This is a genomic window from Nitrobacter hamburgensis X14, from assembly GCF_000013885.1.
Lineage (GTDB): Bacteria > Pseudomonadota > Alphaproteobacteria > Rhizobiales > Xanthobacteraceae > Nitrobacter > Nitrobacter hamburgensis.
Window position 1 is genome coordinate 1 of sequence record NC_007959.1, and the last position, 57,671, is coordinate 57,671.

Consider the following 57,671-nt stretch of genomic DNA (forward strand, 5'->3'; position numbering starts at 1 on the left):
TTTTCTCCAAAAGCCCGACCACTTGGTCAATCTAAGGAAGCTCTGAACAACTTGGCGACTATGGCACTCTTCGATCATTGATTCGGGGAGGCGCTCGGATGGCCCAGCTGAGTTTCGCGTCGCTCGATTATGCGGCCAAGAAGAAGCGCACGAAGCGAGATGCGTTTTTGGCTGAGATGGCAGCCGTGGTGCCTTGGGTCGCGCTCGAAGCTTTGATCGAGCCGCATTATCCCAAGGCTGGTCCGAGTGGCGGTCGGCGACCATTTCCATTGGCCGTGATGCTACGGATTTATTGCTTGCAGCAGTGGTATAACCTCTCTGATCCCGGCGCGGAAGAAGTCCTTTACGACATTTGCTCGATGCGCACGTTCGCGGGTCTGGAGCTCGGACGCGACACAATTCCCGATGAGACGACCATCTTGAACTTCCGGCATCTGCTGGAGCGTCACGAGTTGACGAAGGCGATATTCGTCGCGATTGCAGAGTTTCTGGAGACTCGCGGTGCTCTGCTGCGTGGCGGCACCATCATCGACGCGACGCTGATCGCGGCATCGCCATCGACGAAGAACAAGGCACAGAAGCGCGACCCCGAGATGCGCTCATCGAAGAAGGGCAACCAGTGGTACTTTGGCATGAAGGCCCACATCGGTGTCGATGCGACAAGCGGGCTCGTGCACACCGCAGGCGTGACCACAGGCAGTGTGCATGACGCCAAGGTCATGGACAATCTGATCCGCGAGGATGATCGTGCGGTGTATGGCGACAAGGGATATGCCAACGACCGCAAACAACGACAGGCGGAAGCAGCGGGCGTTCTGTGGGCCGTGAAGGCGAAAGCGAAGCCCGGGCGCCCCCTGTCGATATCGCAACGCCGCCGCAATCGCCGCTTCGGAAAAATCCGCGCCAAGGTCGAGCACGTGTTCCGGGTGATGAAATGCCAGTTCGGCTATCGCAAAGGTTCGCTATCGCGGCATCGCCAAAAACGGCGCACAGGTCTTCGCGTTGCTCGCTCTCGCAAACCTATTCCTTGCCCGCAGGACACTTGCGTCCGCTTGACAAAGTCGCCGGACGATTGCCGCCCGCGGCAGGTGCAAACAAAGAACCCTTCACCGCCAGCGCAAACCTGTTGCGACTGCTTCAGAAAAAGTGACGTTGCTCAGAGGTTCCCTAACTCTGCTTACCTGTCCGGCACCAGGGGCCCACTCCAATACGGGGTCAAACTTCGGCGCCGATTGACAACTGCTGGCGGACAGACGCGGGAGGCTCTCCTCCGCCGCGATCCACGCGCGGCGTTCAAACAGCTTTCGCCAACTGCTGAAGAACGGGTACGTGGTCGCAGCCACCTGCGAACCCGACCAGCCGTTACGTCGCCGCAACGACGTTTACGGCTAGTGCTTTGCGCAAAACGTGTTCGCGTTCACACCACTCCTTTCTGAATGCGTTGATGTCGAAGTCGATCGGCATCGGCACCAACATTGCGATGATGGGTTTGCCTGACACGAAATCGGTCAACTGGTGCGCCGAGAGATGAGGAATGTCGGCGGCGAACCGATACAGCGCGGCGAGGCATGCAACACCTCGAGAAACCAAGCCTGGTCGAGCACAGACTTGTAGACGCGGAAGGTTTTCATCACCGACAAGGTCACGGCGGAATCGAGCGAGCTCAGATAGGACACGTCACCGTCGAGGAAGTGCGGGTTATCGACGAGAATCGAACGCTGCTCAAAGCGGATGGCGGTATCGAGAAGGACAGTTCGATCTGCGGGATATCTGCGAGATTCTGAAAGCGTGAGGTGACGCGTGGATCAAGCCGATAGTCGACATAGCGCTTGTGGACCGGCGGAGTGGCGGAAGCCTGTAGCGGTTGGGCTGCAGCAGAGCATATGGACCGAATGTCCGGTCGAAGAGGCGGCGCTTATGCAGGAACATCGGATCGACCACCACGATGTCGTCCTCGACATAACCGTAATAATCATATCCACCGCCGGAGTCGCGCAACAGCTTCCCCTCGCTGGCCTGCATCCGCTGGATCGTCGGCTTGGCCAGTTGTTTCTGGTCGATGCCGAGCAAGGCGCGGGCAGCACGCATTTGCGCGGGGGTGACAAGGCTGGCTTTCTTAAATCAATCTCAAGATGTGTCTTATGATATTTTAAATAGCAATATAGTTGTAAAAGATTTAAGGAATGATCAAAATGCAATCCCTAATCTAACATTCCAATTGGGCCACTTCGTGGGGACCGGTCAGTCATCGAGCCCACTCAGGGCTACAAGCCCTTTGTCTACAACAACGGGCAAGGGGAGAAGCGCGCGCCGCTCGTTGCCCAGGCTCAGGAGAATATCGTCGCATGAACGCCATCAAGCTGCATCCGCTGAAAAAGTTGGAAATCATTCTCGCCGGCGAGCACAAGGAATTCGCCACCGACTTGCTCGACCGCGCCGGAGTCAAGGGCTACACCATCGTTGGCAACCTGTCGGGCAAGGGCAGCCACGGCCTGTACGGAGGGCACCTGATGTTCAACGAGGATGACGTCCTCATCATGATCATCGCCGCCGTGCCGCAAAGCCTGGTCGATCCGCTGCTCGACGGCTTTCAGCCGTTTTTCGATGCCCACTCAGGGGTGATTTTCGTCAGCGACATCCAGGTCGGCCGCCTGGCCAAGTTCATGGCGTAGCGGGGTGGGCTGCGGATGCTTGGGCGAGGTCAGCGGGCGCGCCTGCTGGGTAAGGAACGCCAGGAAGGACTGCGCCACCGCCGATAGCCGCTTACCTTTGCGGTGCACGACGAACCATTGCCGCACGAGCGGAAAGCTCTCCACGTCGAGGATGACCAGGCGGCGCATCGCCAGCTCCAGCTCTAGGGTGTGCAGCGACAGAATGCCCAACCCCAGCCCGGCATCGACTGCCTGCTTGATGGCCTCGTTGCTGCTCATCTCCATCACCGAATGAAATTCTACGCCGTGACGCGAAAAATGCCGCTCTGCCGCATTGCGCGTGCCCGAGCCAGGCTCGCGGGTAATGAAGCGCTGGCGACCCAGTTGCTCCAGTGGAATCTGCCGGCTTTTGGCCAGGGGATGCGCGGGCGAGGCGATGACCACCAGCGGGTTGTCGAGGAACCCGCGCGCGACGAGCTCGGCATCCTCTCGCGGTTGCCCCATGATGGCCAGATCCTGGTTCGACGCCGAGAGCATCTCGAGGATGTGTGTCTGGTTGGACACCTGCAGCCGCACCTGCACCTTGGCGTGGCAGGCGCAGAACGCTGCAATCAGCTTGGGCATGAAGTAGTTGGCCGTGCTGGCCACAGTGAGGTCGAGTTCCCCGCGATGGATGCCACGGAACTCCTCCATCGCAGACTTGAGGTCGCGCATCTTGGCGCTGATGAGCGTGGCGTGGCGATGCAACTCGCGACCGGCGTCGGTCGGCTGGATCTGCTTTCCGACGTGGTCGAACAGCGGCACGCCGATCTGCTCTTCTAGGTGCCGCATCTGCATCGAGACCGCCGGCTGGGTCAGGTGCAGCGCGTCGGCTGCGCGCGTAAAGCTCTGCTGACGCACCACCGCGTCGAAGATCTGGAGCTGTCTGAGGGTCAGATGCATGGCGAATACATAAGCGATTCTAATGCACTCAATAAAAAATAACAATTGGTGTTTATTATATCATCTTTTATGCTCAGCACTCGTTAATAACTGGAAACGATACGATCTTTTACGCTTCTCATCGGCTTTTTGAGGAAGACAGCTCCAAGATCGACCGCCGCTAGTCCGGAAGCCCCATAGGTCGCCGATCAGATGGGTGTCCAGTTCGGTGTCGGGAAGCGGGTGCCCCATGATCGCGAAGCGCATAGCCACGGAAGGTCTGACGCATCTCCTGGCGATTGACGATCGTCAGACTAACGTCATTCCCGGATAGAGCTTCAAGAAGGAGCTGATCGCAGATGGGACGAAATAGTTGCGGTGCTGACCGCGCCGACATCGCGAAGCTTTGAGATCAAGAAATATTGGTTCGATGAAGGATGATGAAGGATATTGAAATTGTACTGTTTGGCATGTGCGGCCGAGGGGGAGACTGAATGAGCCACGAGCTGACGTTACAACAACGGTTGGAAGTACAAGCGGGTCCAGATCCGCTTCACCGAGCTGTAAAGGAAGCCGTAGCTGCACTTGCGCAGGCTGCGATCGATATTTCCGATCTGACGTGCCGCGGCGCGTTGGCCGGGATCACCGGAGAGGCACAAGGACGCAACACCGACGGGGATATTCAGAAGGATCTCGATGTTCGCGCCGATCAAATCATCCGCGACGCTCTCAGTGCCCTGCCGATCGCCGTGCTTGCCTCGGAGGAAATGGCGGAGCTGGACATTCTGAATCCGGGCGCGCCGATCAGCGTTGCGTTCGATCCGCTGGACGGCTCGTCGAACATCAACACGAACATATCGGTGGGTACGATTTTCTCAATCATGCCCACTCCACCCGATGCCAGCGCCGCCTTTACCCAACCCGGCAGCGCGCAGCTTGCGGCTGGTTTCGTTGTCTACGGCCCGCAAACCTCTCTCATCCTCACCCTCGGGCAGGGTGTCGATATCTTTACGCTCGATCGCGTCGAGAGGGTGTTCAAGCTCACGGGATCGATGATGCAGATCCCGGCGGATGCAACCGAGTTCGCTATCAACACCTCGAACAGGCGGCACTGGGATTTACCGGTTCGCGCCTATATCGATGAATGCCTCATGGGAGCCGATGGGCCGAGCGGCAAGAATTTCAACATGCGTTGGATCGGCTCGCTGGTCGCGGAGGCTTTCCGCATTCTCGTTCGCGGCGGCATATTCCTGTATCCCGGAGACGCCCGGGATGGCTACGAAGATGGCCGCCTGCGCCTGGTCTATGAGGCGCACCCGATGGCGTTCATCATCGAGCAAGCGGGCGGTGGCGCCTCCACCGGACGAAAACGAATTCTCGATATCGTGCCCGGCAGCCTCCATCAGCGAGTTCCGCTGATCATGGGTTCGATCAAGAACGTCCGGCGGCTCGAAGATATGCACACGGGACCTAACGTCGCTTTGGAAGCGAATGCACCGTTGTTCGGGCATCGCGGCCTGTTTCGCGTTTGAATTGAGGGGCTGTCGCAATCGTGTCCAGAAAGTATCCTATCATATCAATCACGGGTTCGTCGGGCGCCGGCACGACATCCGTCAAGCGGACTTTCGAGCAGATTTTCCGCCGCGAGAATGTCGTGGCTGCGTACATCGAAGGAGACGCGTTCCACCGTTACAACCGTGCCGACATGCGCACGCGCATGGCCGAGGAGTCGGATCGGGGCAACAAGCATTTCAGTCACTTCAGTCCCGAGACCAATTTGTTCGACGAACTGGAGGCTGTGTTCCGGAGCTATAGCGAAAGCGGAACCGGCAATACGCGTTACTATGTCCACGACGATGTGGAATCCGCGAAGCACGGTGTCCCTCCCGGGACGTTCACCGACTGGCAGGCGCTGCCGGAGAACTCGGACCTGTTATTTTACGAAGGTCTGCACGGGGCGGTCGTGACCGACAAGGTGAATGTTGCCCAATACGCGGATCTCAAGATCGGCGTCGTTCCCGTGATCAACCTCGAATGGATCCAGAAGCTGCATCGGGATCGCAGTGCGCGGGGCTATTCCACGGAGGCGGTCACCGACACCATCCTTCGGAGGATGCCGGATTACGTCAACTATATCTGTCCTCAGTTCGCCGAGACGGACATCAACTTCCAGCGCGTGCCGACGGTGGATACTTCAAATCCGTTCATCGCCCGGTGGATACCCACGCCCGACGAATCGATGGTCGTGATCCGTCTCAAGAACCCGCGCGGCATCGACTTCCCGTACCTGCTGTCGATGATTCCGAACAGCTTCATGTCGCGCGCGAACTCGATTGTCATTCACGGGTCCAAGATGGATCTCGCGATGCAGTTGATCCTGACGCCGCTGATCCTTCAGCTTATCGACCGGAAGAGGCGGGCATGAGTGAACTGATCGCATTTCCGCAAGCGGCAGCCTCGGCCGCGTCGAAACGGGGCGTGACCAAAAATATGATCGCGCGAAGCGCGACGTCTTATCAGGGCAGCCAAATGGGGAGGGAACCGACATGGCGCGCATAACACTGAGACAGTTGCTGGATCATGCCGCGGAGCACGGCTACGGCGTACCGGCGTTCAATATCAACAATATGGAGCAGGGGCTTGCCATCATGGAGGCCGCGGCCGCCGTCGACGCGCCGGTCATCCTCCAGGCCTCGCGCGGCGCGCGCTCCTACGCCAACGACATCATGCTGGCGAAAATGATCGACGCGCTGGAGCAGATGTATCCGCAGATTCCGCTGTGCATGCATCAGGATCACGGCAACGAAGAAGCGACTTGCGCCACCGCGATCAAGTACGGCTTCACCTCGGTGATGATGGACGGCTCGCTCAAGGCCGACGCCAAGTCCGCCGCCGACTACGAGTACAACGTCGATATCACCCGCCGCGTCGTCGACATGGCGCACTGGGTCGGCGCTTCGGTGGAAGGCGAACTGGGTGTGCTCGGCTCGCTCGAACACGGCGGCGGCGAGCAGGAGGACGGGCATGGTATCGAAGGCCCGGTCAGCCACGATCAATTGCTGACCGATCCGGATCAGGCCGTCGATTTTGTTCGCGCGACCAAGGTCGACGCCCTGGCGATCGCGATGGGCACCTCGCACGGCGCCTACAAGTTCTCGCGCAAGCCGGACGGCGACATTCTCGCCATGAAAGTGGTCGAGGAGATTCACCGCCGCCTTCCGAATACGCATCTGGTGATGCACGGCTCATCCTCGGTGCCGCAACATCTGCAGGATGAATTCAATAAGTTCGGCGGCGAGATGCCGCAGACTTGGGGCGTGCCGGTCGAGGAGATCGTTCGCGGCATCAAGCATGGCGTCCGCAAGGTCAATATCGATACCGACTGCCGCCTGGCGATGACGGCTGTATTTCGGAAGATCGCGACCAGCAACAGAAGCGAATTCGATCCACGCAAGTTCCTAAAACCGGCGATGGATGCGATGCGCGACCTCTGCCGCGAGCGCTTCGAACAGTTCGGCACTGCCGGAAATGCCGCGAAGATCAGGGTGATCCCATTGTCTGAAATGGCCAAGCTCTATCGCGCCGGCAAACTTGATCCGCGTATCGGCGAAACAGCCGTCGCCGCGGAGTGAAATACGATCCGAATCTGTCGCGGATCACACAAAGAGAGACAGAAAAGAGAAGGAGAACAACATGAACGTCCTTAACGAGAAGTCGCTGACGGTTCGCGGCAAGGACCGTTATAAATCCGGTGTCATGTCCTACAAGAAGATGGGCTATTGGGAGCCCGACTATACGCCGAAGGACACGGACATCATTTGTCTGTTTCGGGTTACGCCGCAGGACGGCGTCGACCCGATCGAAGCGGCTGCGGCGGTGGCCGGCGAATCCTCGACCGCGACCTGGACCGTGGTGTGGACGGACCGTCTCACGGCGGCGGAGAAATATCGCGCCAAGTGCTACCGCGTCGATCCGGTACCGGGGGCGGAAGGCCAGTACTTCGCCTATATCGCCTACGATCTCGACCTGTTCGAACCCGGTTCGATCTCCAACCTCACCGCGTCGGTCATCGGTAACGTGTTCGGCTTCAAGCCACTCAAGGCCTTGCGCCTCGAGGACATGCGGTTGCCGGTTGCCTACGTCAAGACGTTCAAAGGGCCGCCCACCGGCATCGTCGTCGAGCGCGAGCGTCTCGACAAGTTCGGCCGGCCGCTGCTCGGCGCCACCGTCAAGCCGAAGCTCGGCCTGTCCGGCCGTAATTACGGCCGCGTGGTCTATGAGGCGCTGAAGGGCGGTCTCGACTTCACCAAGGACGACGAGAACATCAACTCGCAGCCGTTCATGCACTGGCGTGAACGTTTCCTCTACTGCATGGAAGCGGTCAACCGCGCCCAGGCAGCGACCGGCGAGATCAAGGGCAGCTACCTCAACGTCACCGCGGCGACGATGGAGGACATGTACGAGCGTGCCGAGTTCGCCAAGGAGCTAGGGTCGGTGGTCGTCATGATCGATCTGGTGATCGGCTACACCGCGATCCAGTCGATGTCGAACTGGGCGCGCAAAAACGACATGATCCTGCATCTGCATCGCGCCGGTCATTCGACCTACACGCGGCAGCGCAATCACGGCGTGTCGTTCCGCGTCATCTCCAAATGGATGCGGCTCGCCGGTGTCGATCACATCCACGCCGGAACCGTGGTCGGCAAGCTGGAAGGCGATCCGCTGACCACGCGCGGCTACTACGATATCTGCCGCGAAGAGCACAATCCGATGCAACTCGAGCATGGCATCTTCTTCGACCAGAACTGGGCCAGCCTCAACAAGATGATGCCGGTTGCTTCCGGCGGCATTCATGCCGGCCAGATGCACCAGCTCATCCAGCATCTCGGTGAAGACGTGGTGTTGCAGTTCGGCGGCGGCACCATCGGTCACCCGATGGGCATCCAGGCCGGCGCGACCGCCAATCGCGTGGCGCTGGAGGCGATGATCCTCGCCCGCAACGAGGGCCGCGATTACGTCAGCGAAGGTCCGGATATCCTGGCCAAGGCAGCCGCAAGCTGCACGCCGTTGAAGCAGGCGCTCGAAGTGTGGAAGGACGTCACCTTCAACTACCAATCCACCGACGCGCCCGATTATGTAACGACCCCGGCCGTAGCGTAAAGGAGGACATTATATGCGTATTACTCAAGGTTGTTTTTCGTTCCTGCCCGATCTGACCGACGAGCAGATTTCCAAGCAGATCCAGTACTGCCTCACCCAGGGCTGGGCGGTGAACATCGAGTTCACCGACGATCCGCATCCCCGCAACACGTATTGGGACATGTGGAATCTGCCGATGTTCGACCTGAAGGACGCGGCAGGCGTGCTGATGGAACTGAACGAGTGCCGGAAGGTCTATGGCGACCGCTACATCCGGATGTCTGCATTCGATTCCAGCCATGGCTGGGAGTCGGTGAAGATTTCGTTCATCGTCAACAGGCCCAAGGATGAGCCGGGCTTCCGGCTCGAGCGCCAGGAGTCCGACAACCGCAACATCCGGTACACCACGACGTCGTATGCGGTGACCGCACGTCCCGAGGGTCAGCGTTACTCCTCGTGACATGATTCCATCCGGTTCAAACTAGGGCGATCCATCCTCCCGATCGTCCAGTTCCGGATGTACTGCTCCGTCGTCTCGCATGGCGACGGAGCTTTTCTCCCCCGAGCGGTTTCAAAAGAAGCCACCGACCGAGGCTATCAGGACCACCGTCGATGCAAGAAAAAGTCAACATTCGCGAGGAACTCGAAGCCGTCGGAATCGGAGAGATTCTCGCGCAACTCGATCGAGAGCTTATCGGTCTCAAACCCGTCAAGACGCGTCTCCAGGAAATTTCCTCTCTGTTGCTTGTCGAACGGATACGCAAGAAAATGGAACTGACGTCGGAGACTCCGACGTTGCATATGTCGTTCACCGGGAATCCCGGGACCGGCAAGACCACCGTTGCCTTACGGATGGCCGATATTCTCCATCGCCTCGGTTATGTGCGCCGTGGTCATGTCGTGTCGGTCACGCGCGACGAATTGGTCGGACAGTATATCGGTCACACCGCGCCGAAGACCAAAGAGATATTGAAAAAGGCGATGGGCGGCGTGCTGTTCATCGACGAGGCCTATTACCTCCACCGGCCCGACAACGAGCGCGACTACGGCCAGGAAGCCATCGAGATCCTGCTTCAGGTCATGGAGTCGCAGCGCGAGGACCTGGTGGTGATTCTCGCGGGCTACGCCGACCGTATGGAAAAATTCTTCTCCAGCAATCCCGGCTTCCGCTCGCGCATCGCGCATCACATCGACTTCCCCGACTACAGCAACGACGAACTGCTCGCGATCGCGGAAGTCATGCTGAGCAAGATGAACTATAAATTCAACCCCGAAGCCCGCGAGGCGTTTGTACGCTACATCGCCTTGCGCAAGGCCCAGCCCTTGTTCTCCAACGCGCGTTCGATCCGCAACGCGTTGGACCGTATCCGCCTGCGTCAGGCCAATCGCCTGGTCGCGGACCAGAACGCCGTTCTCTCTGTCGAGGATGTCAAGTCGATCACAGCGTCCGACGTTCTTGCCAGTCGCGTGTTTGAGACGTCGCAGCCTGCCGTCGTCGAGCAACTGATGGACAAGAGGAAGCGGTAGCCTTTTCGGGGTCAAGTCATTACGGTCGCGTCTCCTCGCAGTCATTGCTCCGTTACAAAGACCAACGATTACCCCGTGCCGGCGGCTTGAGGGTAGCTGCGAGCGGGAAGACGCAGTCTTCGATCCCCCTCATCATCATAAAGCGTGGTCTGACGACCGCCTACCGTTGTGCATTTGGAGTATCCACTATCGAAGACCTGCATACGGCCGTGAAGCAGGCTACTCAAGTGGAGCGATCGACTTTCGATTTACCTCTCGGATAGATGGCTGGAGCTCGGACTGGTTCTCGTTCTCGGTCGATCAGCGGCGCGATCTGGTGGGAATTGTTGAAAGAGATCGCTACAACACCGGCTCGACGTTGTTACTGGCCAGCTGCCGGCGAGGCATAGCGCTAACTACCATCCTCGATCCACCGGAATGCGCAGTCAGTTTAAACGGCACAAGAAGAAGACGAAAGCAACTCCTCTCCTAAAGCAACTTTCTCTACCGCGGCAATGCCGCAATTGGCCAATTGTAACTTGTGCCTAATCCCGAGCGCCAGGCGACAAGCATAGCTTGTGCTGCGTCATGCCGCAGTTCTGCGCGCCGAGCCGCTCGCCCTGTGAACATCAGGTAGCGCATCACGATGTCGAGTGCCCCGCTCAAGACAACCGGATCTGCGTACAAGGGCCACGGACACAGTAACACGGCATACTCCTCTCACGCACGACATAGAAAACATCTACGATCTAAAAAGGTCCCAGAAACTAACCAAGGACAGGGGATCTTGGCTACGTGAAAGCTTCCGAATTCTCAGTGAGGTAATTCAATCCACAGCTGCTCCGTCATCGCTCCATCTCATGCGGCTGGCACGCCTCTTCGTTCTTCAAAACATTTCCCACTTGGCCTTTATAGACCGTGCTAGAATTAAACTGCTGAAGGTGAGAGTTGCATCGCCAGCGACATGCATTATCCTTTCTGTGGTTGCTGTCCGCGATGCAAGAAGATTTTTGACATGCGAGCATGTGATCGAATGCGCTTCTTCCATGCTCCAGAGGTGGAGTGCATTTGCAAGGGCAAGGCCTCTGCGTCTTACGCGTTGGGAGTGAAGGCCTCTATTGTCACCAGCAAGGCAAGCTGCATATGTTGTGCGGTTCCTCGCTCAGCAATCCGCCAATGAATGCGCCCGCGCTCACCGCCGCATGCTCCAGCGAAAAACAACGGGCACACATCCATCGCTTGATGTCCCGCTGCGACGACGCCTCACAACTTCAGCACCGTTTCGATCGACGCGTCCCTCGTCCATGATCGATGTCGAATCATGGTCATGCCTCGAGTCAGAACTCGCTAAACCTCGCAATACAAATCACGCCTAGGCTCAGGACTTCTCTGTTTGTCGCATGCCTAGCGCGACAAATCCTTGCGGAACTTCGGCTCCTCTGTCATCGACGCTTTTGCATCGCGGACGGCAATCACAGAGGTTCTGACCCTAGTTCCAGCGACCCCGCTGATTCCATCATCGGCCTCGTGGGTGGAGTCACCATCAGCTATCTGCTGCACACCACTTGGTAACAGCCATTGCGGGCGTCACCTCGAACTTGCCGGCTCTTGAGGGGCCCCGTTACCAGAAGCTCGTTGGGTGGAATCCTTAGGCATCATGGCGCACCATTTGTGCGCTGGCAAAGGACACGATTGACATTCACAAAGTGTTGGAGATATATCGTCTACGATATCTCACGCATTTAAATTGATACTTTATAATATGTTTTAGATATTTTATATATAGCGCAGAAATTCCGTTGTGAGTCGCATTGGAGCTGGCCAATTCATGATTTCCGCTAATCAACTCAGGGCCGCCCGTGCACTCCTGAATATAGATCAACGACAAATGGCTCAACTGGCGGATCTTTCAGTCCCGACCATTCAACGCATGGAAGCTAGTGACGGCGTCATCCGTGGCAATGTCGATTCCCTGATGAAACTGGTTTCAGCTTTGGACAACGCGGGCATCGAGTTGATTAGTCCGGATGGTCAAAGCCTGGCTGGCGGTCGGGGCGTCCGGCTCAAAGAACAAGTCACGAAGCCAACGATAAAGCGACCTAAGTCTTCCTCGTTGCGGCCCTTGGAACGAGCTCGATGAACACTCTGGCTGCCGAAAAAATGGACCGCCCCATCGGAGATGACGAAAACGCCCTGTCGAGAATTCGCATTGGCTATTGAAGCCGACCGACAAGGCGAACTGTTCTGACGACATGGGAGGCGGATTCTCCCTTATCTCGCTCGATACAAAGGGTGACACAGCGGGAGCTGCGGCACAGTGAATCGGCGTGCACGTGGCGCTCGCGAGAGACGTCATCTCGCGTGATGTAATCGCAGCGTGACGACGACGGCCGACACGCTTCCCGACGATCCCGGCACGCTTAAGGCGATGCTGCTGGCAGAACGGGCGCGCGCCGCGCGGCTGGAGCAGATCATCAAGGAGCTGCAGCGTCATCGCTTCGGCCGGCGGGCCGGGGCGCTGCCCGAGAACCAGTTGCTGCTCAGCCTGGAGGATGTCGAACAGGTCAAGGCGAGCCGCGACGCAGCGATTGATGCAACCAATGCGGCCGAGCGATCCAACCGGGCCGCCAGGCGCCGCAAGAACAGAGGACCGCTACCGTCGCATTTGCCGCGGGTCAGACCGGACGAGTTCAGCACTTTTCGTCCACTCCCTAGGGACATTTTTGGACGAGACGTCGAGGTAGTCTGGTCCACCCTAGCCTATCTTCATAAAATTGTATAGCAACTTCAATAGTATATGAGTTCACAGTTTTATTCTGAATGGCGCGCTACCCGGAATAAAACTACGAACTCTTATGTATTTGAAACCACTATATAATTATAATTGTCGCTAACAATGTTGCGGCGGCGGTGGCGAACGCGCACGGCCTGACCTATTTCGAACAACCTGCTCGTCAAGCTCGCAACGCGCGATGGGCCTCCTGTGCGTCCCGAACCATCGGCCGACCGCTGCCGTGTGGCGCGTCGAGTGTCGTCATGCGTAATCCTGACAGATAACCGCAGAGATTAATTCGGCATGACGCGCCAGACCCGGCCGAGTTCATCGACGCGGACGGGAACAGCCGCCAATTTCTTCAACGTATTGTATGACGCCATCAGCCAGCGAAACGGATCGATGTCGTTGTTGGTGGCGTGGCGCTTGTCGAGATTGCCAGTCTCGTTGTGGTCGGCGAGCTTGAACCGTCCGGCAGCGGCGTCCAGCCGATGCACGACCATGATCCGGGCCCGGCCCTCATGGTCGAGCCGGATCAGGTCGCCTTTGTGAATGCGCATCACCAGCTTCGCGCCCTCGTTGGCGTCACGCCATTGCGGCGCGTGCGCTATCTTTGGGCCAGCGTTTTTCTTGTTGGCATCGAAACGGCGCACGGCCTCGCCGTCCCATTTGCCGCCCGCCGTCTCGAATACCTCGACGCAGAAATTCTCGCCGGCGCTGTAGGCCTTGTAGGCCACGCCACTCGCGCGGTTCGCGATTGGGACGAGATAGTCGCCTTTCTCTTTCTTGAGAATACGGACATGGCGCAAGCCATGCTTGAACTGCGGATAGTCATCGGAGGGTGCTTGCAACTGCCGCAGAGCGTCCGCAAGGGCAACGCCCTTTGTCTTTTCGACATTCACATGGTCACGAACGATGGTGCGCAGCTGAATGTCACGGATGCGATCAACCTCGTTCTCGTTCAGGCTTTCGATCGCCTTGCGATAGACCAGGTTGCCGGCTTCTTCCTCTTTCAGGCCGGTGGCATCCAGCGGCTTGACGAAGCCGTAGGCGCTGTCCTCGTGCAACTTGCCTTCAATGCCGTGATCCGGCTTGTGCGAGACCACCATCTTCTCGAGCGCGGCTTTGAGATCGTCGCGCATTGTCGGCCATGGCGGCTCGATGACGAATTTCTCGTGCTCTTCGTCGTAGGCGTTGGCCATCTTCCACAGCAGCGAGCGATCCGTCAGCGCAGTGACCAGGCCATCGATGGCGTGATGCCGATGATCGGCGCGGTTCTTGACGCCGGAGAACTCCATGTCGTCGGTGGAGGCGAGAAATTCCTCCGCTTTGTCCTGCACGCCGGCGTAATTATCCGATGGCAGGAGACCGTTGAGCCCCCATTTGCCGCGCAGCATGCTGGTGAGACGGCCCGGCACCACCCAGATCTGATTGGGATCGGTGACGGCGCCGAGATATTGTTTGGCCAGTCGCGCCAGCCAGCCGGTCTCGTTCAACTGACGGGCCAGGAACCCGCCGCGCTTGTCGAATTCCTCGCGGGCATTGGCATCGAAACGCCAGCGCTTGTTGCGTGGCAGGCCGGTGGCGCGGGCTGCGATATCGTCCCAATTGTAGCGATGGCCCTGAAGCGTCGGGCTCGATCCGAACGCCTCGGACGGTGTCTGCTTGCGCTTGTGGCGGTTAGCGTAGCGCATACAGATGATCTTGTTGGCCGGGCTGTCATCCAGCGTCATCGCGACCGGCAGGATATGGTCGATGTCGACTTCGTCGGAGAGCAGCCGCTCAATGCTGATCTGCTCGCCGGTATAGACGCATTTGCGATCCAGCGGATCGTGCGCGAGTTCTTCCCATAGCCGCATCTTGAGCAGGTTGCGCGGATTTGCCGGACGGCCGAATTTGGCAAGCTCCTCGGCGCGCGCTTTATTCTTGTCCTGATTCCGTCGCTGTTCGCGCTGTCGCTCGGCCTTCTGCTGTTCTGACAGCTTCAGCGCGCGGGTGAACTCGATGGAAATCTCGGTTGGCGGCCCATACTTGTCGATCAGGTCGTTGACGACGCGGCGCAATTGCCCGAGTCCGATATGCACGGTCGGGTTTGGAAACTGGCCGTACTGCTTTTCCTTCTGGTCCCGCGCATCGCCGCTGCCGACCACGGCATCCTGTAGCCACTGGCCATAATACGGCAAACGGCCGAGTTGCTCGCCGGTTGGTAGCTTGGCGTGGTCGTAGCCTGCACGCTTGGCCGCGATGTGATAGCCGGCGCCCGCCACGCCATCCTCATCGAGCCCGTCCTGCATGATAGGCACGATCTTTTTGATCGCGCGCAGGCCGAGCCGACAGTGGCCGTCCGGCAGCGTCGTATTGGCAACGCGCGCGGCCGCTGCGCCGTCAAGCGCACATTCCTTTTCGAGCCATGCGATCAGTTCGTTTTCGTCTTCGGTCTCTTCCAGTCTGGCGACGATCGCGATCTGCCGCTCAGGAGGAAACCCGCGCCACGCCTTGTTGAAGCCCTTCTTGTCCGACAGCCGCGCGGCGGTCTGGTCGCCGTCGAGCGCCGCGCGCCGGTCGGATTCAAGATTAAACCTGGCTTCCGCCGGAAGTTTGAGCAGCGTGCGCAGCTTGTCGAATTTCACTTCCCTGTTGGCGAGCAGCGCCGCCACGACGAGATCGCTCTGTTCCTTGGTCAGCCTGCGCGAGCCCTTGCCGGTGTCGCGGATTTCGAGGTTACGCGCCTCCGAGAGAATACGAAATCGCTGCGCCAAAGGATGGGACCACGGTGCGCGATAGCCTTCGGGATCTTCCTTGAAGGGGCGCGTTGCGGGGTCGAGCGTGCATTTGCCGACAATCGCAGGCTTCAGCGGGCGCTGGTAGAAGATGATATGCTCGATCTCCGTCCTCGCCTCGTCCGTGATCGTGGCATGGTGCGCGCTCTGCCCTGCCCAGATCGCGTTGAACTCGTCCCGCAGCATATCGCGCGTCGGATAGTAGTCGTAGCTCGCCTTGGTGCCGGTAATGGTGGCGCGGGCGCGCACGCCATGAGGCGCATCCGCTCGCGGAAGCACCTCGTCGCCGAACAGACGCTTGCGGACTTTGGCCCAGATTTTCTTGCGGGCGTTGCCGGTGAGGTGATCCTTGCCGAGCCGCACAAGTTCTGCGCGGATCGCGGTCTGCCGGTCTTCATAGGATTTGCGCAAATGCATATCGGCGAAGAATACGCCGAGCGTCTCGTTGCCCTTGTCGGTCGCAAGGCGGGATGCCGCCTGCTTGATAGCGCCGTCCTCGCTCTGCTTGCTGTCGGTCTTGCGGTTCGACTGGAAACCGCGGCGCTGGTTGAGATGAAACAGCGCACGCCCAACATGATGCGCGGGCAGGGTATCTGTCAGTGCGGTTTTGCGCAGCGCATAGGGGTCGAGGACCTCAAGCGCCCTGCGTTCGCGTGCATCGTCCGGAAGCAGATTGTATTTGATCAGCGCGGCGATCAATTCCTTGCGGCGTTCGACGAAGCGGTCGCGCCGCTTGCGCGCGCCCCGCGCCATCCGCCGATCGACCGCATTGGATGTGCCGGATTGGGGATCACGCCCATCAGGGAAAATACGGACGCCGCCCGGACCGAGCGCAACGGGCTCATGGCGGTCGCCGCGTTTCTCAAGATGGGTGACAAACCAGCCGAGAGAGTTGGAGCCGAGATCTAGCCCAAGGCGATACAGAACAGACGAGCCTCTGAGTATCTCATTCTTGTTCATAGCTAGATGGCTATCGCCTCTTGAAAAATGTGGAAAATCAATTTCTACGTGCATTGATGTTTGCGTGCAAATCGAATCGCTTCAATACACACAATGTGCGTGAGGCTGTTGTGGCGCGCCACGCTACAACAACCACTGAATATGCTTTGAGTTCGTTTTGAATTCAGGCTGCGATTCTAAGAACTGACTGTGGCTACAGCTTTTTGCTGGTAGCCACTTCTCTTGACAAAGTTAAAAGTGGTGCGCACAGTTACGAGGTGTGATAGCTGTTATTGGTAGACTTACTGGTTTTAGCGGACTGGTGATTGAGGGCCTCCCGTTAACAAGCTTATGCACAAAATGGGGCACCCCGCAGGGTGCCCCTTCCATTTGCGACAGTCACGCAATCCGTCGAAAGCCTGTTCTGCGGAGCCCACGCTGGTGCGCTTCGTTCCTGTCGCCATGGTGAAAGCCGCAGGTCAATCACAGCACTTCGACCGGGCCGCTCTGCAAGTCAATCACCAACGGTGCAAAGCCTTTGGTCATGACACGGGCGTGAATGGCGCATCAGGATGAATGGTCACGTTTCGCGATTGCTCAAGGTGTTCCATCGGCTGCGACAATTTGCCGAGGCGGTCGTTCGCATCGCGGTCCGGGTGTTTGCCGTCAGCGCCCCCGGCCGGGGCAAAGCGCCGGCAGACCAACGATAAAGGACATTCGGCGCCAGACCCGTCGTCAGTATTCGGCGGAGGAGAAGATCCGCATAATGACGCTCGGCATCGTACGGCAGGCCGGGGTTCACCCGCCAGAACGGGCGCAGCCAAGCCGCCAACCAATGTCGGAAACATGATCGGGGCGAGTCTTTCCGGCTGTCTCGGCAGGCCGCCGTTCTTCTAGCCGCTGCACTCGGCGTGCTTTCGATCCTTTCTGTGCTTTTCGGTTTCGCGTTTAAAGGCTCCAATCGACTCCTGTCCGGTTGGCATGCCATTCGCCGAGGCTCCTACGTTCACTCGAAAGAGAAGCAGCTAATAACGCGACTTAGCAATTTAGGTTTCAGAGGTGGCGCTTTTGCCGGCGCGGTTCGACGCAATGAGTAAATGCTTCTGTAGTGGGCCTTCATTCGTCAAGTCCTCTCTGAACGATATCTCATCGCCAGGATCATGCTTCTGTCCGTGGTCAGCGCGAAGGCCGCCACACCATGCCATCAGATCCAGAGCCGGCAGGCCAATCTAGGACGCGTGATTTGCCGAAGCTTTCACAGCATTACGCCCGACCTTGCCAAGCCCTCGTCCCAGCGACGGGACCTCTGCAGAAGCGGCACCGTTTCGGCTCCGCTCCGAACGCTCTATCTCCTATGCCATCGCTGCGGTCCTGCTCCAGCGAAAGTCGGTCGCATCCACCCACATGCGGTGGAGCACGACGTCCAATTTGCTGGCAAGCGCCACCTTGGCGCGCTTCATGCCCCGACGTTTCGCCACGTCGAGCGCCCAGTGCTTCAGGCTTGAGAAGCGGGTCGCACGCGTCAACATGATGTGCGCCGCTTCAAAGAGCGCTGTTCGCACCATGGCGTCGCCGACTTGCTGACGCCAGCATCCCGATCGGTCTCACCGGATTGATATTTTGGGGCATAAGCCCGAAGTAATTTTCCAAACCGCATCGGGTCGTCCACCGCCGAGCGATAGGTCAGAGCGACCAAGGCCCCGACGCCAGGTGTACTCATCAATCTCCGGCAGACCTTATCAGCGCGCGCGATCTTCAGCATCTCGCGATGGAGCTTGGTGAACGCGCACCACAACGCCGTCCGCGCCGCCAGCATCGTACCAATCACCGTCTCCAGAGTGATGCGCCCTGCTGTCAGTTCCCAGATGCGCGCCTCAAACTTTCCACGACTGACTTTTCCGACCTTCAGCCCATACCCGGCCTTCGTTCGGTCATCGCGCCACTTCGCCGAAATGCGAACATCAATCCAGCTGAACGCCATCGCATTGAGTGCGAGGCGCTGGAGCGCCGTCATCAACGCGAGCATTTCATGCACGAGCGGCGGCGCAAGGCGCTGACCCGCCTAGAGGCCCGAGAAAGGCGGTCGCTTGAAACGAAGGTTCGGCGGCAGCTGCGCGCCGCCGAGAGCCTGCAAACCGAAAAATGGCAGGCTCGCAAGAGGCAGCTTGAAGTGAACAAGCTGGATATGACCGTTCCAGCCGAAGGCTTAGGCGCACCCGCGAAAGACGGCTGGAAAAAGCGAAACAAGGGCCTTGGCCAAACCAATGGGCAGAAGCAGGACAGTCCCAAGGGCTATCGTTACAAGCGGGAGGAATAATGCCTGGGAAACGTCAGCCGGTGAGGTCGCTCTACGCGAACCCTTCAATGCGTTCGCGGACAATCGCGCGCATCTGCTCCGCGATCTTCGCGCCTTGAGTGCCGTCAGATAAAAGTGGCGGTAATTCCAGATGATCGAGCGCGCGCAAGAGGGCGGTCACGAGATCGTCGATGGCGGTATCCGCATCGGCAGCCTTGAGACCGGCGGTGCTGGCAAATGCCTTGAAATCAGAGCGGCGCAGACGGTCGTCTTTGCCGTTCAGTTTGAGCGCCATCCGGTCTCTTTCCAACCTTGGAAAGACGCGGGTTGTGACCGCATCATAGAGCGGTGCCATGCGGACGGAGTTGAATTGCGCGCTGCCCGGCTCTGCGACCTTGAGGAGCGCCATGTTCTTCAGGTGCATGTCGCCGTCGGCAATCAGCCAGGCGAACAAGGCTCGCTTCAGCACAAGCAAGACATCTTCTTCCGGCGCTGTTGATAGGGGTCTTAGAGCCCGCGCGATGCGCTCCATCGTGCCGTCGTATTTTGCTTCGGTCGGCACGCCCAGCACGGAGCAAAAATCCTCAAGCGCCAGGAGGCGTTTGTCATCAAGGCTTGTCCTGATATCGAACCGCTCCACCAAGAGCGCGGGCGGCATCCCGTCAGGCATGGGAACAAGCGCCGTCGCAGGCGTTAGAAAGCCGGATGCGCGGCCCAATGCGAGTGACTGCCATTCGATAACCGGCAGGGCCTCAAATCCGCTTGTGCCAGCAGGCTTCAGAATATGCGTGAAGGGCTTGCCGGTGCTGGGGGAGAGCGTACCGTCAGAATCAAGGAACATCGGCGCTTTGATCTGAACGCCTGATAATCGCGGCGTATCCGTGCGCGCAAATATCTCCGCGAGATTGCGCTCGAAGCTTTGCTCTAAATCGCCGCGACCTGGCCCCGCATACCTACCGGTGAATAGTGAGTTCTCAGTGAAGCGTTCGAGCCGGGTCAGCAGTATGTCGGGCGGCAGAGCGGCGAGATCGCTCTCGCGCTCAACGATTGTGACGTTTGACATGTAGCGCTTGCCGGAGCGCAGCATCGCGCGCTCGTCGCGGTCGTTCAGGACTGACTCAAGCCAGCCTTCGGGCAGCAATGATAGAATGAAAGGCGGGAGTTTACCCGGCGTGGTTTGGCGGACGAGCGGTGGGCCGTTCTGATTGTTGGGATTCCAGCGCCATTCAAAGCCATCATGAGTGAGGTTGCCGAGCGGAACGCCGTGCCACGCCACGATCAGATCGAGCGCAGCTTCGTTGCGTGCAGGCTCTCCCGACACTGGGCGGCGGAGCAGGAAGCGCTCGGCGTGCTCGCCCTCGCGATACCATTTGTTCTCGCGGGCGAGTGACCAGGTTGCATCGGCAGCCCCCTGAGAGGTGCCGTATTCTTCAATAAGACGGTTCGCTATTGTCTCGCGCGTCGTTTCATCAATGGATGCGGCGTGCTCGCTGCGCAGACGGAACGCTTCGAGGAAGCGCTGGCGCATCGACGAGACATCGATGCGAAATTCTCCCATGCCGTCATCGACAATCGCGGGGGCGACCGACGGATGGTCGGGCGCTGCATTCTGGATGATTTCAAGTGAGCGTAATCGCGTGCGCTGTATTCTCCGCCCGCTCAGGAACAGGCGACCGTCGCGGGTCGGGCCAAGAAGGACAGCGCTCGCCGCTGACAGGTAGGCATTGGGGTATAGGTATTTTGCGATACGGACGGCGTGCTTGAGTACCGTCGCCTCGATGTCCTCTCCCGCATCAACGTAGATGCCGCGCATCAGCTGGACGAGTTTGCCCGTTTCAGCCTGATAGTGGCTGCGGGCTTTATCGATGTTTTCTCCAACCAGATGCAGGGGCATTTTTCTAACTTTCGCGTATCTCACATACGGGAAGGTTAGCTTAGATGGCATCAAAATGCAACAATTTATAACTTTTGCGTATTTCACATACGGGAAAGTCATAAAATTCACGTACTTGGTTTGTTCTACGAAAGCCCATATAGTTGAGATGGTCGATTCTAGCGAGAAGGGAGCTCATTCGTGGATGCCACTGTCACCAATGAGGATGAACCCGCCGATAGGCCATCTACGCGACCGCTCAATGTCCCGATGTCCTTCCGTGGCTTTGACCAAGAAGCAGCAGAGGAAACGGCTAGTACACTTGGCTATATGCTCCACGAATTCGGGAAAATCATCGATCTCTCTGCGCTTGACGGAATGACGGTCGCTTTTGATTACGACGATGCCCTGACTGATCTCGACCGGGGTTATGAGACAGTTCGCGTGCTCACGAAAACCACGGAGTTCGGAACGGGAGTTGCGATGACTCCCGCCGTCCTGCGCGACGGCGTCTTAAAGAGCCATATCGTCATCAATGCTGCTGTGGCACTGATGTTGAAAGACGAAGACAAGGAAAATGCAAACCTAGCGATTCATACGATCGTTCATGAATGCGCGCATGTTGAAATAACGGCGGCATACGAAAAGTGTTTCCCTGACGAGCTCCTCAAGAAGCGATATGGCACGATCCTGGACTGCTGGCGATGGGATGTCATCAAAGCATGTTGGGATGAATATGCCGCCTGCCGCATTGCTTCAAATATTGGTCACGATCCGCTTCCTAGCTACGAAGAAACCTTCGTTCTGGCGCACAGCCAGACCGACGGAAAAGTACGCGAGCTTGTCAGAGGCTTTAGCGGTGGCAATGCGGATATTTTTGTCGGTCCAGTTTTCGGAGCCTACGGAAATATGATGAAGTTCGCCTGCTATATGCTTGGGGCAATGAGTGCGGCCGAAAAAACTGTCGCAGAGTGTGGTGCCGCCCAAGCTGCGCTGAAGAATCATTGGTTCGCACCTTACTTCGAGCGTCTAAACGAATCCTGCAATAACCTCTTCGAGAATTTTGGAAGATGGACTGACAAGTCCGGGTTTGAGGCAATCGGCGATATCGTCGAGGATATGATTGTCGAGCAGGTCATGAATATTTGGCGTCGCCCGGATGGGACGTACACTATCTGTATCTATCCGCACGTCCTCTTGGACGCCAAACTTCCCTAACACTAGCATACTAGCGCTGAATTATAGCGCACAAACAATGACATGGGGATGTCCCGATCGCTGTTGAACTACGTCGGGCCGACGTTGGCAGAATGAATGTTACGCAGCCCTCGTGACGTGGGCAACTGGTTTGATCGTCATGCGATTGTGGTGAGCTTGAAGGGCCGCTCGTAGTACCGATAGTTGTTTGTGCGCCTTCAATCGTCGGAAGCCCTTGTTGGCCTCGATCATGCCGGCGGCGACCCATCGCAAGGCCATACCGGCATCCCGCCAACGTTTGACGTTGCGGGTGACGCGGCGAATGGTGCCCATCATGTTCTCGGCGATGTTGGTACAGGCGAGTGATCGACGAAGCTCCTTCGGCAGCTTCAAGCGGACAATGGTCAGGATTTCGTCGAGACCTTCGAGGATGCTGGCCGCTACGCCAGGCCATTGCTGGTCGAGTCGACGCGCGAGATTGCGGATCAATTTTTCAGCCTTGTCGGCGTCATCGAGCTCCCAGGCCTGGCGCAGCACCCGACGGGTGGCCGCATGATGCTCTTTCGGCAGGCGTTCCATGATGTTGCGCGCCTTGTGGATCTGGCAGCACTGGATCGCAGCGGCCGAACCGAAGGTACGGCGGATCGCCTTCGACAATGCCTTTGCGCCGTCGACGATAAACAGTCTTGGCATCGTCGGGTCGAGCCCGCGCGCGACCAGGTTGTCCAGCAGGGCCTGAACCGTTGCGGCGTTCTCGCTCGCCCCTTCCACCAGCGCCAGCGGATGCTTGTTGCCTTCGCCGTCAACCCCGATCGCGGCGACCAGCACGAGATCGCCGCCGAGATGCAGCCCGTCGATTTGCACCACCAGAAGGTCGAGCGCGGATAGATCGGCAGCCATGAAGTCGGCCAGCCGCGCCGCCGACAGCGCTACGAACCTCCGCGAGGCCGCCGACTTCGAAACCCCCGATCCGGGCGGTGCCGGCACGTCACCCTCGGGCAGCCGGACAGCGCGACCGAACCGGCGCGTCGACACATTGATCAGCATCAGGTTCATCGCCCAGCGACCGAGCCAGTCCTCCTGCGCCGCCGTTTCCCAGCTCGGGATCGTGATCTCGCGGCCGTCCACGCCCCGGGCCCGCGGGCGCTCGACCTCGATCTTGCCGCCGTGGAAGCCGATCCGTCCCCGCGTTCGGCCCCAACGGTGCGCCCGCCGCGCCGCATCGCGACCGTGGCGCGGCCCGCAGGCCGCCGTGACATCCGCCTCCATCATCGTGCCGAGCACTTCGATCCCTGCCGTAAGGCAGAACCGATCGAAGCTCGCCCGCACTTCCGCAAACGCTTCGTCCACAGCTCCGGTCGTCGGCAAACCAGCCGGTGTGATATCTCTCGTCATGGCGTTGCTCTCCTTGTGGAATCAGCACCCCGAGCCTACCGGCTCAAGGTGGGCAACGCCGACCTCTTCAGAAATTCAACAGAACCCGGGACATCCCCAATGACATACGAGTGCCCAGTTTCATCCTCTGTGGCGCGCCAAATTTCTACCATTCCGGAACAAAACTGGGCACTCGGACGGCCATTCCCGACCTCGGGCCGGTCGTATACGTTCCTATGCAAGTCGAGTCCTTTGGCGACCAAGAACTGGCCTCGATCGCGGCCATGCCGCCCCCTGCCCAGCAGCGTCAGCCGAGCTTCATCCGCGCAAGCGCAGCGCATTTCCAATGACGCTGACCGAGGAAAGCGCCATGGCGGCAGCGGCGACGATGGGTGAGAGCAGCAAGCCGAACGCGGGGTAGAGGACGCCTGCTGCGAGGGGGATGCCGGCGGCATTGTAGATGAAGGCGAAGAACAGGTTCTGACGGATATTCGCCATCGTTGCCTGCGACAGGAGCCGCGCCTTGACGATCCCAAAAGATCGCCCTGGAGCAGGGTGACACCGGCGCTCTCGATTGCGACATCGGTTCCCGAACCCATCGCGATGCCAACATCGGCTGCTGCAAGCGCCGGGGCGTCATTGACGCCGTCACCTGCCATCGCCACCACGCGGCCTCCAGCGCCTGCCTGTCGACCAGTCGCTTCTAGGTGATCCTGGCCTGGTAGGCCCTCGATCGTGTCCGCCGCGACGGTCTTGTCGTCAAACGCGTCGGCCTCGAACTTCTGGACCCAGATGCGGATGTGTGCCGGTGTTCTTGCGCCCGCGTCGAAGTTGACGACGGCGCGCGCAAAACCGCCCGTCACCGAATAGCCCGACGAGATACCCGACAAGATGTTGGCGGCTCTCCGGCATTCTTGATCATTTCGGCCGCATCGCGAGCGAGATCGAGCTTCACTGGTCGTCCCATGCGGCCCCCTGAAGCGCGTCGAGCGGGAATTTCAGATAGCGTCTCCCGTTCGCCTCGGGCTCGGGTAGCCGGCCGCCATTCATGTTCACCTGCAGCGCGTGGAGGATCAGCCTGGGCATCGACAAGGTCTTGTCGCGGGTCTCCCGCAGCTTGATAAACTCGACCTCACTCTTGCACCGCGACATGTGGATATTCTTCGCCTTCTGCTCGGCGACCGTCGATTCCCACAGCGGCTCGCGACCGCCCGGCTGGTAGTCGTGGCCGGTGAAGATGCGGGTTTCGTCTGGCAGCGAGAGGATCTCGATGATCGACTCGTAGAGCTGAGCCGCACTGCCGCCCGGGAAGTCGGCCCGTGCCGTTCCGGAGTCCGGCATGAAGAGCGTGTCATGGACGAAGGCGGCATCGCCGATCTCGTAGGTGATGGAGGCGAGTGTATGCCCCGGCGAGAACAGCACCTTCGCCGGTATGCCGCCCACCTTGAACGTCTCGCCCTCGGCGAAGAGCTTGTCCCACTGCGAACCGTCGGCCCGGAAATGGGGCCAGTTGTAGATGCTCTTCCAGAGCTTCTGCACCTCGACGACCTTCTCGCCGATCGCCGTCGGCGCGCCCGTCTTCTGTTTGAGATAAAGTGCGGCCGAGAGATGGTCGGCATGCGGATGGGTGTCGAGGATCCATTCGACCTTGAGTCCCTGCTGCTCGACATAGGCAAGGACAGCGTCGGCGTTACCGGTCGCGGTCGCGCCCGACTTCTCGTCGAAATCGAGGACAGGATCGACGATCGCGCACTTCTTCGTTTCCGGATCGGAGACGACATACTGGATCGAAAAGGTGCGGTTGTCGAAGAAACCCTTCACGAATGGCTTGACGGTGCTCATGCAAATCGCTCCTCAGTCAAGAAATGTGTGTTCGTCAAGCTTTAGTGGCCGTGGCCGTCCAACCATTTGACGGCGCCGGAGAGATCAAGGCCGACAGACTGGCCGAGCGGCGCTACCGCGTCCTTCTGCAGACGTCCGTCCAAAACCTCGCCGATGGCGTAGAGCGTCGCCGCGCGCGTGCCAGTCTTGCAGTGGGCCAACACCGGACCGCCTGCCTCGGAAAGGGCCTTCTGGAACGCGCGGACCTTCTCTCGCCGATCTGCCCAGGCACGACCGGGATGTGGCTGTAGCCGAGTCTCGCGCTCTCAGCGACCATCCGGTTCTCGGAAGCGCTCGGCTGTCTATGCTCCTCGCCGTCAGGACGGTTGTTGATGATCGCGACGAAGCCTTACTGTGCTTTATGGCAACTTGCATCTGCCGATCGTCTTTGCGGTTGATGAATGCGGGCGCGATCAAGCAGGCCAGCTTTAGCGCCGTTTGTTTATAAAATGGCTTTTCAATCGAGCGATGTCGTCAGTCGACCAATCCTTGATATCGGCGACCTCGACCCAGGCGTCGATATAGTGCTCGGCCGCATAGACGTGGCCGTATCGGCCGCGTCGGAGCGCGATCGATGCCGTCAAGGAAACGCACCGGCTGCTATGCCGGGGCTACACCGACGTAGTCGATGCCGACTTGTCGAAGTATTTCGACACGATCCCGCACGCGGACCTCCTCCGATCGGTGGCCCGCCGCGTCCTCGACCGGAATGTGCTGCGGCTGATCAAGCTGTGGCTGCAAGTGCCGGTCGAGGAACGGGATGGCGACGGGAAACGGCACATGAGCGGCGGCAAGAGCAGCACTCGCGGCACCCCCCAGGGTGGGGTCGCCAGTCCGTTGCTCTCCGTCATCTACATGAACCGATTCTTGAAGCATTGGCGGTTGACGGGGCGCGGCGAGGTGTTCCACGCACATGTCATCTCCTATGCCGACGACTTCGTCAGGTTCGCGATCTGCCGTGCGGCGACACGCGTATCTTCCTGGAGATTGAGGTCCGGCGGGTGCGATGCCGGAGTTGCGGCAAGGTGAAGCGCGAGCGGCTCGATTTCCTGGCGGACAACCCGCTCGATACGAAGCGCTTTGCGCATTACGTAGGCCAGCGCTGTCGGCAGGCGACGATCAAGGACATCGCCGAGGAGCTGAAGCTCGACTGGGATACGGTCAAGACGTTGGAGAAGCAGTACATGCAAGCCCAGCTTGCCCGCGCGGGCAGACCGGGGCCCAAGGCGATCGGCATCGACGAGATATCGATCCGCAAGGGCCATAGCTACCGTATCGTGGTGAGCGATTTGATCCGCCGGCGGCCGGTCTGGTTCGGCGGGGAGGATCGCTCGGAGGCGAGCATGGCGCAGTTCTACGACTGGCTCGGCCCGAAGAAGAGCCGCGGCATTCGCCTAGCGGTGATGGATATGTGGAAGCCGTTTCGCAACACGACGCGCGAACGGGCGCCGCAGGCGGCAGTTCGTCGACCGCGAGCCACCGAATGGTCCGGTGCCGCTCGATCAGGGCATGCTGCCCCCACCCACGATCATCGAATCGGCCAGTGATCTCGTCCAACTCGTTCGCGAGCACCACATCACCGAGGTCATCGATCTCTCGTCCATCGACACCCCAGACTGCACGCAGGCCTGTGACGGGCTGGGCGCACATTTCCTGTGTACGAGTGTCGAGGAGTGGCCCTGGCGCGGATCGATTCCGACGGACGAGGCGATCGCGCGGCTCGTTCCGCCACGGCGCCCCGCACTGAGCAGGAGAAGCCATCTCGTGGGGAGCGGCGCCAACCCAGGGATCGTGAACGCACTAGCGTTCGCCGCCATAGATGAGTTCGCCCGGCGGGTGGGGGTGGCACCCACGACCGACGCGCTGCAACTCCACGCCGTCCTCATCATCGAGGATGACACGACCGTCGCCCGCGATGCGCCCTACGGCGATGACGTGTTTGCCATGACGTGGAGTCCGGTACACTGTCTGGAGGAGCTGTTTGAGCCCCGAGCATTCGCGGCCCGCGACGGAATCGTGGTCGGGCTGGGACACCCGCCGATCGAGCGGCGCTACCGGGCGCGATGCGGCGATCGCTTCATCGAGGGGATGGCCGTTCCGCACGAGGAGACGGTGCGCTCAGCCGCCTGCTCTCGAGAGTGGAGATCGCGTTCATCTACCAGATCCCCCTTGCGGCCCGGCGCGCGCTCGACGCACACCCGGAGCGGCGCTCGACCGATGAGTGGCGGCTGCATCGCCTCTTCCCGCCCTTCAGCTCCACGCTCGCGGGGCATGACCGCGTGGGCGTGCTCTTGTGCAGCCACCGTTTTGGCGAGCTCTGGTTGGGGTTTGATACCGATGTGAGCGCGGGGCTCGCGCTGGGAACCAACGCAACGCAGCTTCAGGTCGCCACCGGCGTGCTTGCGGGGTGGACGCAGCTCGGCATTCGCGAAGGGATCCACTTCGTGGAGAAGTTGGACTGGCAGGGGTTCCTGAGGGTGGTCCGCGAGGTGCTCGGCCCCACCGTAATAGTGCATGACCCGACGGCTGTTCCGCTTATGTTGGCCGATCGCGTGAAGGCGGGAATCAAGAACCTATGACGCAGAGGCAGCGATGATTGGAGAATAAAGGCGGTTTTTGTGGCTCGTGATCTCGAAGTAGGGAGGGGGCTCGGGATCCAACCGACTACGCAGAGTGCAGTGCGGTGGCGTGATCTTCCTGGCGAAAATCAGAGAAAACGTTGATTTCTCGTTCTTTAGTTGACGGGACTTTCGCCACGTGAAGGATTAGCATCTATCGACCCGCCCGATAGTGAGTGGCCCATAAACCAGCTCGGTACGCCAAGCACGAGTTCCTGCTTGATCACCACGAAGCCAAGGAGCTGATAAAATATCACGTTGGTTTCCAAATCCGTTTCCAGCCACGCCGCCGTGGCGAGCGCGTCCATGCGCTGGCAACACTCCATCATCAAACGCCGTCCGATGCCGCGTCGCCGATATGCCGGCAACACAGCCAACGGGCCGATGTGCCAATGCGGCTCAAGTGGGTCGTGACACTCCCAGGCAGAAAGCCAGCGATGGATGCGCAGCAGAACGGTCGGCGGAACACTGGTTAAGAGGGCAAGACCAAAGCGTAATCTTACACTCAGCGTCGGACGACACCGACTGGGCTGGATCATGCCCAGCACGCCGATTAGTTCCCCCTGCACATAGGCGCCCAGCATATTCCCATTTGAGTGGACGTAGGTGACCAGAAGACCAAGGAACCGTGACAGGCGCTGTCGTCGTCGATCAGGTACGTCGCGGAACACCCTGACATGCAGCGGATTTTCACACATGCCGTGGGCCAGAATGATCGATGCCGCGTGCAGTTCCTCCGACGCGAGTTTTTTGACCTCGACGGGAGCGCGCTCATCAGACTGGTATTGCGGTTCTTGCGGCATCAGAAACGTTCACCAGAGGGATGGGCGTCATCGTCGATATCATATGCGATGCCGAGATATTTCAATAATCAAACTTTGTCGTCGAGTTTATCGCCGATTGATTCTGAGGCCGGTCGATGGGCTGCTCATGCCCGCTGAGCAAATGCCCACACGAACCGGCGCCGCCACTATCTATCGCTTCTGATGAGCGGCATCGGCAACCATGATGGATTGCTGGTTGGCGACGACGAACTGGCGCAAGTATGCCGCGACCTTCCGGAATCCGCGTGTCGCGAGCAACCTCGCAACTACGGCTTGCATGTGGTGTCGCTAAGTCTGACGAGGGTCGGCGAAGGTCTTGCCGACACCAAACTCGTGCTCGCCTGGCTGCTCGACGCCATCGGTGCGCCGACCTGGGCGATCGGTCTATTGGTTCCCGTTCGTGAATCGCTCGCAATGTTGCCGCAACTGCTGATTTCGGCGCGGATTCGACGGCTCAGTATTCGGAAGACGGTCTACGTCGCAGGCTGTATCGCGCAAGGTGCTGCAATCACGGGATTCGGGCTGGTTGGCCTGACGCTTTCCGGTAACATAGCCGGCATCATCGCGATCGGTCTGATTACTGCGTTCGCCCTCGGGCGCAGCTTGTGCTCGATCAGCCACAAGGATGTGCTCGCAAAGACTGTGGACAAGGGCCGCCGCGGCTCGGTCAGTGGGATCGCGGGAAGCATCGCAGCCGTAGCGACGCTGCTGCTGGCTGTGGGGTACTCGTCTGGTTACATTCCGCTCACTCGGCGGGTCGTCGCAACCGCCGTAATGCTGGGCGGCATGGCGTGGCTACTTGCTGCTTTTGTGTTCGGATCGATCCGTGAATATCCCGGCGCGACCGAAGGCGGTATTGACGGTCTGGCCGCAGTCGCCGCGCAACTGAAGCTTTTGCATAGCGACGCGCGGCTACAGCGACTTATCTTGACACGTGGCTTGCTGCTGTCGACGGCACTCGCCCCACCCTTCTTCATTGCGCTTAGCGGCAACCGCGAACCCAGCGGGCTGGGTACGTTGGGGCTATTCATGATGGCGGCGGCGGCGGCAAGTCTCTCAAGCTCGTATGTCTGGGGCCGTCTCGCGGATCGATCAAGTCGGCGGGTGTTGATGTACGCGGCAGCGTTGGCATCGCTTGCCAACGCCGTTGCCGCTTTCATGGCGCTGGCGATGCCGGGCCGACTGGACTCCGCGCCGTTCCTGCCCGCAATGTTGTTTGTGCTCATGATCGCGCACCAAGGGGTTCGACTCGGACGCACGGTACACGTCGTCGACATGGCTGATCTCGACAGCCGTGCGACCTATACCGCGCTCAGTAATTCGGTGGTCGGCCTTGTTCTCCTTGCTGGTGGTATATTCGGCGTCATTGCTCAATGGTTCGGCGTTGGCACGGTGCTGGCCCTGTTCGCGTTGATGGCGGCGATGGCCATATCTGCTGCGGCGGGATTGGACGAGGTCCAGACCGCGGGCGCCGGCCAGTGAACAGGTAAAGCGCCGGTCACCGTGCCTGACTGTGACGAACGGCAGGAACTCCGCAGACCCAACTTGTCGAGAGTGATAAGCCCAAGCGACTGAAAGTGATGACTCCGGAGCCGATGGCGCGGACGGAGCGTGAATTCGGACACCTGCAGGAAGCGATCACCTCGATCCAGGACTCGCTCGGCAAAGATCACCTGCAGCTAACTGTGGCGAAGGGATACATCACAAGGGTGCAATGACCTTGACTTTCATGAAACCCGTCACTGCAGATCCGATCTTTTCGACCACACCGGCTCATGTCCGCTCGTCAGACTTTTATTGCCGGATGTCCGAGCCGACGCAGCATTTCGTGCCGTCTTCCTATCCTCACTTGCTTTCGAATCATCGATCTGTATCGCAAGATTGAAGGACAACTCTCGTCGCAGCCGGCACGGTAGTCCGAACAGCCGATTATTCCATCTCTAAGCAAGACAGTTACGGCCGCGTGAGGCTTCGACGCCTTTCTCGTTCTCGATTAATCCAGAGCCTCGGCCCCGAGCGATCCACAGCGCGCGAGATCGGACCGCCCGCATGGCGGCAGCTCCCGTGCGATAGTGCGAAGGGCGGTGCGCAGTCCTTCTTCCAAGGTAGGATGATAGAACGGCATCCGAAGCAGGTCATGCACCGTGACGCCCTGACCAATCGCAAGGGCAAGAAGATGCGCCATGTGCTCGGCTGCCGGTATCGCCATCTCCGCACCGAGCAAGCGTCCAGCATCGCGTGCCGCGTAGAGTCGCAGCAGTCCACGGTTGTCTTGCATGATACGGGCGCGGCCTTGGCGGGCGAAGCTTACCTCGCCTATCAGCGTGGTTTCGGGATCGAGATCTTTTGCTTTCTGCCCAACGGAAGCGACTTCGGGATTGCAGAACACTACGCTCAGCGGCGTGCGCCTGGGAAGGTGGATCGGGTCCTCGCTGGTCGCGTTGAGGCCCGCGATGTGGCCCTCGTCGGCGGCCTCGTGCAACAACGGTTTGTCTCCGTTAGCGTCGCCGGCCAGCAGGACCGGTGTGGCGCCGATCCGCATCGTCGTCGGGTCGACCTCGGGCATGCCCCTCTCGTCGAGCGGCACTCCCAGCGTTTCAAGCCCCAGACCATCCACGTTCGGTTGCCGGCCTACCGCCGCGATGACCTTGTCGACGGTGACGCTCCCGCCATCCCATCGTATCTTGACCCCGCGACTCGCTTCCGCGAGTTCAACCCACGGGCGAGCGCCCCTTCGGCGCTCGCCCGCCCGATACGCACAGCGCGTCCGCATCGAGATGGATGGCAAATTCCTTCACGAGATTATCTCGCGCGACGGCGGCCACCTTCTCGTCCGAGATCCCCGCGATCGTCCTGGAACCGTCAAAACCGTGGATCTCGAGCCCGAGCCGCGCCAATGCCTGCGCCATCTCCATCCCGAGCGGACCAAGGCCGATCACTCCGATCCGATGCGGCAGATCCTCCTGGTCGAACAGCGTATCCGACGTCAGGATGCGATCGCCGAGGGCACGCCAAGGTTTTGGTACGATCGGACTCGACCCGGGCGCCATCACGATCTGACGTGCTTGGATGACGCGCTCGCCAACGATTAATCGGGTGGCGCCTTCGAGCCGCGCGTGTCCTGCGACGTTGCGCGCGCCGAGGCCCTCAGTCGCCTTTAGCACCCCCCAAAACGAAGTAATCTCGTAACGAACGTACGCGGCGAAGCACCGCCGGGACATCGGCCCGCAGCCTGCTCTCGCCGCGTATGCCGAACTCGTCAAGCTTCGTTCGGGCGTGGAACGCATTGGCCGCCGCAATCAGCGCCTTGGACGGCATGCACCCGACGCGGGCACAGGTCGTGCCGTAAGGGCCGGCGTTGATCAGGACGAAATTATCGGTCCGATCTCGAACCTCGCGCAACGCCGCGAGCCCGGCCGTGCCAGCGCCGACAGCCACGTCCACCTGTTTGACGTCGCCCATGTCCAAAACCCTTCTAGTTGTGTTTGCGGCCGTCATCAGTTGTTCCTTCGAGCCACGTAGCGTGCACGAAACGCTCAAGTTCGGGTGTATCGCGCCCGCCCACGTCCCCAGCGCGCTCGTGCAGCAAGCGCTTGATGTGGCGCCATCGTGAGCCTCCGAACTTTCGGTGCGAGGCGATCAGTCGGGTTTAAGCTGTGCGCAAGCACATTAATCTAGCGGCAGACCGATCAGCGATCGGCACCAGAGCGGTCTTGCGCGTTTTGGGACCTGTTGCAGTCCTGGCAGTGCGGCAGTGCCCAATAGCAGTTTCGTCGCCACGACGTCCTTGGCGCGTTCGGCGGGACGGCCGCCGCCAAGTTGATCGGGTTTTAAATGCTCCTCGCATTGTTCGGACTCGTGATGGTCGGTGTCGACGCAGTCATGCTGTGCACGCTGGCTGGCGACAATAACCCGGATGTCCACTCCTCCTGGGAGTCCGCACTGTCCCTCCGGTCCGGAGGAACGAGGGCTTTAGCGAAGCGAGCGCTGTCTTTAGCCAGGAATCGCTTCGAAGCCCAACCACGAGTCCCTCGGTATCTCACTTGGCACCAACTCCCTGTGGCCAGCGCTTTGCACGTATACGCTCGGATTTGGCGAGCGCCATAGGGGAGAAAACCGACCCGTTGAAAGTGGCGCCCTGGCCCCGAACGCATCCAGAGGACATGACCGGGAGCAACCTGGGCCACCTTGACATAGCGCGCGGCAGCCGCAGCAGGTGCGCTGTTCCCGCTGAGTACGAAGAGGATGGCGGCGCCCAAAGCGGCGCGCATACGGTGGTCCGAAAGGGGCGAACGGATCATGGCGGTAAGGTTTCCTCTCGCATTGCGTGACGTTCGCACAACCAACCAGCGGTCGCCGTAGATCCGGATGGCCCCACCGCTACAGCATAACGAACATAGGCGGGTATCGTTCGAAACATGATATATATTCGCAAGCCGGGCGCGCGGCTTCGCAGTTAGGAGCATTTCGAGATCGAGAACCTTGGAATCTGGGCGAAGACTCGGAAAGCTTGGTGGCACCGCATCGGGACACGCCGATGAGGGAGGTCGAGATGGCCGCGGGTTCGTGATCTTGTGGTGAGCGTCTATGGGGCCGGGTGCAATATCCGCATCTGGCTTTGGTCCAAACGGTTCTTTCAGCACGGGAAATCTTTAATGCTGATGGCACGGGACACGTCTCGCCATTCCAGCGCATCCTGTGCGGCTCATTCGCAAGCCGGCCCGTTCTGGCCAGGTTAGATAGAGCACTGATCCATGCATGAGCCGCAATCGCCGACCTTGAAATACCTGAGCCGGCGTACCATTCGCGCCGTCCTCAAGGTTAGGGCGGCGCGAGGACATCAGAGATGGCGAGATCTACAACGCGTCAACAAGCCTGCGCCTGAATAATGCAAGCTGTTCGGAGAACCTGGACCGCCGGGCCATCGGGCGCCATTCGCTCTCCGGAGCGACGTGTTGATTAACGCTACGCTTCAAGTGAGGTCCAAACGGATCGCGCAATCCGAGAATAAAGACACGCGAGACTACGATCGTTAGTCGCCAGCACCGCACTGACCGGAACCGCGGCCGTCCCAGGGGGAGAATTCTGAGCGGCCCCTCTCCGGAAGCGAGTCGACCCGCCTGCTGCCGACTGGTATCATCGAATGCGCTTGCCAGAAAAAGCCGGCCGGAGCGAGACACATGGAAGAGATGCTGCCGAGCGCTCTCGATCTTGCCCGGTTCCAGTTTGCCTTCACGATCGTCTGGCACTTCCTGTTTCCGGCCTTCACCATCGGCCTGGCGAGCTATCTCGCCGTACTCGAAGCGCTGTGGCTTTGGACGGGCCAACCGGTCTACTTCGACACCTTTCAGTACTGGCTGAAGGCGCTTGCCGTCGCTTTCGCCATGGGCGTCGTTTCAGGCATCGTCCTGTCGTACCAGATCGGCACCAATTGGTCGGTTTTCGCCGACCGGACGGGGGCCGTGCTCGGGCCGCTCTTTGCCTACGAAGTGCTGGCCGCCTTCTTCCTGGAGTCCGGCTTCCTGGGCATCATGCTGTTCGGCCTGAAGCGGGTCGGACGCGGGCTGCATTTCCTCGCGACCTGCCTTGTGGCGGTCGGGACGGCCATGTCGGCATTCTGGATTCTGTCTGCCAATTCCTGGATGCAGACCCCGGCCGGCTATTCGATTGCGCCGGACGGCCGCTTCATGCCGGAAAGCTGGTTCGCGATCGTCTTCAATCCGTCGTTCCCCTTTCGCTTCGCCCACACTGTGACCGCGGCGTATCTCACCACCGCGTTGATCGTCGGCGCCGTCGGAGCCTGGCACCTGCTCCGCGACTCCCACAATGCAAACGCGCGGCTGATGTTTTCCATGGCGATGTGGATAGCGGCGCTTCTGGCGCCGCTCCAGCTCGTTATCGGCGACCTGCACGGCGTGAACACCTACCAGCACCAACCGGCGAAGGTGGCGGCAATGGAGGGGCATTTCGAGACAGAGCGCGGCGCCGCCGCCGTGTTGTTCGGCTGGCCGGACGCGGCGGTCGGCACGACCCGTTACGCGGTGCAGGTTCCGCACCTCGCCAGTCTCTATTTGACCCACGATTGGGACGGTGAGGTAGCGGGCCTCAACGCGTTTCCGCGCGACACCTGGGCGACGAACCTGCCGCTGGTGTTCTGGGCCTTCCGCGTCATGGTGGGGCTTGGCGTGCTAATGATTGTTCTTGGCTTGGCTTCGGCTTGGGTGAGGTGGAAGGGCAGGCTCTACCAGGCGCGCTGGCTGCACCGCTTCGCGGTGGCCATGGGCCCGGCCGGCCTGATCGCCGTGACGGCGGGGTGGATCGTCACCGAGGCGGGGCGGCAGCCCTTCGCGGTCTACGGACTTCTGCGCACGGCCGACAGTGTTGCACCAATCGAGGCGCCGGCCATCGCAACCTCGCTGGCGGCTTTCGCGCTGGTTTATTTTGCCATGTTCGGTGCCGGCATCTGGCTGCTGTTCCAGCTTTTCGCCAAAACTCCACAAGCACATGAGGAGGGGCCGCCGGTAGACAAACCAATCCGATCTGCCGGCTTCACGGCCCGCCCGGCGCTGGCAGGCGGCGCCCGGCACCCGCCCGCGGAGTAGCCAATGGAAACCTCTCTGCCGTTAATCTGGGCCTTCCTCATCGCCGCTGCGGTGTTCCTCTATGTCGTCCTCGACGGTTTCGACCTGGGGATTGGCATCCTGTTCCCGGTCGAGCGCGGCAAGGCCGAGCGCGACCTGATGATGAATACCGTGGCGCCAGTGTGGGACGGCAATCAGACTTGGCTGGTGTTCGGCGGCGTCGGACTGTTTGCGGCATTCCCACTCGCCTATGCGACGGTGCTGCCCGCCCTCTACATGCCACTGATCCTCATGCTGCTGGCGCTGATCTTTCGCGGCGTCGCGTTCGAAATGCGCTTCCGCGTCGACACGGACAGTTCACAGCGAGCTTGGAATCTCGCCTTTTCGGGAGGCAGCTATGTCGCGACCTTCTGCCAGGGCATCACGCTCGGTGCGCTGGTCCAGGGAATCCGCGTTGAAAACCGCGCCTATGCCGGAGGCTGGTGGGACTGGCTCACGCCGTTCAGCATCTTCACCGGCTTAGCGCTTATCGTCGGCTACGGGCTGCTCGGCGCCTGTTGGCTGATCTGGCGCACGGAAGGCGAGTTGCAAGCGCGCTTCCGGCCGATAGCGCGCCTGCTCGGCTTAGCACTGATGGGCCTTATCGGCTCCATCTCGCTGAGCATGCTTTTCCTCAGCGAGGAGTTCAGGGAGCACTGGCTGACCTTCCCCAACATCATCCTGGCGGCGCCTGTGCCGGTGCTGGTCATCGTCCTGGCCTGGGTGCTGCATCGATCGCTGGAGCGTCGGCGGGACTTCCTGCCGTTCCTGAGCGCAATCGGTCTATTCCTGTTATCCTATATCGGCCTGGCGATCAGCATGTGGCCGATGATCGTGCCGCCCGGCATCAGTATCTGGGAGGCGGCCGCGCCACCTTCCACGCAACTGTTCCTGCTGGTTGGCGCCGCCGTGCTGATCCCGGTCATCCTGGCCTATACGGGCCATGCTTATTGGGTGTTCCGTGGCAAGGTGACGTCGGAAAGCGGCTATTATTGAAGACGATACTCAACCGTCTGCTCTGGTTTGTGGGCATCTGGCTGGCTACCGTGACCGCGGTCGGTGCGCTCGCCTATGTCATTCGCTTCCTTATCCCGAGCTGAACAACGCTCACCGTTCTGCAACGGCCAACACTTCGAGCAGCTCATTTCAATTTGCGCCATCCTCCTACCGCCCCTTTGTCATCCTTAAGGAGTTGGTTGGCGCAAACACTGGCACCAGGCAGCTTGCTGACTTACATGGATGTTCCGATCCGCTGCGCGAAGCGCTCGTAATCTAAAATGATGCTATCAATACGCCGCAGGCCACACGCCTTGTCGATGGGCAAATCGACGATTAGCGTGATGGACTTGCAACGGAACTGGGAGGACGCCGTGTATACCCACATCCTCATTTCGACCGACGGCTCCGCACTCGCACAGCGGGGTGTGGATCATGGCCTGTCGCTCGCCAAGGCGCTTGGCAGCAAGGTCACGATCATCACCGTAACCGAGCCGCTTCCAGTCCTGACAACGGGCGATGGTGCGTGGGCACGGGATTTAAAGGGCTACGAGGCCGACCAGACGAAATTTGCAGAGGGCGTACTGTCGGGGGTCAAGGCGTCGGCCGCAAAAATGCAACTTGAGGTCAACACTGCACATGTTTCCAATAGCCATCCAGCCAGCGCAATCGTGGAAACCGCGCAAAGGCTGGGGTGCAATCTAATTGTCATGGCGTCTCATGGCCGACGCGGCATCAAGAAGGTTCTGCTTGGCAGTCAGACATCCGATGTTCTTGTGACGGCGACTGTCCCTGTGCTTGTCATTCATTAGCCTCACCCCGCCAGGATGCCGCGGCTCTTGTAAGCCGAGCGGACGTCGCGTGTTTTCAGATAAGGTCGTGCAGAATGAGCTACGTCGATGACCGGAGAGGCCAATGTACAAACACATTTTCAGAGATGGTGCCTTCGACAAGCCGGTCACGATTCTTCGAGAAAACCGAGCGATCTCCCACACCAGCTATCGACGCCGATTCTGACGAACCAGCGGAATGGGAGATCGAACTCGATCCGCTCCATCAACTGACGCTCCGAGCGCACTGAATGGAACGCCTGCAGCAACTGTTCCCCGTCAGCACCCTGAGAGTCTATCCGGAAAAATTATGCGAGATTGTATAGCTTTCTCAGCATGCGGCGGATCGACGCGAGACGCAGGGTATGCATGCGACGAAGAATGACGAAGACCGCCTGATTGACGCATGCGCGCGGGTCCTGCTCTTTGCGAACCGCGGTCAGGCCTTCTTCAACAACCTAGAGAGAGGAAGGCCCAGACATGGGGCCTTTTGTCGTTTGCGGTATTCCCATTCGCCAGGAACGTTACGCGGCGTTTCACCGGCACTATCCAGAACAACGTCGCAATTTTCATGAGGTGCGCGCGCGGCTCAAAGGAACATTTGCTGCTCCGGTGACTTTCTCCCCTTAACGAGGAGAGGCAAATGTCTACCGAAAAAAGAGAAGCCAACAGGTTGGTCGGCAGCGATCAGGTCCAAGGGACCGCAGTCTACGGAGTCAACAACGAGAAGATCGGCTCAATTGCGCGCGTCATGATTGACAAGGCAAGCGGGAACGTTCCCTATGCCGAGCTGAGCTTCGGCGGATTTCTCGGTCTCGGCAACGACTATTATCCGGTGCCTTGGAAGTTGCTGAAATACGACAGCGAGCTTGGCGGCTACCGCACCGATATAAGCGGGAGCCGGCTGAAAGGCGGTCCGAAGCATGGCACCGAGACCATCTTTGACTGGAACGCCCGTTACGCGGAGCTCGACGATTACTACAACGAGTTCGTGATACGTCCAGGCTGAGTATCCTTACGACCTTGGTCGAGCTTCGCATATGTCGAAAAGGCTTTCTCAGGAGAACGAATGAAGCGAGAAAACGGACGCATAACGTACTGGTGGCGGGGCTTGGACTGGGCGCGGCTGGCTTCGTGATCGTTTATCTGGTGTATTTTGCAGCCTGAGCTAACTCGGCGGGTCGCGCGGTCAGTGCGGCCCGAGCAATTCTATGAACGAAGAGGAGCTAGACGCTGCGCCGATATTTGTACTGACGGACCGCGCAGTGTGACCGCGCTCGCCGGGCCCTGCGGGTGTGCGCCTCACAGCCTTGCAGGGCCGTGCGCCGCGACCCGGCGGCAGTAAGTTCCAAACAAACAAGTTTTAATTGCAAAGACTCGCTCCTTGGCATCTTGCTCTGGCGATAATTCCGTATGGATTGTCCGCTCAGATCTCGGAGAGGAAATACGCAATGCTGTACGTGGATATTCCGAGTTCTGTCGACATCGCGGCCTTGACCTCCCATCGAGGCGATCTCTGTGTTTCGATCTACTTGCCGACCACACCCGTCACTCAAGAGGCCCAAGGCCACCGGATCGAGCTCAAGAATCTCGCGAAGCAAGCGATTGAGCAGATCCACGCGGCAGGAGGCGACAGGCACCGGGCGGCGCTGATTGCCGAACAACTGGACGATCTCGTCGACGACGACGAGTTCTGGCGCTTTCAGGCGCACAGCTTGGCTATCTTCGCGACACCGGAGAATTTGCAGACGTTCCGTGTCCCCAATGCACTCGCGCGCATCGTCAGCGCGTCGGATCGGTTTTACGTGAAGCCGCTGCTACGAGCCGTAAGTTTTCCGAATGCCTGTTACGTGTTGGCGTTGGCGCAGCGGAGCGTTCGGCTCGTCGAAGTGTCAGCCGACCTGCCGGCGGTGCCGGTCGAGGTCGAGGCGATGCCGCAGGATGCCGGGCGGGCCGTGCGGGGCGTGGGTGAGATCGATCATTGGCCGAGCGGCCGGATTCAGGGCGCAGAGGGTCAAAAAGTGTTGCTGCGTCAGTTCGCCCGGAAGGTCGATCGGGCGTTGCGGCCCCTGTTAGGCGGCAGCGGTCTGCCGCTCATCCTCGCAGCGGCCGAGCCATTGGCTTCAATCTATCGTTCCGTGAACACCTATTCTCAACTCGCCGAGGCGGGAATCGAGGGCAGTCCCGAGGGTTTGACCGAGGCTCAACTCGCTGAGCGGGCGCGCCCCATCTTGGACGAACTCTACCGGGATGAACTCGCAACCTGGCGGGCGCTCTTCCAGCAACGTGAAAATCAGGGCCGGGCGACAACGGATGTCGCCCAGGCAGCGCGTGCGGCAACGTTCGGCGCCGTGGACATGATCCTGGTCGATATCGACCAGATCATTCCCGGGCGGATCGACGAACAAGGGGCAGTCAGCTTCCCCGAGCAACAGGACGAGGGTGAATATGGCGTCGTCGACGAAATTGCGGCACGCGTCCTCGCGGCAGGCGGCCGGGTAATCGGAGTGCGCAAGGCCGACATCCCGCGCGAGGGGACGTTGGCGGCGATCCTGCGTTATCCGGTTTAGGGCGGCTGATCGGGTTCGCGTCACTGGCGCGCGGTGGGTCGGATACGGATCGCGTCGACTGGAGCCGATAATCATACCAGGAACTATTGACGTCGAACGGGGTAGTAATCTTGGCAAACCCGCGCTGCTTTGCGTTACGGCCGTATCAGACAGCAAGACGCTTCAATTTCGGAGAACCGACATGCCTAGCCCGTACATCAACGATCAAGCAGCACGCGCTAAAACTGCGGCTCTACTCGGGCGCCTGCTCGCGGACAGCTACATCATTTATGTGAAGACGCAGGGATTCCACTGGAACGTTGTTGGACCGCAATTTGAACCGTTGCACACGCTGTTTCAGGATCAATACACTGAACTCGCGCAGGCGATCGATGAGATCGCCGAACGGATCCGCGCACTCGGCGTCAAGGCGCCCGGCAGCTTTGCTGAATTCCAGACATTGACGTCCATCGGCGAAGAAGCGGATGCGCCGGCGGCCGATGCGATGATCAGCCAGCTATTATCCGATCACACCACTGCCTCGCGTACCGCCCTGCAGGTGGTGACAGAGGCCGGGACACAAGGAGATGTTGCAACAGCGGATCTCGCGACGCAGCGGGTGACGCAACACGAAAAGACGGCCTGGATGCTGAGCAGCCTCCTGCAACGTAGCAAGTAACGCGACGACATAGGTGTGTGCCCTCCCAGGCTCGCGACAGCGACTGCGAGGAAGGCCAAACATGCAAATGGATCGGAGGGCCGAATGACCGCAGCGCATCTGGACAGCTTTGGAGCCGCCTCGGAGCTTAACGTCGGAAATCGCTCATACACGATTTACCGTCTGGATGCCCTCAAGCGAGCCGGTTTTGCAGTCGAGCGCCTGCCCTATTCACTGCGCATCCTGCTTGAAAACCTGCTCCGGACCGAGAACGGCGCGTCGGTCAGCAGGGCCGATATTGAGGCGCTTGCAGGCTGGCAGCCGAACGCGTCGGAGCGCACCGAGATCGCGTTTCAGCCGGCCCGCGTACTGTTGCAGGATTTCACAGGTGTTCCGGCGATTGTCGATCTTGCGGCGATGCGTGACGCCATGGTCCGGCTCGGTGGCGATCCCGCCAAGATCAATCCCCTGCAGCCAGTTGAACTCGTCATCGATCATTCGATCCAGGCCGATGCGTTCGGAGTTCCGGGCGCGATGGCGATCAATCAGATGCTCGACTACAGCCGCAACGGCGAGCGCTACGCGCTGCTGAAATGGGGCCAGCAGGCGTTCAAGAATTTTCGCGTCACCCCGCCGAACAGCGGGATCTGCCATCAGGTGAACATCGAATATCTGGCACGGGTCGTGTTCGGAGCAGACGAGCTGGCGAGCAAGGTAGGTGAGGGCGGCGATACGCGGTCGCTCGCCTATCCCGACACGCTGGTCGGGACCGACTCCCACACGCCGATGGTGAATGGCCTTGGTGTCCTCGGCTGGGGCGTCGGCGGCATCGAGGCCGAGGCGGCCATGCTCGGTCAGCCGATCTCGATGCTGATCCCGGAAGTGATCGGTTTCAAGCTCGCCGGCAAGCTTCGCGAGGGCGCGACCGCTACCGATCTCGTGCTCACTGTAACGCAGCTGCTGCGCAAAAAAGGCGTTGTGGGCCGGTTCGTGGAGTTTTATGGACCAGGTGTCAGCAACGTGCCCGTCGTCGACCGCGCGACCATCGGCAATATGTCGCCGGAATACGGATCGACATGCGCGATCTTTCCGGTCGATGTGGCCACGATCGACTATCTGCGATTGACCGGACGTTCCGAGGAGCGGGTGGCGCTCGTCGAAGCCTATATGAAAGAACAGGGGCTCTTTCACGACAGTGCCGCGCCGGAGCCGGCTTTCAGTGACACGTTGGAGCTTGATCTTGGCGACGTCGAACCCAGCATTGCAGGTCCCGGACGGCCGCAGGATCGCGTGCCGCTCGGCCGCGCCAAGGCGGCCTTCGAAGCCTCTCTGCCGTCGCTCCTGCCGCCCGAACCGCCGCGCAGTCAGAAAGGCGCGGACGCGCGGATTTCGGCCGACGAGCGGCTGACTGTCTGGGGCGAGTCGACGGCAGGAGAGGTCCGGCCGGGAGCGATGCAGCCGCACGTGGGTAGGGCTGAAGCGCTGGAGCACGGCTCCATCGTGATCGCCGCCATCACGAGCTGCACCAACACGTCCAATCCCTCTGTGATGCTGGCGGCGGGCCTCCTCGCCAAGCGCGCGGTCGCGCGCGGGCTGAATCGCAAGCCATGGGTCAAGACCTCGCTTGCGCCCGGATCACGGGTCGTGACGGCCTATTACGAGCGCGCCGGGCTGACGCCCTATCTCGATCAGCTTGGCTTCAATCTCGTCGGCTACGGCTGCACCACCTGCATCGGCAATTCCGGCCCTCTCCCGGCCGAGATTTCCGAGGAGATCCGAAGCAGGAACCTCGTCGTCGCCGCGACGCTGTCCGGCAACCGCAACTTCGAAGGCCGTATCCACTCCGAAGTGCGAGCGAACTATCTGATGTCGCCACCGCTTGTCGTGGCCTTCGCGCTTGCCGGACGAATCACGATCGATCTGGAAACCGAGCCGCTTGGCCACGATCGAGAGGGGCGCCCGGTATTCCTGCGCGACCTCTGGCCCAGCCAAGAGGAGATCCAGCGGACCCTGCAGCAAGCGATCGGATCCGATCTCTATCGTGAGAACTATCGCGAGATTTTCGCCGGCGATGAACAATGGCGCGCCTTGGCGGCTCCCTCCGGCGACATCTATCAGTGGAACGAGAGCTCGACCTATGTGCGCAGCCCGCCCTTCTTCACGGACATGCCCCATACGGCTCCTGAGCAGGTTGCAGAGATCCGCGGGGCGCGTGTGCTTGCAGTGTTCGGCGACAGTATCACGACCGACCATATTTCTCCTGCCGGAACGATTCAGCAGGGCTCGCCTGCAGGACAGTATCTGGTCACGCAAGGCGTGGCTCCGAAGGAGTTCAATTCCTACGGTGCGCGTCGCGGCAATCACGAAGTGATGGTGCGCGGGACGTTCGCCAATGTGCGGATTCGTAACCGGCTCGCTCCGGACACCGAAGGCGGCTGCACCATCCATCTCCCCAGCGGCGAACAGACGCCGATTTACGAGGCAAGCCAACGCTATCTTGCGGACGGAGTTCCGCTGATCGTTCTCGCAGGCCGGGACTACGGGTCCGGCTCAAGCCGGGATTGGGCGGCGAAGGGACCCTACCTGCAAGGCGTGCGTGCCGTCATCGCCGAGAGCTTCGAGCGGATTCATCGGTCGAACCTCGTCGGGATGGGGATCGTGCCGCTGCAATTCGTGGAGGGAGCGTCAGCGGCGAGCCTTGGGCTCACGGGTCGGGAGACTTTTGATATTGAGGGTATCACCGCCGGGGTCGCGAGCGGGTTCGCCACATCGCGCCGACTGACGGTGCGCGCCTATAGCGAAGACAATAGCGCGATCGCGTTCGAGGTCAGCGCCCGGATCGAAACGCCGCAAGAGGTGCTCTATCTCCGCCACGGCGGGATCCTACGGTACGTGTTGCGTCAGCTGTTGGGCGAGCGGTCGGAATTATCAGCGGCACCAGCCCGCAAGCCGCATCCGCTCCCGCCCGACGGCAAGCAGGATGGAGCCGTGGACGAGGGTTCGATTCAATCCTTCCCGGCCAGCGATCCGGTGTCGTACACGGGTAGCACGCGCGTTTAGATTGAGGAGGCGAACGTGGCAAACAATTCCAGGCCGAACCTGGTCGGCATCAATCACGTAGCTCTGGAAGTCGGAAACGTCGAGGAGGCACTCTCTTTCTACGGCGCAATATTCGACTTTGAACTGAGGGGAAGCCACCTGGACGAGGCAGGCCGGACGACCATGGCTTTCATCGACATGGGCGACCAGTTTCTCGCGCTGAGCGAGGGCCGCAAGCAGGGTCCCGACGACGCGCGGCATTTTGGTCTTGTCGTCGATGACCGCTCGAAAGTGCGCGAACTCGCCGAACTGGCGGGGGCGAGGATGGTCGAAGGTTCGTTCAACTTCTTCGACCCGTGGGGCAACCGTGTCGAAGTGGTTGAATACCGCGACGTGCAGTTTGCAAAGACGGATGCCGTTCTGAATGCGATGCAGATCTCGCCCGACAAATCCGAGAGGGCGAGAGCCGAGTTGAGGGAGAAGGGCATCGGCGTGGCCCCGACCTAGACTAGAATTCACGCTCCGGTCTCGTTGACAAGCGTTTGATTTTGAATCGATTTGCGAGACGCATATCTCCGTACTTTGCAACCTATCGTGGGTACGCCAGAGTCGCTGGAGCCAACTCCGCTGCCGATTGCGTTGGTCTTTATCTCTATCTATGGCATCCTAGGCTCTGGTTCGAATGTTAGCATTCGGAATCCGAAGGCTGGTGGCAAGTCCCGGGCGTTGGGTCGGCAAGGAGCGATACGCACATGTCGAAAATGCAGATGTTCAAATCTCATGAACGTTCGGTAGAGCGCTCGCTTGACGAACTTTACAACGACGATGCCGAACGCGCGGATGCCGAGGTATTCGGCCGGAAAGTCTCCGCGAGCCGCCGCGGTTTTCTCGGCGGAGCCGGCCTTGCCGCGATGAGCGCGGCGGTTGGTGGTGCGATCCCATTTGCTGCCAATATGCCGGGCGGGCTGATTCCAGCGGCGCTCGCGCAAAATGCGCCTGCTGCCGGCGAGTCTCCAGCCCCGGCGCCGAAAGGGCCGCAGCATTTACAGTTTCCTGGTAAGAGTGATGGGCTCGTTGTGCTCGGTGATCGGCCACTGGTGGCGGAGACGCCAGAGAACCTGCTCGACGACGACACCACGCCGACCGACAAACTGTTCGTGCGCAACAACGGCCAGATTCCGGAGGAAAGCAAGGACCCGGATAAGTGGTCCTTCGTCATCGATGGCGAGGTCAACAACAAGCTGACGCTGACGCTTGGCGAACTCAAGGCGAAGCACAAGCCGGTCACCCGCCGTCTGGTGCTCGAATGCGGCGGCAACGGCCGCTCCTTCTTCACGCCGCAGGCGCGCGGCAACCAGTGGACCAATGGCGGCGTCGGCTGTCCGGAATGGACCGGCGTCAAGCTTGCGGACATCATCAAGAGCGCCGGACTGAAGCCGTCGGCGGTGTTCTCCGGCCATTACGGCCGCGACCTGCATCTCTCCGGCGACGAGAGCAAGCCGACATTGTCGCGCGGTGTGCCGATCAAGAAGCTGATGGATGAGAACAACCTCATCGTCTTCGCGCTGAACGGCAAGCCGCTGCCGAACATTCACGGTGGGCCGGTGCGACTGTTCATTCCCGGCTGGCCGGGATCGCTATCGGCGAAGTGGCTGAGCCGCATCTGGATCCGCGACAAGGAGCACGACGGCCCGGGCATGACTGAGTTCGCTTATCGCGTGCCGATCAAGCCGATGATCCCCGGCGCCAAGGGCGATCCGAAGAATTTCCAGATTCTGGAATCCATGCCGATACGCTCGATCATCACCAGTCCCGCCAACGGCGATAAAATCGCCGCCGGCACCAAGGAGATCAAGCTGCGTGGCGCGGCCTGGGCCGGCGACTTCACCGTCGATCACGTCGATGTCTCGACCGATTTCGGCGCGACCTGGACGCGGGTTAAGCTGTCGAAGCCGAAGAACAAGTACGACTGGCAGCGCTGGACCACGACCGTGAAACTGCCGACCGACGGCTATTATGAAATCTGGGCGCGCGGCACCGACTCGAGGGGCGTCATGCAGCCGCATATGGCCGGTTTCTGGAATCCGCAGGGCTATGGCGGCAACGCCATGCACCGGATTGCTGTTTTGGTGGGTTGATCGGAATGATGCCTTTGCACACTCGCACGGCTGCCGCGCGCATTGCGCGGCAGCTCTTTCTGGCCGCGGCGGTGTTGCTCGCGACCGGCATCATGGCACGCGCGCAGGACGAAGCGCCGGAGGATTATCCGCCCGGCGACGGCCGCGACGGCGCCTTTTATGCCTGCACCGCGTGTCACGGCTTTAAGCTGGTCGCGGCACAAGGAATGAGTCGCGTCCAATGGGACGCGACGATTAATCTCATGACGTCGAAGCATGGCATGCCCGCCATTGAGGGCAGGGATCGTGAAGTTGTACTGAACTATCTGGAGGCGGCGTTCCCGCCGCGCGCCATACCGAGCCGCGGCTTCCAGAATCCGTTCATCAAGTAGCGGCGCGCTGATCGCTGTTGCCGGGCGCGGTATGAAGGAAAGCTTTGTGCCGTTGATCCCGCATCCAGCGGCGGCGGCGTCGCAAGGAAGAAGTCTTGAGCCTGCCACCTATCGTCCGGGTTAAGCCAATTGGGCGGAGCGCCGGAGGGCTAGGTTCGCATCAGGCGCAGCGTGCCTTTAAAGGATCATGGAGGCTACAACCGGGGCCGTTTGGAACGGGCAAGCGAATAATTCCCATTACCGGATCACAGAACTGGTCTTACCCTCCTCAACGTCAGCTGGACTGCGGCAATTCTCAGGGGTGCTGACGGGGAACAATCCCGGGAATAATTTTAAGATGCGCCAGATGCGCGGCGCTCCCCTCAGAAGCAAGTGCAGCGAGTGCCGCAAGTTCATGGCCGCAAACTGGGGACGTCACATCTGCCGTTCCTGCCTTGAAGCGCTTGCAACTGGCTGATTGCGTTTCATGGTATCGCAGAAACTCTCCAGCTCGTTTGCTGGCGGTTTTTGTTTTGGGCAGCAATCCTGCGCAGGACGTTTACCGACTTTGCTGAGGCTGCGTTACGGCGTTCGTTGCATTATCGACTGACTTCTGATGCGTGCCGCGCCCGGTGTAGAAAACGGAAAGACTGAGCAGCAGCACGAGGATTGCGCCGCCGATAGTCCAGCCGATGTAGACGCGATTAATATTGTTTGTTCTTCTGTAAACTGCCATGCTGCGCTCCATTACGAACAACAACCTCACCCTGCCGTGACCGTTCCTAACGCGCCCGTTCACGGGTGCGTGATAGCATCGGATAAGAGCTGGAAGGTTCGCCGCCCGTCCTTACGCATAGGGCAACCGATAACATGAGTTCGATTCCGTGCGCCGTGCAATTCGGCATACTTCACAGCCTGGTCGGCTGTGGCCGATAGTTCACGGGGCCAAGTTCGGCGCCGATTAACAACCCAAGGCTCGCAGCAGCAACGCCTCTCAGTGGCTTTGTAATGCCTTCGAAAGAGGAAGAGGCGGCAAGGGCAAAGCGAGCTGCTGAAGTGCTGCCGACGCTCTTGAAGGACTTGGACGCGCCGCCGATCGATGCTGCTGCGTGTGCACGGCTGGAATATCTGATCGCAAGGCGTGGCAGCGAAACCGTGACGTGAGGCCTGTGCGCGGGTAGTTCTGGACGCTTGATTTCTGGGCAGTTTGGGCTGTGCAAGGGTATTGACGGTTTTCGGATGGAGCTGACACAAGGCCTCGTCATGTGATGAGGCCCGCCGCGCATATTGTAGCGGTGATCGTCAAGCCGCTGCGATGATCGTCAAGGTGCGTCTGAGGTTGTAGGCGATTGCGGTGAGACGAATCTGAGCGGCGGCCTTGGCCAGTCCTCGCCATCGCATTCGGCGCAGCCCGTAGCTTCGCTTCCAGGTGCCGAAGATCTTCTCGATCCGACCTCGTATCCGATGAATGGGTTGGTTCCAGGCAGCAAGGCGTGCCAGCGTTTCGGCTTCATCGCGCCCCCGCATGCCGGTGGCGACAATGCGCGGTGTGCCGCCCCTGGCGCGGACGGCATCGCCGAAATGGTTTCCCCGATAGGCGCTGTCGGCAAATACCTCGCCGGGATTGTCGGGCAGTGCTGCGGGGCCGGCCTTGCCATCGTTGATGTTGGCGGGCGTGACGCGATTTGTTCCACAAGCGCCGTATCGGCATCGGCGCCAACATGGGCCTTGAAGCCATGAACAGCCGGTTTGCCCTTGTGCTTGATGCTGTGGACGGCGCCCACTCTTCGGCATCGAAGTGCCATAGGGTGGTTGCGTTGGAGCAAACCACATTGAGGGGAGCCGTCCATGAGCGAGGTTAGCACGATTGATCTTGATATTGCGAAGTCGGTATTCCAGGTGCACGGGGTCGATGTTGCGGGCGCGGTTGTAGTACGCAAGCGCATCAGTCGCGCAAAGGTGTTGGAGTACTTCGGTGAGCTGCCGCCGTGCATGGTCGGGATCGAAGCCTGCCCATCCGCACATCACTGGGGCCGCGAGCTTCAGGCGCTCGGTCACACGGTTAAGCTGATCCCGCCGAGTTATGTGAAGGCCTACCTCAAACGCAGCAAGAACGATGCGAATGATGCGGCGGCGATCTGTGAGGCGGTGACGCGACCGTCGTTGCGGTTCGTCCCGATCAAGACGAAGGAGCAGCAGACCGCCTTGATGCTGCACCGGACCCGGCAATTGCTGGTGCGCCAGCGCACGATGTTGAGCAATGCCCTGCGCGGGCACTTGGCCGAACTTGGCATCGTGTCGGCCAAGGGGCGCAATGGAACGGAAGAGTTGCTCAGAATTGTTGCGGATAGTGCAGATAGCCGGCTTTCCACGGCCGTCCGCGGCAGCCTCGATGTGCTGGCGCAGCAGTATGGTACTATCGGCACCGAGATAGCATCCATCGACAAGGGCATCATGGCCCTGCACCGCGGCTGTGAGGCGAGCCGTCGGCTGTCGGAGATCCCGGGCATCGGCCCGATCGGCGCAACCGCATCGGTTGCCGAGATCGGTGACTGGAAGACATTCTCATCGGGGCGCAGTCTTGCGGCCTGGATCGGGTTGGTGCCGAAGCAACACAGCCCGGCGGCAAGGACAGGCTCAGGGCAATCGATATTTGCGGTGGCTGCTCGTCGTCGGCGCAATGGTCGTCATCTGCTACGCACGCAAGCACGGAACGCAGAAGCGTCCCTGGCTCGGCCGATTAATGGAGCGTCGGCCAACCAAGGTGGCGGCCGTCACGCTCGCCAACAAGATCGCGCGGATGGCCTGGGCCATCATGGTCCGCGGCGAGAGATACAAGGAGCCGAAACTAGTGGATCGCGTCTGACATTTGAATCCGGGATGGGATTCCCATCTGACTGGATGCATGCGAGTCTGGCGCATGCGAACCGGAATTTTCATCACCCTTAAGCCTGCCGACCGCCGCCATCTGAAGGCGCTGGCGCGGAATCGCAACACCCCACACAAGCATGTTTGGCGGGCCGAGATCGTACTGTTGAGCGCGGACGGTTTCGGCACCCATGAGATCATGCGCCGGACCGGCAAGTCGAAGACCTGTGTGTGGCGCTGGCAGGAACGCTTCATGGTGGCGGGTTATGACGGCCTCCTGCACGATAAGACACGCCCCTCGCGCATTCCGCCGCTGGGGTCGGGCATCGCTGAACGCGTCGTGGCGCTCACCCGGACCGAGCCGCCAGCAGAGGCGACCCACTGGACCTCGGCCATGATGGCGAAGGTCGTCGATATCAGCGCGAGTTCCGTTCAACGCATCTGGCGCGCCCATGGGCTGCAGCCGCACCGGGTGAAACAGTTCAAGCTCTCCACTGACCCGCGCTTCGTCGACAAATTGCGCGATGTCGTCGGCCTCTATGTCGATCCGCCCGCCCATGCCGTCGTTCTCTCGGTCGATGAAAAAAGCCAAATCCAGGCGCTCGACCGCACCCAGCCCGGCTTGCCAATAAAGAAGGGTCGCGCCGGGACGATGACCCACGACTACAAGCGTCATGGCACGACGACACTGTTTGCGGCCCTCAACGTCCTCGACGGCACCGTCATTGGCCGCAATATGCAGCGCCATCGGCACCAGGAGTTCATCCGCTTCCTCAACGCCGTCGAAGCGCAGGTGCCGCCGCGAAAGCAAATCCACGCTATCGTCGACAACTATGCAACCCACAAGCACCCGAAAGTGCGCCAGTGGTTGGCCCGGCATCCCCGCTGGGCCTTCCACTTCACGCCCACATCAGCATCCTGGCTCAACGCCGTCGAGGGCTTCTTCGCCAAACTCACAAAACGACGACTGAAACGCGGCATCTTCCGATCGGTCGTCGACCTGCAGGCTGCAATCAATCGCTTCGTAATCGAACATAACGCCGAACCGAAGCCCTTCACATGGACTGCCGATCCCAACAAAATTATCCGAGCCGTCAGACGCGGGCACCAAGTGTTAGATTCCATCCACTAGCGCTGGCAGCATAAAGCACGCCAGCAGATAGTCGGCGCATCAATTGGCGAGGGCATGACGACGTAATGCAGATACGGTTGTTCCGGAGATTGAGAGAACCCGCTTGGGTCAACGCACCTATTCTAAAGTGCGTGAGTTTGTTTGGGACTCGATCCGCGCAGAGCATTAGGGCCAGCGGCCACACCTGCCGCATCAACAGGCCGGACACGTGACCGCACCCGACCAATGCTGCAAAACGTCAGAAAGTTCTTGCCAGGGCGCCGTCCACACGTGACCCAATGCGCCTCGCCATCATCTTCGCTGGCCGATGCGATGATCGTCGCATCGACAAGCGTGCCGGTCTTGACCCGGATCGCTTTGGCCTTCAATTGGCCGGTGATCGCCTCGAACAGGGGCTTGTCCAGTTTATGATCTACAAGGGCCTTGCGGAAACGAACGAAGGCCGTGCGCTCGGGCGTTGGCTCCGAAGCTGAAAACCCGCAGAACCGCCGAAAGGAAGCTCGATCGTCCAGCGCTTCGGCGAGCTTCACATCAGACAAATCGTACCAGACTGCCAGCAGCATCGCCTTGAACAACGCGAGAGGCGGCCACGCCGGCTCGCCCTTGGCCGCGCAGGAAATTAAGCTCACATGGCGCTCGATCGCCGTCCAATCGATCAGGTTCGAAAGCTCATCCAGCGACGAGCGCGGGCGGTAACCCGCAGCCGAAAATGAAAATGTCTCCTGACCAATCCGACGGCGCCCCATTCCAAACCTCAATCCGTTGCTCAAACGGATGGAATCAAAAGCAACGCGCCGCGTCCAGAACTACCCGCTCACAGGTCTCAACGTTACTCATTCAGGCGATCATCGAGTCGGAGGAAAACGAGAATGCTTGGTCGAGCCGGTCATCATCGCCATAGCGTCGGTTATGTCGTGGCGGCCGCAATGGCCGGAGTGCGGCCTTGCATGGATTGAGGCATTCGACAGCATTCCGTTGCTGGTGATCGTCGAGGTCATGCGAGACCTTGATTTGTTCAAGGAACAGTCAATCGCGCGCTACCTATCGATGATCATACACAACAACCTGATGAAGGTGCTGGACCCTCCGCCCGACCCAAAGCCGGCGCGCAAGGCCTACGTCTACAAATGTGGGCCGCGGAAGCCCAAGGTTGGACAAGCATTGGCGTAACGGCTAAGGGAAGGGCGCGGAGTGATGTCATCCGCGCCCTTTTTCTTGGGCGCGATCGCCCCATCATCCGTCGTGAAAGCCGAAGCGTTCTGGTTAAAGCCGAGCCTCAATCCAGGCCTTAAGTTTGGAGCGACAAACCTATCCCGTGGTCTTCCCATCAAGGTGTTCGCTTGATGCGTCGGCCTCGGCCTTCGTGGCATGGATCGTGCGATCTCGGTGCTCCGGCGGGGCATATAACGTATAGAGGCGCAGCACCTTCTCCCCGTTGTTTCTGACGTTGTGACGGGCGCCGGCGGGGACGATCATTGCGATGTGTGCGGTTCGGCGGCGAGACTAGGCGAGATCATGATAAACCCGAGCACAACGAGGGCGAGTGTGCGCTCTCTGGCTAAAAACATCGCTTAGGGCTCTCCGTTCCAATACTGCCAACCTAAAGATAAGCAGATGCAACGTCCGGGAGTTTGCTCATAGCGGGATGCCTGCGCCTGTCCAACTCCAGCTCGACCACGGCAAGAAGTGGCAGACCGATCATGCGCTGCGCCAGGGTATGAGCGAAATCCATACGGCAATGGAGCAATCGCTGCCGCCCATTCACAAAAAGGCGTTCACACCCGCGCAATATGAGGCGTTGGCGGAGCGTATTCAGCGGCAGATCGATTATGTGGTCGGGAATTGCAAACTGCCTGAGGATGCTGATCAGCAGCTTCACCTCGTACTTGAATGGATCATCGATGGTGTGGCTGTGATGAAGGCGAAAACCAACCGCGAGCATGGAGCCGTCAAGATCGTGGAGGCGCTCGGCAAATATCGCGAATACTTTGAGCCTGCTGGCTGGTAGCTGTTCGCCTCGGAGTCGGCCGCAGTGCGCAGAGAGCAAAAGGCCTATCGGTAGTCGCAAAGGTTCTATCTTCGATTAGGCGTTTGCCGCCAATGGAAACCCCGCCCCGGCGGAGTTTCTATTGGGGTGGTGCTCCAGAGTGCGGATTAGGCGTGGCGGCAAGATGAAGGCCGACATTTCTGCCGGCCTTTGGAACGACGACCGGACAATCAGGTAAGGAAAATCGCCATCAACGCGAGAACGGTGGCGGCGGTCGATGCGAAGATCGTCCCTAATTTGACGAAGGAATTATACGTTTTCTCATGCGCCGGATAATCCATCCATTCCGCTGCTGAGTACACGATTTGGCTATGATCTGACATATCAAGTCTCCCAAGACATGGTTGATCTTGCGTCTCTCACGACGATGATCGGCGACACAGATATGGCTGAGCGTTCGCGGTCATCGTCATTCGACGAGCCAAGAATATATACCTTTTGGATGAATGATTTGCGGTAACGCAATAAGCTGCGTGAGGCGCATACCAAGAAACCCATCGCGATTACGATGATGCCGCGGTGGAGATGATCTTCGTCGGCAAAGGGCGTCTCTACAATCGCCGCTTCATGCAGATGTGTAGCCAACAAGAAAGCCGCGGGCCGCACCTTGAACGGTCGGACCTACGATGAGATGCCGGTCTTTGGTTAGAAAAGCTCGCCCTGCCGCTCAATGTTGGCGGCTGCTTTCCAGAGCTTGTGAGCTAGCAGGCTGTTGAAGAAGTATCCCGCTTGGCTTTGAGAACGGCTTCGTCACCGTTGTGATAGGCAAATTCAATCTCGATTGTTAATCGGCGCCGAACTTGGTCCCTTGAACTAACGGCCACAATTCCTTGTCGCAGTGACGGAATCCGCGCTGGGTGGGGTCAAGACCGGCGCCGATCGAGACCCCACTCAGACGAGGTTTTCTCAATTTCCTTCAGAGCGTTACTACCTGTCCTTCCATCGACTGACCCCGGCGCCGATTCACACCCAGGGCTGGAAGTCGGCACGATGCCTGCGAAGAGACCGGTAAAGCCGAACCCCGCCGCGAGCCTCAGAAGGCAATCTTCGATTTCGGCCGCAGTTCTCGTCTGCTCCACGGCCTCGATAAACTGGACGGTTTGGCTTAAGCGGTCCGACAATCGTTAGGGTCTCACTCCGTAGTTTGCGGAGGTCGCCCTCGACACCCCCACTCTGCGAGCGCGAGTAGATACAGCGCCGTGTCGACCCTCACGGGAGAGGGAGCGGCCCGTCGCCATCATCGAACAACACACGCTCGGTACCTCCATCGAGATCGTTGAGGGTATTTGTCGCACCAGGGGCTGTTTGGTTGCGGGCGTCGCACCTAGTTATCCCCAAAGGACGATCTCGAAGATGTATCATCCTTATATCTTATGCATTTGGGATGTAATGCCGTACAAAGAGTTTCAGCTGGGGGCAGCGCGATGTTTCACCTGGACTGAACCCGCAAATCACCGAAGGCAAAGGCTTGGACACGATACTTTGCGAAAACAGATGCTTTCTGCGAAAATAGTATTTTGCGTCTGCGACGAATTTCTGGTAGACATCGCCCCGCTTCAGATTAGGAATATATTCCATAATGAAACTTATGCGAAAAGGTTATGTAGACGCCAGATAGAGAAGTCACGGTTGGTCCAGTTAGAGATGACACTCTCCACGGTTTTGTTGGGGAGCATTGGGCCGATGACGGTGATTACGATGAGCCGGACGGAGATCGACCGGATGGACGTGTTGCAGGATTTGGCGGCGGGTCGGATCAAGGTTGCTGCGGCGGCGACGTTGATGGATTTGGGACGGCGTCAGGTCTATCGGCTGGCTAAAGGGTACAGCCGGAGTGGACCTAAAGCGCTTGTTTCACGGCGGCGCGGTCTTCCGAGCAACCGCTCCTACCCAACGACTTTGCGTGAGACGGTGATTGGAATCATCCAAGAACGTTACGGCGACCTCGGACCGACGCTGGCCACGGAGAAGCTTGCGGAGCTTCATGGCATCTGCCTGGCGCGCGAGACGGTGCGGCAATGGATGATCGCGGCGGATCTTTGGAAGGATCGCCGGGCCCGTCTGAAGCCGGTGCATCAACCGCGGTACCGGCGCGACTGCGTTGGCGAATTGATTCAGATCGACGGATCGGAGCACTGGTGGTTCGAGGGTCGCGGTCCCAAATGCACCCTGCTCGTCTATATTGACGATGCGACCAGCCGGCTGATGCATCTGCAGTTCGTTCAGAGCGAGAGCACGTTCGATTATTTTGCAGCGACACGGGCCTATCTGGAGCGCTATGGCAAGCCGGTCGCGTTCTACTCGGACAAGCACGGCGTATTCCGGGTCAACAAGAAGGATGCGGTGGGCGGTGATGGCATGACCCAGTTCGGCCGAGCCCTGCACGCCATGAACATCGATATCATTTGCGCCAACTCCTCACAGGCCAAGGGGCGAGTCGAGCGGGCCAATGGCACGCTGCAAGATCGGCTGGTGAAAGAGATGCGGCTTTGTGGCACCGACACGATTGAAGCCGGCAATGCATTCTTACCGACCTTCATGGCGGCCTATAACGCGCGCTTTGCCAAGCCCCCCTTCAACGAGCAGGATGTTCATCGCGCCCTCGCCGAACATGATGATCTCGATGATGCGTTTGCCTGGAAGGAGGAACGCACCGTGTCGATGAACCTGACGCTGCAGTATGACCAGGTGCTGTTCATGCTGGATCCGACGCCGATCAGCAGGCCGCTGGCCCGCGAGCGCGTGACCGTGGTCGATTATCCCGACGGGCGGCTTGCGATCCGCCATAACGGGGTCGATCTGCCCTATCGCACCTTCGACAAGCGGGCGCAGGTCAATCAGGCTGCCATTGTCGAGAACAAACGTTTAGGGCCGATCCTGGCCTACATTGCCGAGCAGCAAAAGCAGCTCGACATGTCGCGCTCCGCCAAGGCGCCACGCCGGCGGGGCCAGAAGAATCACATCTTCAAGGTCGGCTAGATCAGCGCACACGGGCGTCGCGTTCCGCGATCTGGAGGCTCCACATGCCGCCCTCTCGAGACACAATTCGACCTCTAACCCTCAAGAAAGGCGGCTAACGTACCCCCATCCGAGTGACATTTCTAAATGGCTCAAATCGTGACTTCCCTAAATGGCGATGACAACAGTATGTAGCGCCCATTTAGTAATGCGACACCTGGGCCAGTTAGAGATGCGACACTCCTCGCGTCTTAGAGTCGGTTTCGAAATTCAGGCGTCTCTGGCGATGCGGCGAACGAGCAGCATGATTGAGGCGGCGTAGAGGAAAGCTCTGGCCGAATCGATTGTCGCCTCGAAATCCTTCGCCAGTCTTCGGTTTCGGTTGATCCAAGCGAAGAAGCGCTCGACGACCCATCGGCGCGGGAGGACGACAAAACCGATCTGGCCGGCAATCTTCCGCACGATTTCGACGACGATGCTCGTGGAATTGGCCACCCGCTCGTGGTTGTAACCGCTATCGGCGAAGCCACGGGCAACGAACGGATACAGGGCGCGGGACGCGCGTAACAGCGGCCCGCCGCCATCGCGATCCTGAATGCTGGCGGGATGCGGTTCGAGGAGCAGCGCACGTCCATCCATGTCGACCATGGCGTGGCGCTTGCGCCCGTTGATCTCAGCGCAACGTCTTCGTTGTCGCTTCTTTCCGGCATCATAGCCGCGCGGACCGCCAGCTTCCGTGGTTTTGACGCTCTGGCTGTCGATGATTGCGGCCGAAGGACCGGCCTCGCGTCCGACGCGCTCACGATCCGCGATGACGAGGGCATGATTGATCCTCTCGAAGACGCAGCCGTCCCGCCACGTCGCGAACCAGCGATAGACCGTGCTCCAGGGCGGAAAGTCCGCAGGAAGCAGCCGCCAAGCGCAGCCCGACCGCATGACATAGAAACTCGCGTTGACGATCTCGCGCAACGGCCATCGCCATCGCCGTCCTCTGGTCTTCGGCTTTGGAAGAAGCGGCTCTCGATCACCAGCCATTCCTGATCGGTAACATCGCTCTGGTAGCGCAATGTGTGGCGGCTATACTTCTCGCGAGTGGCAGGGGTCCACATGAAGGCTCCAAAGTGGGAATCAGCAATCACCTTGGAATCACCCGGACTTCAGCCACTCAACCCTTTTCGAAACGGCCTCTTAGGCACTGGCAAACACAAGCCAGGAAAGGAAGGCTGACGGTTTCACGTCTGGTCAATGGCCAGGTTTTGTTGCATCGGCTTGAAGCCGTCCACAAGGATCCGTGAACGTCGGTTGACTGTTACACACGCAGCTGAACTGCTTCATTTAAGCCGCAGCCAGGTCCACCGGCTTTTTCAAGCCTATGATCGCGATGGCGCGAGCGGGCTTGTATCAGGAGAGCACCAAATTGCGGAAATCGTCGGTATGACGCCGGTCTCTTGGCCGGCCGCGCTTTTCGTCTATATCGACGACGCCACCTGCTGCATCTGCGCTTTGCCGCTTCGGAGAACACCTTCGACTACTTCCACGCGACCAAGGCGTATCTCGCGGAATGGGGCAAAGCCGAACCGCCTTTTACAGCGACAAGTATGGCGTGTTCCGCACCACGCATCCGTCGGAGAAGGATCGCACCTGCGGGTTAGGTCGCGTCAAATTGGTAAGGCACCGTTTGCTCTCCAACCGTACCAAGCCACAAAAAACGCCGTGCGGGCGTGAAACCGCCAGCGCTGGCGGGGCGCGGCGAGGCGAGGCGATACTTCTCGGTCGGTTCGGGCATTACGCGTAACGCACGGCCCTGCGGGAGCAGAGTGAGTAGGACCGTGGCGTCACCGGTCTCAGCGTCTCAGCGCGGCCCTTCGGTACAACATTGTCGCGACAGCTCCGTTCCTATTTCCCGGCTGAGCAATGCGGCCGATAATCCGGGGGCGGTTTCTCTGACGGTCCATAGTAGTGGTCGACGGATCTGGCGGCGTCATGCTGTTGGCTGGTGGCGCCGGCTCACGTTGCCGAGCCAGGATGTTGAGCACGACATCAGCGGAATGGACGCCGTGAGCGACCGCCTCGGCGCAGGCGGCCTCAACTGCTGGTAGTCCGTCTGTTAGCACCGCATTGAGGATGTCGACCATCTGTCGATTGCCGTCATCGGCACCGGCGAGCTTGCGCCGTGCACGCTCAATCGCCGCCGGCAGTACCCAGTCCTTGAAGGAAGCGCCATTACGCAAGGCACCGGGGTTGCGCACCAGCACCGGCACGTAGTGCCACGGGTCGTAAACCGTCTCGCCACGACCGAAATGATCGCGGATGTGCAACGATCCGGGCCGTTCTGGCGGATCACGATGCGGTCTGCATATCTACAGCCATCGGAACGCATGACCGTTTGTGAAATCGAGGACCTTCTCTATCGCAAGTCCGGACTACTCGGCCTGTCCGCCGACATGCGCACACTCCTCGCGAGTTCCGACCAAAATGCAAAGGGCGTCGCAGCAAGTTGCCGTAATGACTACGGCAAATGGGTCTTGATATGCTGGTTTTCACCGGCGGAATAGCTGAGGACAGTGCCGAAATCCGCGATACTATTTGTTGCTCGATTGAAATGGCTCGGCCTTCGATCCATCAATACAGCGAAACGATCACGAGGGGACACGACGGGTCATTTAGAAGCTCACGCGGTACCGATTAATGAGGAATTTATCATCGCGGTTCAC

At 59.8% G+C, this 57,671-nt stretch carries 48 protein-coding genes and 10 pseudogenes (1 of these 58 running past the window's edge); 35 read left to right on the plus strand and 23 right to left on the minus strand.

Annotation, left to right across the window (positions count from 1 at the left end):
- Positions 1-98 precede the first annotated feature (98 nt).
- Positions 99-1,056, plus strand: a protein-coding gene (locus tag NHAM_RS20740) for an IS5 family transposase (protein WP_245270104.1) whose coding sequence is annotated in 2 segments (ribosomal slippage) — positions 99-953 and positions 955-1,056 — 957 coding nt in all. Because the reading frame shifts where the segments join, the coding sequence is not laid out codon by codon here.
- Positions 1,057-1,362: 306 nt separating this feature from the next.
- Here the strand turns inward: NHAM_RS20740 and NHAM_RS27120 are convergent.
- The 3 genes and pseudogenes from NHAM_RS27120 to NHAM_RS25485 all read right to left on the minus strand — a co-directional run.
- A complete protein-coding gene (locus tag NHAM_RS27120) occupies positions 1,363-1,512 on the minus strand; it encodes a hypothetical protein (protein WP_157043807.1) in 150 nt (49 codons plus the stop codon).
- Positions 1,509-1,676, minus strand: a complete 168-nt coding sequence (locus NHAM_RS27125; RefSeq protein ID WP_157043808.1) for a hypothetical protein — start codon at positions 1,674-1,676, stop codon at positions 1,509-1,511. Before NHAM_RS27125 ends, NHAM_RS27120 begins: the two co-directional genes overlap by 4 nt.
- A gap of 322 nt (positions 1,677-1,998) precedes the next feature.
- Positions 1,999-2,088 (minus strand): annotated as a pseudogene (locus NHAM_RS25485) (helix-turn-helix domain-containing protein); the annotation flags it as partial.
- A 257-nt stretch (positions 2,089-2,345) separates the two neighbouring features.
- Here NHAM_RS25485 and NHAM_RS20750 point away from each other — a divergent pair.
- Positions 2,346-2,672 carry a P-II family nitrogen regulator gene (locus tag NHAM_RS20750; protein ID WP_011505027.1) on the plus strand — a complete coding sequence of 109 codons (327 nt, stop codon included), beginning with the start codon at positions 2,346-2,348 and terminating at the stop codon, positions 2,670-2,672.
- Here the strand turns inward: NHAM_RS20750 and NHAM_RS20755 are convergent.
- Entirely contained in the window at positions 2,613-3,593 is a 981-nt protein-coding gene (locus NHAM_RS20755; RefSeq protein ID WP_011505026.1) for a LysR family transcriptional regulator, read from the minus strand. The two genes, NHAM_RS20750 and NHAM_RS20755, sit on opposite strands and share 60 nt — an antisense overlap.
- 473 nt (positions 3,594-4,066) lie before the next feature.
- Here NHAM_RS20755 and NHAM_RS20760 point away from each other — a divergent pair, with 473 nt between their 5' ends.
- The 8 genes and pseudogenes from NHAM_RS20760 to NHAM_RS20795 all read left to right on the plus strand — a co-directional run.
- Entirely contained in the window at positions 4,067-5,104 is a 1,038-nt protein-coding gene (locus NHAM_RS20760; RefSeq protein WP_011505025.1) for a class 1 fructose-bisphosphatase, read from the plus strand.
- A gap of 20 nt (positions 5,105-5,124) precedes the next feature.
- Complete coding sequence (locus NHAM_RS20765) at positions 5,125-5,997, plus strand: phosphoribulokinase (protein ID WP_011505024.1); 873 nt, start codon at positions 5,125-5,127, stop codon at positions 5,995-5,997.
- Positions 5,998-6,118: 121 nt separating this feature from the next.
- Positions 6,119-7,204 (plus strand): class II fructose-bisphosphate aldolase, encoded by a 1,086-nt coding sequence (gene fba / locus NHAM_RS20770; RefSeq protein WP_011505023.1) that lies wholly within the window; start codon positions 6,119-6,121, stop codon positions 7,202-7,204.
- 61 nt (positions 7,205-7,265) lie between these two features.
- Positions 7,266-8,732 carry a form I ribulose bisphosphate carboxylase large subunit gene (locus NHAM_RS20775; protein ID WP_011505022.1) on the plus strand — a complete coding sequence of 489 codons (1,467 nt, stop codon included), beginning with the start codon at positions 7,266-7,268 and terminating at the stop codon, positions 8,730-8,732.
- A 13-nt stretch (positions 8,733-8,745) separates the two neighbouring features.
- Positions 8,746-9,171, plus strand: coding sequence for a ribulose bisphosphate carboxylase small subunit (locus tag NHAM_RS20780; protein WP_011505021.1), 426 nt, complete (start codon positions 8,746-8,748; stop codon positions 9,169-9,171).
- 152 nt (positions 9,172-9,323) lie between these two features.
- The gene (gene cbbX / locus NHAM_RS20785) at positions 9,324-10,238 is read left to right on the plus strand and encodes a CbbX protein (RefSeq protein ID WP_011505020.1); all 915 of its coding nucleotides are present in this window, start codon (positions 9,324-9,326) and stop codon (positions 10,236-10,238) included.
- 1,807 nt (positions 10,239-12,045) lie between these two features.
- Entirely contained in the window at positions 12,046-12,357 is a 312-nt protein-coding gene (locus tag NHAM_RS20790) for a helix-turn-helix domain-containing protein (protein ID WP_011505019.1), read from the plus strand.
- Between the two features lie 237 nt (positions 12,358-12,594).
- Positions 12,595-12,894, plus strand: a pseudogene (locus NHAM_RS20795) (transposase domain-containing protein); the annotation flags it as partial.
- A 389-nt stretch (positions 12,895-13,283) separates the two neighbouring features.
- Here the strand turns inward: NHAM_RS20795 and cas9 are convergent.
- Positions 13,284-16,730, minus strand: a complete 3,447-nt coding sequence (gene cas9, locus NHAM_RS20800; protein ID WP_041359384.1) for a type II CRISPR RNA-guided endonuclease Cas9 — start codon at positions 16,728-16,730, stop codon at positions 13,284-13,286.
- A gap of 1,331 nt (positions 16,731-18,061) precedes the next feature.
- Positions 18,062-18,627: pseudogene (locus NHAM_RS28565) on the minus strand (transposase); the annotation flags it as partial.
- Between the two features lie 111 nt (positions 18,628-18,738).
- Here NHAM_RS28565 and NHAM_RS20810 point away from each other — a divergent pair.
- A complete protein-coding gene (locus NHAM_RS20810; protein ID WP_041359386.1) occupies positions 18,739-19,026 on the plus strand; it encodes a hypothetical protein in 288 nt (95 codons plus the stop codon).
- 31 nt (positions 19,027-19,057) lie between these two features.
- On the opposite strand, the gene NHAM_RS20815 is transcribed toward NHAM_RS20810, so the two are convergent.
- Positions 19,058-20,899: a type II toxin-antitoxin system HipA family toxin gene (locus NHAM_RS20815; protein ID WP_011505016.1), complete on the minus strand. Its 1,842-nt coding sequence runs from the start codon at positions 20,897-20,899 to the stop codon at positions 19,058-19,060.
- A 180-nt stretch (positions 20,900-21,079) separates the two neighbouring features.
- Between NHAM_RS20815 and NHAM_RS20820 the strand changes: the two genes are divergently transcribed.
- Positions 21,080-22,096, plus strand: coding sequence for a hypothetical protein (locus NHAM_RS20820; RefSeq protein WP_011505015.1), 1,017 nt, complete (start codon positions 21,080-21,082; stop codon positions 22,094-22,096).
- 99 nt (positions 22,097-22,195) lie between these two features.
- On the opposite strand, the gene NHAM_RS20825 is transcribed toward NHAM_RS20820, so the two are convergent.
- From NHAM_RS20825 to NHAM_RS29445, 5 genes and pseudogenes are all read right to left on the minus strand, one after another.
- Positions 22,196-23,470, minus strand: a complete 1,275-nt coding sequence (locus tag NHAM_RS20825; protein ID WP_011505014.1) for an IS256-like element ISNha10 family transposase — start codon at positions 23,468-23,470, stop codon at positions 22,196-22,198.
- A gap of 297 nt (positions 23,471-23,767) precedes the next feature.
- Positions 23,768-24,123 (minus strand): annotated as a pseudogene (locus NHAM_RS25490) (haloacid dehalogenase); the annotation flags it as partial.
- A 277-nt stretch (positions 24,124-24,400) separates the two neighbouring features.
- Positions 24,401-25,291: an MBL fold metallo-hydrolase gene (locus NHAM_RS20835; protein WP_011505013.1), complete on the minus strand. Its 891-nt coding sequence runs from the start codon at positions 25,289-25,291 to the stop codon at positions 24,401-24,403.
- Positions 25,292-25,332: 41 nt separating this feature from the next.
- Positions 25,333-25,491 carry a hypothetical protein gene (locus NHAM_RS28570; RefSeq protein ID WP_245270105.1) on the minus strand — a complete coding sequence of 53 codons (159 nt, stop codon included), beginning with the start codon at positions 25,489-25,491 and terminating at the stop codon, positions 25,333-25,335.
- A gap of 3 nt (positions 25,492-25,494) precedes the next feature.
- Positions 25,495-25,667 (minus strand): annotated as a pseudogene (locus NHAM_RS29445) (beta-lactamase hydrolase domain-containing protein); the annotation flags it as partial.
- A gap of 260 nt (positions 25,668-25,927) precedes the next feature.
- Between NHAM_RS29445 and NHAM_RS20845 the strand changes: the two are divergent.
- Positions 25,928-26,359, plus strand: coding sequence for a reverse transcriptase domain-containing protein (locus tag NHAM_RS20845; protein WP_245270113.1), 432 nt, complete (start codon positions 25,928-25,930; stop codon positions 26,357-26,359).
- Positions 26,356-26,877: a transposase gene (locus NHAM_RS27745; protein WP_049769454.1), complete on the plus strand. Its 522-nt coding sequence runs from the start codon at positions 26,356-26,358 to the stop codon at positions 26,875-26,877. The genes NHAM_RS20845 and NHAM_RS27745 overlap by 4 nt, the downstream gene beginning before the upstream one ends.
- Before the next feature lie 253 nt (positions 26,878-27,130).
- Here the strand turns inward: NHAM_RS27745 and NHAM_RS24225 are convergent, their stop codons facing one another.
- Positions 27,131-27,364 carry a hypothetical protein gene (locus NHAM_RS24225; protein ID WP_011505012.1) on the minus strand — a complete coding sequence of 78 codons (234 nt, stop codon included), beginning with the start codon at positions 27,362-27,364 and terminating at the stop codon, positions 27,131-27,133.
- A 104-nt stretch (positions 27,365-27,468) separates the two neighbouring features.
- Between NHAM_RS24225 and NHAM_RS24230 the strand changes: the two genes are divergently transcribed.
- Positions 27,469-27,909 (plus strand): hypothetical protein, encoded by a 441-nt coding sequence (locus NHAM_RS24230; protein WP_049769456.1) that lies wholly within the window; start codon positions 27,469-27,471, stop codon positions 27,907-27,909.
- 155 nt (positions 27,910-28,064) lie between these two features.
- Here the strand turns inward: NHAM_RS24230 and NHAM_RS20860 are convergent, their stop codons facing one another.
- Positions 28,065-28,751, minus strand: coding sequence for a GNAT family N-acetyltransferase (locus NHAM_RS20860; RefSeq protein WP_011505010.1), 687 nt, complete (start codon positions 28,749-28,751; stop codon positions 28,065-28,067).
- Positions 28,752-29,105: 354 nt separating this feature from the next.
- Here NHAM_RS20860 and NHAM_RS20865 point away from each other — a divergent pair, with 354 nt between their 5' ends.
- Both NHAM_RS20865 and NHAM_RS25495 read left to right on the plus strand, forming a co-directional pair.
- Positions 29,106-30,254: an MFS transporter permease gene (locus tag NHAM_RS20865; protein WP_245270106.1), complete on the plus strand. Its 1,149-nt coding sequence runs from the start codon at positions 29,106-29,108 to the stop codon at positions 30,252-30,254.
- Between the two features lie 98 nt (positions 30,255-30,352).
- On the plus strand, positions 30,353-30,490 hold the full coding sequence (locus tag NHAM_RS25495; protein WP_245270107.1) for a hypothetical protein: 138 nt from the start codon (positions 30,353-30,355) through the stop codon (positions 30,488-30,490).
- 275 nt (positions 30,491-30,765) lie between these two features.
- On the opposite strand, the pseudogene NHAM_RS29450 reads toward NHAM_RS25495, so the two are convergent.
- Positions 30,766-32,234: pseudogene (locus NHAM_RS29450) on the minus strand (dihydrolipoyl dehydrogenase).
- A gap of 1,718 nt (positions 32,235-33,952) precedes the next feature.
- Here NHAM_RS29450 and NHAM_RS20880 point away from each other — a divergent pair.
- From NHAM_RS20880 to NHAM_RS20890, 4 genes are all read left to right on the plus strand, one after another.
- Complete coding sequence (locus NHAM_RS20880) at positions 33,953-35,374, plus strand: cytochrome ubiquinol oxidase subunit I (protein ID WP_011505007.1); 1,422 nt, start codon at positions 33,953-33,955, stop codon at positions 35,372-35,374.
- Positions 35,375-35,377: 3 nt separating this feature from the next.
- Positions 35,378-36,388: a cytochrome d ubiquinol oxidase subunit II gene (gene cydB / locus NHAM_RS20885; RefSeq protein WP_011505006.1), complete on the plus strand. Its 1,011-nt coding sequence runs from the start codon at positions 35,378-35,380 to the stop codon at positions 36,386-36,388.
- Entirely contained in the window at positions 36,385-36,492 is a 108-nt protein-coding gene (locus NHAM_RS26220) for a DUF2474 family protein (protein WP_086008375.1), read from the plus strand. The genes cydB and NHAM_RS26220 overlap by 4 nt, the downstream gene beginning before the upstream one ends.
- A 270-nt stretch (positions 36,493-36,762) precedes the next feature.
- Positions 36,763-37,200, plus strand: a complete 438-nt coding sequence (locus NHAM_RS20890) for a universal stress protein (protein WP_011505005.1) — start codon at positions 36,763-36,765, stop codon at positions 37,198-37,200.
- Between the two features lie 121 nt (positions 37,201-37,321).
- On the opposite strand, the pseudogene NHAM_RS25500 reads toward NHAM_RS20890, so the two are convergent.
- Positions 37,322-37,487 (minus strand): annotated as a pseudogene (locus NHAM_RS25500) (transposase); the annotation flags it as partial.
- A 374-nt stretch (positions 37,488-37,861) separates the two neighbouring features.
- On the opposite strand from NHAM_RS25500, the gene NHAM_RS20895 reads away from it, so the two are divergent.
- From NHAM_RS20895 to NHAM_RS20925, 7 genes are all read left to right on the plus strand, one after another.
- Positions 37,862-38,227, plus strand: a complete 366-nt coding sequence (locus NHAM_RS20895) for a PRC-barrel domain-containing protein (protein WP_011505004.1) — start codon at positions 37,862-37,864, stop codon at positions 38,225-38,227.
- A gap of 442 nt (positions 38,228-38,669) precedes the next feature.
- A complete protein-coding gene (locus tag NHAM_RS20900) occupies positions 38,670-39,788 on the plus strand; it encodes a hypothetical protein (RefSeq protein WP_011505003.1) in 1,119 nt (372 codons plus the stop codon).
- 181 nt (positions 39,789-39,969) lie between these two features.
- On the plus strand, positions 39,970-40,446 hold the full coding sequence (locus NHAM_RS20905) for a Dps family protein (RefSeq protein ID WP_011505002.1): 477 nt from the start codon (positions 39,970-39,972) through the stop codon (positions 40,444-40,446).
- 84 nt (positions 40,447-40,530) lie between these two features.
- The gene (gene acnA / locus NHAM_RS20910; protein WP_011505001.1) at positions 40,531-43,485 is read left to right on the plus strand and encodes an aconitate hydratase AcnA; all 2,955 of its coding nucleotides are present in this window, start codon (positions 40,531-40,533) and stop codon (positions 43,483-43,485) included.
- Positions 43,486-43,500: 15 nt separating this feature from the next.
- Entirely contained in the window at positions 43,501-43,971 is a 471-nt protein-coding gene (locus NHAM_RS20915) for a VOC family protein (RefSeq protein ID WP_011505000.1), read from the plus strand.
- Positions 43,972-44,216: 245 nt separating this feature from the next.
- Positions 44,217-45,602 (plus strand): sulfite oxidase, encoded by a 1,386-nt coding sequence (locus NHAM_RS20920; RefSeq protein WP_011504999.1) that lies wholly within the window; start codon positions 44,217-44,219, stop codon positions 45,600-45,602.
- 5 nt (positions 45,603-45,607) lie between these two features.
- A complete protein-coding gene (locus NHAM_RS20925; RefSeq protein ID WP_011504998.1) occupies positions 45,608-45,973 on the plus strand; it encodes a hypothetical protein in 366 nt (121 codons plus the stop codon).
- A 538-nt stretch (positions 45,974-46,511) separates the two neighbouring features.
- On the opposite strand, the gene NHAM_RS20930 is transcribed toward NHAM_RS20925, so the two are convergent.
- Both NHAM_RS20930 and NHAM_RS20935 read right to left on the minus strand, forming a co-directional pair.
- The gene (locus tag NHAM_RS20930; protein WP_157043810.1) at positions 46,512-46,688 is read right to left on the minus strand and encodes a hypothetical protein; all 177 of its coding nucleotides are present in this window, start codon (positions 46,686-46,688) and stop codon (positions 46,512-46,514) included.
- 566 nt (positions 46,689-47,254) lie between these two features.
- Positions 47,255-47,746: a transposase gene (locus NHAM_RS20935; RefSeq protein WP_245270108.1), complete on the minus strand. Its 492-nt coding sequence runs from the start codon at positions 47,744-47,746 to the stop codon at positions 47,255-47,257.
- A gap of 54 nt (positions 47,747-47,800) precedes the next feature.
- Here NHAM_RS20935 and NHAM_RS20940 point away from each other — a divergent pair, with 54 nt between their 5' ends.
- Positions 47,801-48,901 (plus strand): IS110 family transposase, encoded by a 1,101-nt coding sequence (locus tag NHAM_RS20940; RefSeq protein ID WP_245270109.1) that lies wholly within the window; start codon positions 47,801-47,803, stop codon positions 48,899-48,901.
- Positions 48,873-49,952, plus strand: a complete 1,080-nt coding sequence (locus NHAM_RS20945; protein ID WP_081434946.1) for an IS630 family transposase — start codon at positions 48,873-48,875, stop codon at positions 49,950-49,952. The genes NHAM_RS20940 and NHAM_RS20945 overlap by 29 nt, the downstream gene beginning before the upstream one ends.
- A gap of 122 nt (positions 49,953-50,074) precedes the next feature.
- Here the strand turns inward: NHAM_RS20945 and NHAM_RS20950 are convergent, their stop codons facing one another.
- Complete coding sequence (locus tag NHAM_RS20950) at positions 50,075-50,698, minus strand: IS5/IS1182 family transposase (RefSeq protein WP_011504997.1); 624 nt, start codon at positions 50,696-50,698, stop codon at positions 50,075-50,077.
- A 127-nt stretch (positions 50,699-50,825) separates the two neighbouring features.
- Between NHAM_RS20950 and NHAM_RS20955 the strand changes: the two genes are divergently transcribed.
- Complete coding sequence (locus tag NHAM_RS20955; protein ID WP_157043811.1) at positions 50,826-51,122, plus strand: hypothetical protein; 297 nt, start codon at positions 50,826-50,828, stop codon at positions 51,120-51,122.
- Positions 51,123-51,260: 138 nt separating this feature from the next.
- Here NHAM_RS20955 and NHAM_RS28580 read toward each other — a convergent pair.
- A pseudogene (locus NHAM_RS28580) lies at positions 51,261-51,431 on the minus strand (cupin domain-containing protein); the annotation flags it as partial.
- Between the two features lie 166 nt (positions 51,432-51,597).
- Here NHAM_RS28580 and NHAM_RS20965 point away from each other — a divergent pair.
- Positions 51,598-51,960 (plus strand): hypothetical protein, encoded by a 363-nt coding sequence (locus tag NHAM_RS20965; RefSeq protein WP_198137065.1) that lies wholly within the window; start codon positions 51,598-51,600, stop codon positions 51,958-51,960.
- A gap of 209 nt (positions 51,961-52,169) precedes the next feature.
- Here the strand turns inward: NHAM_RS20965 and NHAM_RS25505 are convergent, their stop codons facing one another.
- Complete coding sequence (locus NHAM_RS25505) at positions 52,170-52,322, minus strand: aa3-type cytochrome c oxidase subunit IV (RefSeq protein ID WP_011504994.1); 153 nt, start codon at positions 52,320-52,322, stop codon at positions 52,170-52,172.
- A gap of 1,360 nt (positions 52,323-53,682) precedes the next feature.
- Between NHAM_RS25505 and NHAM_RS20975 the strand changes: the two genes are divergently transcribed.
- Positions 53,683-54,978 carry an ISNCY family transposase gene (locus NHAM_RS20975; RefSeq protein ID WP_011504992.1) on the plus strand — a complete coding sequence of 432 codons (1,296 nt, stop codon included), beginning with the start codon at positions 53,683-53,685 and terminating at the stop codon, positions 54,976-54,978.
- A 249-nt stretch (positions 54,979-55,227) separates the two neighbouring features.
- Here the strand turns inward: NHAM_RS20975 and NHAM_RS20980 are convergent.
- Positions 55,228-56,066 (minus strand): IS5 family transposase gene (locus NHAM_RS20980; RefSeq protein ID WP_210160870.1). Its coding sequence is split into 2 segments (ribosomal slippage): positions 55,228-55,971 and positions 55,974-56,066, totalling 837 coding nucleotides; the frame shifts between segments, so codons are not numbered across the junction.
- A 129-nt stretch (positions 56,067-56,195) separates the two neighbouring features.
- Between NHAM_RS20980 and NHAM_RS28585 the strand changes: the two are divergent.
- Positions 56,196-56,608, plus strand: a pseudogene (locus tag NHAM_RS28585) (helix-turn-helix domain-containing protein); the annotation flags it as partial.
- A gap of 325 nt (positions 56,609-56,933) precedes the next feature.
- Here NHAM_RS28585 and NHAM_RS20985 read toward each other — a convergent pair.
- Positions 56,934-57,316, minus strand: a pseudogene (locus NHAM_RS20985) (IS21 family transposase); the annotation flags it as partial.
- 205 nt (positions 57,317-57,521) lie between these two features.
- On the opposite strand from NHAM_RS20985, the gene NHAM_RS28590 reads away from it, so the two are divergent.
- A protein-coding gene (locus tag NHAM_RS28590; RefSeq protein ID WP_245270110.1) for a hypothetical protein crosses the window boundary here: on the plus strand, positions 57,522-57,671 show its start. Its footprint extends 564 nt past the window's final position; 150 of the gene's 714 nt are visible here — the first part of the coding sequence; the start codon lies at positions 57,522-57,524; the stop codon falls past the right edge of the window.

Bases quoted from the DNA above. Each gene is read 5' to 3' on its own strand.
- NHAM_RS20750 (WP_011505027.1), top strand. From the start codon at position 2,346: ATGAACGCCATCAAGCTGCATCCGCTGAAAAAGTTGGAAATCATTCTC.
- NHAM_RS20755 (WP_011505026.1), bottom strand. From the start codon at position 3,593: ATGCATCTGACCCTCAGACAGCTCCAGATCTTCGACGCGGTGGTGCGT.
- NHAM_RS20760 (WP_011505025.1), top strand. From the start codon at position 4,067: ATGAGCCACGAGCTGACGTTACAACAACGGTTGGAAGTACAAGCGGGT.
- fba (WP_011505023.1), top strand. From the start codon at position 6,119: ATGGCGCGCATAACACTGAGACAGTTGCTGGATCATGCCGCGGAGCAC.
- NHAM_RS20775 (WP_011505022.1), top strand. From the start codon at position 7,266: ATGAACGTCCTTAACGAGAAGTCGCTGACGGTTCGCGGCAAGGACCGT.
- NHAM_RS20780 (WP_011505021.1), top strand. From the start codon at position 8,746: ATGCGTATTACTCAAGGTTGTTTTTCGTTCCTGCCCGATCTGACCGAC.
- cbbX (WP_011505020.1), top strand. From the start codon at position 9,324: ATGCAAGAAAAAGTCAACATTCGCGAGGAACTCGAAGCCGTCGGAATC.
- NHAM_RS20790 (WP_011505019.1), top strand. From the start codon at position 12,046: ATGATTTCCGCTAATCAACTCAGGGCCGCCCGTGCACTCCTGAATATA.
- cas9 (WP_041359384.1), bottom strand. From the start codon at position 16,730: ATGAACAAGAATGAGATACTCAGAGGCTCGTCTGTTCTGTATCGCCTT.
- NHAM_RS20810 (WP_041359386.1), top strand. From the start codon at position 18,739: ATGCACGAGCGGCGGCGCAAGGCGCTGACCCGCCTAGAGGCCCGAGAA.
- NHAM_RS20815 (WP_011505016.1), bottom strand. From the start codon at position 20,899: ATGCCCCTGCATCTGGTTGGAGAAAACATCGATAAAGCCCGCAGCCAC.
- NHAM_RS20825 (WP_011505014.1), bottom strand. From the start codon at position 23,470: ATGACGAGAGATATCACACCGGCTGGTTTGCCGACGACCGGAGCTGTG.
- NHAM_RS20835 (WP_011505013.1), bottom strand. From the start codon at position 25,291: ATGAGCACCGTCAAGCCATTCGTGAAGGGTTTCTTCGACAACCGCACC.
- NHAM_RS20860 (WP_011505010.1), bottom strand. From the start codon at position 28,751: ATGCCGCAAGAACCGCAATACCAGTCTGATGAGCGCGCTCCCGTCGAG.
- NHAM_RS25495 (WP_245270107.1), top strand. From the start codon at position 30,353: ATGACTCCGGAGCCGATGGCGCGGACGGAGCGTGAATTCGGACACCTG.
- NHAM_RS20880 (WP_011505007.1), top strand. From the start codon at position 33,953: ATGGAAGAGATGCTGCCGAGCGCTCTCGATCTTGCCCGGTTCCAGTTT.
- cydB (WP_011505006.1), top strand. From the start codon at position 35,378: ATGGAAACCTCTCTGCCGTTAATCTGGGCCTTCCTCATCGCCGCTGCG.
- NHAM_RS20895 (WP_011505004.1), top strand. From the start codon at position 37,862: ATGTCTACCGAAAAAAGAGAAGCCAACAGGTTGGTCGGCAGCGATCAG.
- NHAM_RS20900 (WP_011505003.1), top strand. From the start codon at position 38,670: ATGCTGTACGTGGATATTCCGAGTTCTGTCGACATCGCGGCCTTGACC.
- NHAM_RS20905 (WP_011505002.1), top strand. From the start codon at position 39,970: ATGCCTAGCCCGTACATCAACGATCAAGCAGCACGCGCTAAAACTGCG.
- acnA (WP_011505001.1), top strand. From the start codon at position 40,531: ATGACCGCAGCGCATCTGGACAGCTTTGGAGCCGCCTCGGAGCTTAAC.
- NHAM_RS20920 (WP_011504999.1), top strand. From the start codon at position 44,217: ATGTCGAAAATGCAGATGTTCAAATCTCATGAACGTTCGGTAGAGCGC.
- NHAM_RS20925 (WP_011504998.1), top strand. From the start codon at position 45,608: ATGATGCCTTTGCACACTCGCACGGCTGCCGCGCGCATTGCGCGGCAG.
- NHAM_RS20930 (WP_157043810.1), bottom strand. From the start codon at position 46,688: ATGGCAGTTTACAGAAGAACAAACAATATTAATCGCGTCTACATCGGC.
- NHAM_RS20935 (WP_245270108.1), bottom strand. From the start codon at position 47,746: ATGCCGAAGAGTGGGCGCCGTCCACAGCATCAAGCACAAGGGCAAACC.
- NHAM_RS20940 (WP_245270109.1), top strand. From the start codon at position 47,801: ATGAGCGAGGTTAGCACGATTGATCTTGATATTGCGAAGTCGGTATTC.
- NHAM_RS20945 (WP_081434946.1), top strand. From the start codon at position 48,873: ATGCGAACCGGAATTTTCATCACCCTTAAGCCTGCCGACCGCCGCCAT.
- NHAM_RS20950 (WP_011504997.1), bottom strand. From the start codon at position 50,698: ATGGGGCGCCGTCGGATTGGTCAGGAGACATTTTCATTTTCGGCTGCG.
- NHAM_RS20965 (WP_198137065.1), top strand. From the start codon at position 51,598: ATGCCTGCGCCTGTCCAACTCCAGCTCGACCACGGCAAGAAGTGGCAG.
- NHAM_RS25505 (WP_011504994.1), bottom strand. From the start codon at position 52,322: ATGTCAGATCATAGCCAAATCGTGTACTCAGCAGCGGAATGGATGGAT.
- NHAM_RS20975 (WP_011504992.1), top strand. From the start codon at position 53,683: ATGACGGTGATTACGATGAGCCGGACGGAGATCGACCGGATGGACGTG.